The organism is Proteus sp. G2300 (genome assembly GCF_009915965.1).
Classification (GTDB): domain Bacteria; phylum Pseudomonadota; class Gammaproteobacteria; order Enterobacterales; family Enterobacteriaceae; genus Proteus; species Proteus vulgaris.
This window is the reverse complement of record NZ_JAABNK010000023.1, coordinates 115,344-173,014: the sequence shown is the minus strand read 5'-3', so window position 1 is coordinate 173,014 and position 57,671 is coordinate 115,344. Positions and strand designations below refer to the sequence as shown.

The following is a 57,671-nucleotide window of genomic DNA, read 5'->3' as shown; positions in this document are numbered from 1 at the left end:
AAAAAATGGTTGATTCAATGAAACCTGGGAGTGTCGTTGTCGATCTTGCAGCTCAAAATGGCGGGAACTGTGAATATACCGTGCCTAATGAAGTCTTTACGACAGACCATGGTGTAAAAATTATTGGTTATACAGATCTTGCTGCTCGGTTACCGGCACAATCATCTCAGCTCTACGGCACTAACTTAGTCAATTTGCTGAAATTACTCTGTAAAGAGAAAGACGGTAATATCAATATTGATTTTGATGATGTTGTTATTCGAGGTGTTACCGTTATTCGTGCTGGTGAAATTACTTGGCCTGCACCGCCAATTCAAGTTTCAGCACAACCTAAAGTGGCACCTGCTGCGAAACCACAAGAGAAACCCGTTGCTAAACCGGTTTCACCTTGGAAGAAATATGGTTTATTAGCTATTGCTTTCTTATTGTTTGCATGGCTTGCGAATGTGGCACCGAAAGAATTTTTATCTCACTTTACGGTATTTGCACTTTCTTGTGTGGTGGGATATTACGTTGTGTGGAATGTTAGCCATTCATTACATACACCATTGATGTCAGTGACAAATGCAATATCAGGCATTATCGTTGTCGGTGCTTTGCTACAAATTGGGAGTGGTGGCTGGGTTAGCCTGTTTTCGTTTGTCGCAATATTAATTGCGAGCATTAATATTTTTGGTGGATTCACTGTTACTCAACGTATGTTGAAAATGTTCCGTAAAGGCTAAGGGAGACAATTATGTCCAGCGGAGTTGTTACAGCGGCATATATTGTCGCCGCAATATTATTTATTTTCAGCCTTGCCGGTTTATCAAAGCATGAAACCTCTAAACAAGGTAACTATTTTGGTATAGCAGGGATGGCGATTGCACTATTTGCAACCATTTTTGGACCTTATGCAGGAAATGTAGGTTGGATTATTATTGCAATGGTAATTGGTGCCGTTATTGGTATTCGTTTAGCTAAAAAAGTCGAAATGACACAAATGCCAGAATTGGTTGCAATCTTGCATAGTTTTGTGGGTTTAGCCGCCGTTTTAGTCGGTTTTAACAGTTATCTCGACCACGATACCGCAATGGATCCTGTGATGGTGAATATTCATCTAACAGAAGTCTTTTTAGGGATCTTCATTGGTGCTGTTACATTTACAGGTTCAATTGTTGCTTATGGTAAATTAAGTGGAAAAATGTCATCAAAACCGATGATGTTGCCTAATCGCCATAAATTAAACCTTGCAGCTTTGGTTGTTTCTTTCTTATTGATGGTTTGGTTTGTTAAAACCGACAGTGTTGGTTTACAAGTTTTCTTAATCATCGTAATGACTGTAATTGCATTAGCATTTGGTTGGCATTTAGTTGCATCAATTGGTGGTGCTGATATGCCAGTAGTTGTATCGATGCTGAACTCTTATTCAGGGTGGGCAGCTGCAGCCGCTGGTTTTATGTTAAGCAATGACCTGTTAATTGTAACAGGTGCATTAGTGGGTTCTTCTGGTGCCATCCTTTCTTATATTATGTGCAAAGCGATGAATCGTTCTTTCCTAAGTGTCATCGCGGGTGGATTTGGTTCAGATGGTACAGCTTCAACGGAAGATGGTGAAATGGGAGAGTATCGTGAAACAACAGCTGAAGAAGTTGCTGATATGCTGAAAAACTCAACATCTGTCATTATCACCCCAGGTTATGGGTTAGCTGTTGCTCAAGCACAATACCCTGTACATGATATCACTGAGAAATTACGTCAACGTGGTATTAAAGTACGCTTTGGTATTCACCCTGTAGCAGGACGTTTACCAGGTCATATGAATGTTTTATTAGCAGAAGCTAAAGTGCCTTATGACGTTGTATTAGAAATGGATGAAATCAATGATGATTTCTCTGATACTGATACTGTTCTCGTTATTGGTGCTAATGATACTGTAAATCCCGCCGCACAAGATGATCCGAATAGCCCAATTGCAGGGATGCCAGTATTAGAAGTGTGGAAAGCGCAAAATGTTATTGTGTTTAAACGCTCAATGAATACAGGTTATGCAGGAGTTCAAAATCCTCTGTTCTTTAAAGAGAATACACAAATGCTATTTGGTGATGCGAAAGCCAGTGTAGATGCGATTTTAAAAGCGCTGTAATAGATATAAAAATAATGATTAAAATAAAACGCCAGTCGATGAATTTCAACTGGCGTTTTTTTATACAGGTGCGTATTTATTCGTGATCATTCTCAACTGTAATAGGACAGGTAAAACCATCGGGTTTGATGGCTAATAAATCACATTTGATATGATCAATAAGTTGTTCTGCGGTATTTCCTAAAAAGGCTGCTGAAAGACCCGTTCTTCCCAAAATGCCTAAAACTACAATACCCGCATTTAGCTCTTCACAAACTTGAGGAATAACTTGCTCTGGTAATCCTTCTTTAACATGGGTTTTCTCTTCAGGAATACTGAATTTCTGGCGAAGTTCTTTCATCGCAATAAGATGTTGCCCACGAAGTGCATTGTTATAAAGGTTAGGATCAAAATCAGGTAGTTCAATCGCAATATTAATCGGTGCGACAGGGTAAGCACTGAGTAGATGAACATCAGGATCTTTTTGTATGCGATGAGACAAATCAGTTGTTAATTCGATAAGTTTTAAATTAAGAGCATCATGGTAAGATTCTTCATTTGATAAATTTGCCGCCACGACAATAGTGCCGTATTCAGGCCACTCTTTATCTTTAACCATCCAAACAGGGCAAGGGCATTTTCTAAGTAATTGCCAATCTAGAGGAGTAAAAATAAGTGAGCCTAATTTATCATGTTGGTGAGCCATTTTTATGAGTAAGTCATGTTGATGTGCAACGACTTCTTCGATAATGGCTTCATAGGGGCGATTATGCCAAATGACTTTAATGTCAATTTCTATGCCGGCTTCAAGGTAATAGCGAGCCTGCTGTTTGATCCAAGCTGCTTTTTGACTAATAACACCTTTGCGCATTGCATTGCGTTCATCGGGAGATAAAAGGGTTGTCATGTCATAGGAGAGATCATAAACAGGTAGAAAAGCTTTTATCCGCCCACCATTACGCTGAACGATATAGACAGCACGGCGAAGTGCTGGTTGGTCATCTTGGTTAGGATCAATGACAACGAGAAGGTTTTGATATTTTTCCATTGTAATATCCTCTTTAGGGCTGGATTTATCCATCTACAATTTAAAGATAACCCAAGAAGATAAAATGCAATAGCACAAAATAGAAAACGGGGCACAAATTTGTGTGCCCCGTTATAAAATTAGTGTGTGAAATGTAACAGGTTAAACTTCTGCTGATGAAGGAAGTTTGCCTGCTAGTTCACTTAATAATGTACTATCTTCGATAGTAATGTATTTACCTTTAACGCTTAACATACCACTTTTTTGGAAGCGGCCTAATAAACGGCTAATCGTTTCAACGGTTAAACCCAAGTAATTACCGATATCACCACGAGTCATGGTTAAACGGAATTCACGAGGGGAAAAACCACGTTGTGCGAAACGACGAGAGAGGTTATAGATAAAAGCAGCCAAACGTTCTTCTGCATTCTTTTTCGATAGCAGTAAAATCATTTCTTGGTCACCTTTGATCTCACCACTCATCAGGCGCATCATTTGCTGACGTAAGTTAGGCATTTTGCCTGACAGATCATCTAAAGTTTCAAATGGAATTTCGCAAACCATTGATGTTTCTAAGGCTTGTGCAAAACTAGGGTGTTCAGTATTAATAATGGCGTCAAATCCAACCAAATCACCGGCAAGATGAAATCCTGTTATTTGCTCGTCGCCTTCTTCCGTAATGGTATAACTTTTAATTGTACCGGAACGTATGGCATAAAGTGATTTCAGCTCATCACCTGCTTTAAACAAGGTTTGACCTTTTTGGATGGGCTTTTTACGCTCGATAATATTATCGAGTTGATCAAGCTCATGCTCGTTTAAAGTAAACGGGATGCAGAGCTGGCTAATACTGCAATCCTGACAATGGATTGCACAACCGCCAGATTGGATTCGGCGAACGACGCGTTTTTCTGGGATCATAAGCTTGCTCATTACAAATAAAAATATTGATATGCGTCAATTTTAACACATATTGCAGTAATTGGTAAGGGGAATAACGATACGTATAGAAATAATTCTGAATGTAACAAAACATGTATCTTGATAAAAACAATGTTTTGCTTAAAGGCTTATTTAGAACAATTTGCGCTAACCCTATACTCAATTGGTATATTATTCGATTTTCTAGCGAAGTTATAGTGCTATTACTAAATTATCCTGGTCAAAATCCAAAAATGAAGGTGTGCTTCAAGATTTTCTATCTTTATATTGACATTTTATTTACGGGCTTACCTTGAATTTGATTTTTTTTATACATAACTCTTTATTTTATTAACAAAAAATAGGTAAAGTTAACTAAGTGTATTTTTGATGCAACTTAATGCTACCTTGAATTAGCTTCCCCTTATAAAAAATGGGGAATTTGCAAAGAAATGAGAAATATTGAAACATTCCATTACCTCTTTAGTGGTATTGATGTACATCAATGAGGGGTTACCACTATATCCTATCATTTTCACTGATGAGAGTTGTTATGTGAGAATGATAAATCAATGAAAAAAACAGAAAAAAATCAAGAAAACAATGGGATGACATCTCTAAGTCGTCGCCATTTTGTTCAAACAAGTGCAGCATTGGTTTCTGTGCCTTTTTTCGCACGAAATGCACACGCTAATTCAGATAAAAGTTTATCTATTGTGCAAAATGATGAAGAACCCGCTACGGTTGTTGCTACATGTAGCACTTTTGACTGTGGTGGTAAGTGTGATATTCGTGCACATATAAAAGAAGGGATTGTTACTCGTATTACCACTAGACCTGATAATGAATTAGATGAAGCTATGCCAATTATGAGGGCATGTGTGCGTGGACGAGGTTACCGTAAATTTTCTTATCATGCTGATAGATTGAAATACCCTATGAAAAGGGTCGGTAAACGTGGTGAAGGTAAATTTGAACGTATTTCATGGGATGAAGCGACAACGCTTATTGCAGAAAATATTACACGTTTAACTGAAAAACATGGAGCCGCAAGTCGCTTTTTAACCGTTAATACCGCTGTAACAGGGGGGATCTTCTCTGGTGATACTATGATGAAGAAACTCTTTAATTTAACAGGTGGATACTTACCTTATTATCATTCTGTCAGTTTAGGGAATACAGTCAAAGTAACACCTTATACTTACGGTATATCAAAAACGGGAAGCTCACTCGATACCCTTGAAAACACACCTTTAGTCATTTTATGGGGTCATAACCCCAATGAAACTATTTTTGGTCATACAAACCATTATTTTCAAAAAATGAAAGATAAGGGGACTAAGTTTATTGTTGTCGATCCTCGTTATTCGGATACTGCTCAATCTCTTGCTGATCAATGGATCCCACTCTTACCAACAACAGATAATGCCTTAATGGATGCAATGATGTATGTCATTGTTACCGAAAATCTTCATGATAAACCTTTTATTGATAAGTATGTTGTTGGTTTTGATGAAGAGCATATGCCAGAAGGTGTTCCCGCTAATGAGTCATTGGTTGCTTATTTAACCGGTAAAAAAGAGGGGATAGAAAAAACACCTGAATGGGCGGAGAAAATCACAAAAGTACCCGCAAATACCATTCGTCAACTTGCACGCGAATATGCCATGACGAAACCCGCCGCCTTAATTCAGGGGTGGGGGCCTCAACGTCATATTTGTGGCGAGCGTAGTGCTCGAGGCTCGACGTTATTGGCTGCAATTACAGGAAATGTAGGTAAGAAAGGTGCGTGGGCAGCGGGTTACGGCGGTATTGGTAATCGCCAATCTATACGTGGACCTAATATCGGTGAAAATCCAATTAAAGCACAAATCTCCATCATGAATTGGATGCAAGCGGTTGATGATGCAAGCAAAGTACGTACTGAGGATGGTCTTTTAGGTGTTGATAAACTTGATACCAATATCAAGATGATTTTTTCTTTAGCAGGTAACTATTTAGTCAACCAAAACCCTGATGTTAATGCAGCTGCTAAATTATTAGCAGATGAATCAAAAGTCGAATTTATTGTTGCTAGCGACTTATATCTCTCTCCCTCTGCAAAATATGCGGATCTTGTTTTACCTGAAACCAGTTTTTTAGAACGTTGGAACATTGGTAATACATGGGGCACAGGAAATTATTTCCTTCTATCTGAAAAAGTTGTTGAACCCGCTTTCGAACGTCGTTCTGATTATGAATGGATAACAGACGTAGCAGAAAAAATGGGAGTAAAAGACCCTTTTACTGAAGGTAGAAGTGAAAAAGAGTGGATTGCCTACCTTGTTGATACAAATAAAGAGCGCTTCCAAGATAGATCCGATTTCCCTAATTTTGAGGAATTAGTGAAAACGCGTCGTTATCTTTTCAAAGATGAACCATTCATTGCCTTCGAAAAAAATATCAGTGACTTTAAAAATAATCCATTTCCAACGCCATCAGGGAAAATTGAGATATTCTCTAAACGCCTTTACGACATGAACAATCCGGATATTCCGGCTTTATCTCACTATGTACCCGCAATTGAAGGCCCTGAAGATAAATTAACAGCAATATATCCATTACAAATGCTAACTTGGAAAGGGAAAAATCGTGCAAACTCAACACAATATGCCAACCCTTGGTTACAAGAAGCGCAACGTCAAGAAGTATGGATAAATCCAATTGATGCTGAAAATAGAGGTATCAAGAATGGTGATATGGTACGTGTTTATAACGATAGAGGGATAACTCAAATTCCTGCCTTAGTCACACAACGCATTATTCCTGGTGTTGTTGGTTTGCAAGCAGGTGCATGGTGGACACCTGATGAGGACGGAATTGATCATGGGGGATGCCCAAATGTTTTAACATCAACACGGATGACGCCATTAGCACATGGTAACTCGCATTTAACGGTTTTAGTTGAGGTAGCTAAAGCATGAGTGATTTTAAAGAATATGCACCAGTGAGTGATGAACAGCTCGGTTTCTTTATTGATTCCTCTCGTTGCTCTGGTTGTAAAGCTTGCCAAGTGGCATGTAAAGATAAAAATAATTTAGAAGTCGGACGTCGTTTTCGTCGTATTTATGAAGTAAAAGGAGGCGGTTTCGCACCAACAGGACAAGGTGGTCTGGTTAATAATGTGTTTGCTTATACATTAACCATTTCTTGTAACCACTGTGATTCACCTGTCTGTGTAAGAAACTGCCCAACAACGGCAATGCATAAACGAGAAGGTGATGGTATTGTTCGCGTTGATACCTCTAAATGTGTAGGTTGTGGGTATTGTGCGTGGTCATGCCCTTACGGTGCACCACAAATGAATGAAGAAACAGGACAAATGTCAAAATGTGATTTTTGTGTCGATTTACTGTCAGAAGGCAAAAATCCAATTTGTGTTGATACCTGTCCGCTAAATGCGATTAAATTTGGCAAGATAAAAGAGTTAAGAGCGAAATATGGGCATTTAAGCCAAGTTCAAGGGCTACCTGACTTTACGATGACAAATCCAAATTTAGTTATCAAACCTCATACAGGGGCGATGAAAAAAGGAGGAGTTCAAGCATGAATGAATGGCCATTAGTTACCTTTACTTTATTCGTCCAAAGTTCTGTGGGTGTGACTATTTTTACCGCACTTTATTTTTGTTGGCTAGAAAAAGATATTGGTAATCAACGAGCAACGGTTGCTATGCGACCCGCTTTATTAACTGCCGCTATTTTAGGATGTTTAGGATTATTAGCATCAACGTTACATATGGGATATCCATGGAATGCCTTTCATGCATTACGCCATATTTCTTCATCATGGTTGAGTCGTGAAATCATATTTGCTGCTGTTTATCTTGGTGCATTATGTCTTTATACCTTGGTCGTTTTGATTAAAGGACATATGAATAAAAGTCTATTAGCGGTTATTGGTTTGCTTGGCATTATTGATATATTTTGTATGGCATCACTGTATTACAATACCTCGATACTGACATGGATGCATATAAATACCTATTTTATGTTTATAGGTGCATTATTTGCTGCCGGTGCCGTTATTGCACTATCAATAACGGCATTTCGTATTAAAGCATTTATAAATAATGAATTAGCAAAAAAAATTGTGATAAGCGCATTAGGAATTATTTTCCTTTCAGTAACATTGCGCATGGCTGTACAACCATCCTATTTAGAATGGTTGTCATTAGTTATCTCAACAAATGATGCGATAACATTCCCTCATACGCCTATCATTGCGTATAATGAAATATTCGGATTAAGAGTATCTGCATGGATAATGTCAATAATCGGCATTTTAGTGATGGGATACAGTGTATGGAAATATCGTAATGCTGTATTTACTTCAGGATTGTCTATGGTGTTAGCGAGTAGCGCAATAATACTGATTGCAGAAATTCTTAATCGCTTTGCATTCTTTATTGTTAAGTAGTGGAGTTGTGATGTATGAGGCGTTTTATTACGATGGAGCTTCCTCCTGAACCAATTATTAATGATAAATGTGTTAGAAAACGCCTCAAACAAAGCCTATGTGATAGTTGCTCTAAAGTTTGTCCTGTGGGTGCTATCACTTTTGGTCACTTAGATGTAAAGATAGATAATGAACGCTGTTTCCAATGTGGTAATTGCCTGTTTACTTGCCCTGTAGATGCAATAGAAAATATTGCACCCCATGAAAGAACGTATCAGGATAATTATTTAGTTGTTAATCATGATGAGCCTTTAGCAAGTACAGAAGAACTATTAGTGTGGCATCGCCAATATCACATTAGAGGAATGAAAATAGCACAACCTTTAGTGGATAAATGGCTTCCTGTTTTAGCGAATTTAAATCTTCAACTAAAAACATTACAAGAGCCTATCTGGCAATTAATGATCACTGAACCTACTGATATTGATAGTGGGCGTCGTTTTATGCTTTTTCGTCAAAAACTAGATGAAAAACCATTAAATAAAAGTCAAGTAAGAACAGGTTTAAATGCAAGAAAACAACTGTATCCCGAAGATAGTTGGTTCCAGATTCAGTTAGATAAAGAAAGTTGTATTCTTTGCTCTGCATGCGCCAAAGTTTGTGATGAAGGTGCGATTGAACTCGAAAATAATATATTCACTCTTGATGAAAAGCGTTGTACCGGCTGTATGAATTGTGAAGTTGTTTGTTTTCCTAAATCCATTCATGTTAAAGAACGTGTCGCTAAAAATAACGAACCCATCCTTTACCATTATTATGATGCACACTGTGAAAAATGTCGGTTAGCTTTTTTATCATGGAAGCCAGATGCAACATTGTGCCCGATTTGCATACAACATAAGAAGCAAGGTTGGTTATAATCTTCGTTTATCTACACTTGATTTATTGTTTACTAGATGAACTCTTTTCTTAAAACTTTAAAATAAGAAAGATAAGTGATCGAAACAGCTCAACTAGCATAACATTCTGAGAGTGGCTAAATTAAATGGGAGAATATGATGAAAACTGTTTTACCTGCAAATATGTTGGAGATCGCAATTACAGAGCCCGGTGATATAGACAAGTTACAACCTAAAATATCCCCAATTCCTTCACTTCCTCCTCATTATCTTTTAATTAAAGTTGCCGCCTCAGGTGTTAATCGGCCAGATATATTTCAAAGACAAGGTCGTTATCCTCCCCCCGCAGATGCGTCACCGATCCCCGGTCTTGAGGTTGCTGGAGAAGTTGTGGCAGTAGGTGACGGTTGCACCAAATGGCAATTAGGGGATAGGGTTTGTGCTTTAGTTGCTGGTGGGGGGTATGCTCAATATTGCATTGCACATGAAGATATCGCATTACCCTCAATGAGTTTAACGGATCTTGAAGCTGCCGCCTTGCCTGAAAATATTTTTACAGTGTGGGCTAATTTATTCCAGTTAGGTAAACTAAAACAAGGTGAATCTGTACTTATTCATGGCGGAACATCGGGGATTGGCTCTATGGCGATTATGCTTGCTCATGCTATAGGAGCGACCGTTTATACAACGGTTGGTTCTGAAGAAAAAGCCTCTGTAGCTTACAAGATTGGTGCTGATTATGTCATTAATTACAAACAAACCGATTTCGCTAAACAAATTCCCATTTTAACTCAAGGTAAGGGGATTGATGTTGTGCTTGATATTATTGGTGGCGATTATGTAGAGAAAAACTATCAAGTTGCGAGTAAGTTTGGACGTATTATACAAGTGGGTATGATGAAAGGAATGCCTAAAAATTTAAATATGATGCCAATGATGATTAAACGTCTAATTCACACGGGGTCAACCATGCGTTCTCGTTCAGTAGAAGAAAAAGCACATATTGCACAAGAACTAAAACAATATGTATGGCCATTGATTGCCGAAGGTAAGATTAAACCAATAATAAATGCCATTTTTCCACTCACAGAAGTAGGTAAAGCTCATCAATTAATGGAGTCTGGTGATCTAATTGGTAAAGTGATGCTAGAAAACACAACTTATAACTTATACTGATGGTAAATAAGAGTATTAAATATTATTTGTTATAAGTAGTGATGTTTTTTTTGTTAAAAAAAGCGAATATTCTGAAAAACACATGATCAAATTATCGTGTGTTTTTTTTATATATTGAAGTAAAAATGAATAACAATTAAATAAATATATTTTTAATGGCATACAATATTTAATATCTATCTCTTTTAATGGATATTAGGCGATAGAAATATTTATATATTCTGATTAAGATAGATTTAAGTATTGACCTTAGTAAAAATAATATCATATTTTCAGGAATACAACTTAAATCAAAATTGATAATAAAATAAAGAAACTAACAAATAAAACTAAATCATTTATCATTAAACATGAAAAACTTTAGATGGAGTTGAAAAAATCTTAACTGATATCAATAAAATAAAGAAGATTCTTACTCATCATGTGGTATATCATTTGAATAGAGATTAATTATTTACGATTAATAAACACAATTCTTATTAAAACATATAACAAAAATTTATATATAGGTGCGATGATGGCAAATCATAAACAAACCTGTCTGAGTGCTACAGAGCGTGTATACCATACCCGAACCGTTGATACCCTAGTATGTTATCATCGAGAGATGGCAAAAATATTAATGAATAGTGAGTATTGTTTTCCTAAGGAAAATAAAGTCAAAAAAAATGATAGTGATAATTTAGAGACTAAAATAAAAAATCATACGATTGAAAAAAAAGCAGTAGATAATGCTTATGACTCTATTTTAGATACGCTGAAACAGCAAAATAATTATGCTCAATCAGATATTGAGCCTTATTTTTCCCATCATCATTCTCAAGTGATGCAATTGGCTAAATTTGGCTATCTTTCTGCGTTAGCTTACAATTCAGATAATGTTTTTAATCACCACTCACCCTTACAGATACAACAAGAAAAGAAAATTATAGATGATCTCTGTAAATTAATTGGTTTTTCATCAAAAGATGCATTTGGCCATATCACTACAAGCCATACATTAGCTTGTTATGAAATATTATGGGCGCTTAGAAATTTAAAAACATTACCAATGGCGATTGCTCGTCATCCAAAGTCACGAGATTTAGTTGCAGATAAAACAGCATTTGAGTTATTCAATATGTCTATCTCAGATATTCTAGTAATGAGTGAGCAACTCAATAAACGTGAAATTTTTGATGATGTTAGCTATTTGACATGCCGGGGAACAGGAATGACAAAAACAATGCATTTAGGGAAATTGCTTGTTCCTGTTTCACGTTTTGAATTCTGGAAAAAAGCAATGGACATACTAGGGTTGGGATATGACAACCTTATTGCATTACCTATCGATGGTTCATTTAAAACAGATACGGAAAAAATGCGCAGTATTGTTTTACGTCTTATTGAACAGGGGGAACCCATTCTTGGTATTATCGGCATGCTAGGATCGCCATCTTATGGCAGTATCGATAAGCTAAAACCCCTTTTTGAATTAAGAAAAGAGTGCGAAGAAAAATACAATAATTCTTTTTATATTCATATTGATGCTTCGCAATTTGGGTATATGAAAAGCCTTTTTCTTGATGATAATCATGAGATTATACCTTATGAAATATTGTGCGAAAGATTAAAAAAAGACACACCTTTACTTGAATTAACGCCTGAAATATATGAAAGCGTTACACAACTTTCTCTTGCTGATTCTGTCTCTTTTGAACCTTTTCAAGCTGGTTTTTCTCCTTATCCCACAGGTGTAGTGTGTATTAAAGATGCACGTATGAGTCGTTTTCTCACTAATCCACCGAGATTATGTCCAGAACAAGCTGATGGTGTTCCCGAAATTGACGGTATTCAATCAGCACCCGCAGTGGCTTCGATGTGGAGTGTACATCAACTCTATCCTTTCACTTTGTCGGGATATGGGAAATATGCACAAATTCAATGGGAAACCCGAGTCAAACTTGAACAATTCTTTAATCAGGCTCAAACATTTGAAAAAGAAGGTGAGCACTATTTTATTCGCGTTCTATCCGTATCTGATTTTAATAAATTGAATTTTGCGATTGTGAAAAAAGGGAATACGTGTTTAGAAACACAAAATAATCTTAATAAAGCAATATATGAAAACTTAGTTGTAAAAAGTCATTATCGGCAAGATTTGAGCTTACTGACACTCTGTGCTCGAAATAGTGATGATGCCCCAATGCAGTTTTGTCGTGAGTGTGATTTAGGTAAAAATGAATGGGAAACAATCAAACATTTAAGTTTGTTGCAAATCACTATAAAAAGCACACAACTAGTTGATAAAAAACAAATTGAGGCAGGATACCAATATATTAAAAAGATCGTTTTATCTGCGTTAGATCAATAGCAATAACAAATTTTTTGTTATTAAGAGTAATCCAACCTAAAAAACGAAGTAGTGAGTAATATCTCATTATCTTCGCTTTTTTGGTGGTTTACTATATCCATATTCAAGTTTTTCTCAATAGAAAAGGTGACGCTGTCACTTATTATTTTCACTCAATTGGTTTTTGTCATCTCTTAGCAATCATTTTTTATCTCTATTTTGATTTTTTCTTCTTTTGTTTTTATTGATAGCACATAAAAACAAACTAGAGAATGAGAATCATTCATAATAAAAACAGTCTGTGCCTATAAGGATAATCATAAATAAATCATCTTGTTAAAGATAAAGTCGATTTAGACATATATTTAGATATATCTAAAACTTGATCATTTAGATATATCGGATTATATTGACTACATAAATTCGATATATCTAAAACAATGAGGGAATATTTATGATGATTCGAGCATTACAGTCACTTTATCAACAACGTGCCGATAATGGTGAACATGGTAGTCATGGTCATGGAAAAGGATGTTGTGGGGGTAAAGGTAAACAGGCACGGCACCATGAAAGCCGAAGCGAACATTGTTGTCATGGTGAACATGAGCATGGACATAAAGAACATGGAGAGTGTCGTCATGGTGAACATAGTCACGGACAAAAAGGACAGGATGAATGCTGTCATGGTAAGCATGATCACGGACACGAAGGACATGGCGAATGCTATCATGGTGAACATAGTTCAGAAGGACAAGGTAAACGACGCGGTCGAGGATGCGGTGGACGAGGTAAAGGTCGTCAATTAAAACGTATGTTTGATCATGGTGATTTGCGAGTTCTGTTACTTAGCATGATCGCGAAAAAACCGAGTCATGGTTATGAAATTATTCGTGAAATAGATGAAGCCTCTTCAGGATTATATGTACCTAGCCCTGGTGTTATTTATCCAACATTAACACTACTTGAAGAACAAGATCTGCTAGTTGCCAGTATCGCTGAAAAAGGTCGTAAAAATTACAGCATCACACCTGAAGGTACTGCATTTTTAGCAGAACATCAGGAAATAGATACCAATATTCAAAGAAAACTGGCTTATGCGAGAGACTTGTCTCAAAACGCGGGAGGGGTTTCTGAAGAGATTGAATCTGCTGTCGGAAAATTAAAGGCGGTATTACGCCATAAACTAGTGTTAAAAGAGCTCTCAGTGGAAAGAGCGGGACGTATTGCTTCAATTCTTAATGAAGCAGTTGAGAAAATTGAAGCTATCAATGAGGCGTTGATCTCAGAGGAAAGGGAAGATGAATAAAACAAATACTCAACCACAAAATACAAGAAGACATAATGAAATAGAAAAAGAGGATTTAGAAAGTAATCCTGCAGTAAAAGAACAAATTTGCCCTAAAATGCCAGTTTCTTACTTCCGTAGAGCATTACGTAAACCTGGCAGAATATGATAATGATAGACGGAGGTTATCATGATATGACCTCTGTCGGTTTTTCTTCTATTAAGTTTCTCCTATCTACCGCCTTGCAAAATGGTTTTTAAATAATAGAAACCAATAATCCCCTTATAAAAACGCTTTTTCTTTCCTAATTGTTATTACCATCATTGCTGCCTTTATTATTTGGAAATCATCATTTTTTGATGACAATTTGCATCATTTTCTCTAGTTATCGTACTAATATCAAAGAAATCATAAATGTTTGTGGAAACGTTCCACATTAGCGATTATTTTATTTAGGTTAGTAAGTCATTATAAAAATAGAAAGCATAAACCAGAGATATGCTTGTAATAACAATAAAAATAAATACCGAATTAAAATAATAAACGTTTGTAAGTGCTTAAATGAGAATTTAAAACAAATACCTTACTGAATAATGCGAGCGTTTAATTCGAGAAAACAAGGGAAAAACAACACAGATACTGGTTTATTTCTTATTAAGAAGAGAAATAACGATGCGAATAACGATTTGATACTTATAAAAATACGCTCATCAAATAGAACAATCAATCAACTAAGTTGATAGTTATGTATTTGCCGTACCTGTTGAATCAACATTTGTTAACTGAGGAATATTCGAATGAAAGTGAAGACATTATCTGCAGTAATAACTTTAATCCTCTCCACACCGTTATGCGCTAATGCACAAATCGACATAAGTGCTATTGAAGCGAGATTAAATGCGTTAGAACAACGTGCAAATGCGGCTGAAGCAAGAGCTGCAGCCGCAGAACAAAAAGCAGCTCGTCTCGAACAACTCATTAATTCAAATAATGGGTCTAAAGGGAAGTCTACAAATAACGTTACTTCAATGAATATGGAGCAACGCATTGCTGTATTAGAAAAGCAATCAGATGAAGCTCAAGCCAAAGCAAATATCGCTCAGACTCAGCTAAATAAACTTCAACAAACACAGTCAATTCAGTTTGCTAAGACAAAAAATAAAGAAGGTGCAGGTTTTTTCTCTACGAATACAAATTGGGGCGATCTCAAATTGTATGGTGATGTTGAATATAATATTGATGCAGCAAGTAAAAAAGGGCAATTAACATCAATGAGAATGATGCCCGGAAAGCAAAAAGACTTTGAAGATAATGAAAAGTGGTCACTTAATGGGCGTATTTTAATTGGTATTGATGGTGAGAGAGAATTAAAAAACGGCAATTACGCTGGTTTTCGTGTTCAACCTATGGCTGACATGACGGGTAAAATGAATCTAGATGATGCTACCTTTTATTTTGGTCAACGTAATAAATGGGAATATAAAATTGGTCGTTATGAAGCGTATGATATGTTCCCTTTAAATCAAGATACTTTCGTCGAATATTCAGGTAATACCGCAAATGATTTATATGGTGATGGTTTTGGCTATATTTATATGATGAAAGAGGGGCGTGGTCGTAGTAGTGATGGTGGTAGCATGATGGTTAACACTCATTACAATGACTGGTATTTTGAATTAAATGCGTTAGTTGAAGACGGAACTTCTGTTTTCAAAGATGGTGAGTATCACGGGCGTAAACTTGATAACCGTAAAAATGTTATTTATATGCGGCCTGTTATTGCATGGCAGAAAGATAACTTAACAATTGCAGGTGCGATAGACGCAAACGTAATAAGCAAAGCTTATGGTTACGAGGATGAAAATGGAAAATTCCAAGATCAATCACGTCGTACTGGTTATGGTCTAACGTTAAAGTGGGATACTTTAGCTGATGATCCTGTCAATGGCATTGTTGCAAATTTAAGTGTTGCTTATCTTGATGCTAAAGACGAAAACGATTTTTCAATGGGTAGTAATGTGTTGTGGCGTAAAGTCCAATTAGGTTATATCTATGCACATAATGATATTAAAGCTTACTATCAAACAAGCGGAAATAATGAGCAAAATGAAACCTATTTAACGCTTAATCCTGGTAAATACAATATCAATACAGTATTTGCTTCTTATGAACTGCCTAATATCTTGGATATGGATAATTTCAAAACCTATTTAGGTGCTTATTATTCGCGGATAGATGGCAAAGACGAGATAAATGTACATAGTAGTGATAAAGATCGTTACGGTGCCCGTATCCGCTTTAAATATCTATTTTAACCTTGCTTTTATACTCAAAGTTAGCGATTAGCTTCATATATAAAGACTTCAAAATACAATCTACTGTTGGTTAGTTGGAGTCTTTTTTCTTATATAATGTATAAGTCATTAAATCTATTAACTAGATTGATTTTTCGAACTTACCACTCTTTACTTTCTGAACCTTGGTTATTTCTAGTTGTGAGATCTCTCGAATTTTTGAACTTTTATTAATTAGGTAACTGATTTTACGGGTACTTTTGTTTTATTTCCTGCCATAATCGGTTTAACGTTTACAGATATAAAATAACGTATTTAAATACGATTAATATTAAGTAGGAAACAATTCAATGCCTTTCTATACACAAAACAGTTATTCAAATAATAATAAGATCTATAAGCAAAATAGAATAAAAACACTATTAATAGGTTTGGCCTTAATTCCTTCCTTCGTATTTGCAGATGACCTGTCACAATTACCACAAAAAGAGCGAATAGCTTATTTTACTCAAGCTCAGCAAGCAGGGATCACTGGTGTTGCTATTAAAACCAAACCTGTGTTGGCAAGGCCGGCTAAGGAAGGTGAAATCATCACAACCATTATTAAAGGTGAAGGTGTTGAAACTGTCTCTGAACCTGCAAAAGAGGGGGATTGGGTCGTGCAAAATATCTGTCCAGAGACAGGTAATGAAGAAATATTGGTAAAAAAAGCTAAATTTGCTCAACGTTACAATACTACAGAGAAAAATGAAATTAATTTAGTGTCTTATCCTAATGATTATCAACCTTTTATCCCAAAAGGGATCGAAATGAATTATTTTATTGTGCCGGGATCTACAACTGCTTTTGCAATGAAAGCCCCATGGGGAGAATTGCAACGCTTTCAACCGGGTGATGCGGTTGTTCAATCCACAACGGATAACCAAGATATTTATCGTATTCAAAAGGCAGCATTTGAGTGTACTTATACTATCCTTAAACCTGCCAAACTAGCACAATAGTATTAAACTAATCTGTGATAGGTTGAATTATTATTTTTATAATTCATAATGTTATAAGCATATCACCATTTAAGGCAAAGATATTAAATAGAGAAAGTTGTTAATAGTAAGTAAGGCATACTGTCATTGTTGTTTAATTGCTTTAACAGCTACATTTCGTTAACCTATCTCTATCAATTTCTTCAACTCATTAGGTAAAACCTATTGAACTGATAGTAGGAATGTATTAGCTATTCTCAAGTGGAATAGGTACATTAGTTCCCATACCAAACAGGAGGAAATACAATGTCTTTAATTAATACCCCAATCAAACCATTCAAAAACATGGCATTTAAAGACGGTCAATTCGTAGAAGTGACTGAAAAGGACGTCGAAGGCAAATGGAGCGTTTTCTTCTTTTACCCTGCAGACTTCACTTTTGTGTGCCCAACCGAATTAGGTGACTTAGCGGATCATTATGCTGAGTTCCAAAAAATGGGCGTAGAAATCTATTCAGTTTCTACCGATACACATTTTACCCATAAAGCATGGCACAGCAGCTCAGAAACTATCGGTAAAATCAAATATGGTATGATTGGCGACCCAACTGGCGCATTAACTCGTAACTTCGAAAATATGCGTGAGAACGAAGGTCTTGCAGACCGTGGTACTTTCGTTGTTGACCCACAAGGTATCATCCAAGCAATCGAAATCACAGCTGAAGGTATTGGCCGTGATGCATCAGACCTGCTACGCAAAGTTAAAGCTGCTCAGTATGTAGCTAGTCACCCTGGCGAAGTTTGCCCAGCAAAATGGAAAGAAGGTGATGCAACTTTAGCTCCATCACTGGATTTAGTTGGCAAAATCTAAATAAGAATTAAGCCACTAAAAAAGTTATTTATCGGGTGTTTCGGCACCCGATTTTATTGAGGGTGCAAAATGTTAGATAATAATTTAAAAGCTCAATTGAAAGCTTATTTAGAACGATTAACTCAGCCAGTTGAGTTAGTAGCAACATTAGACGACAGTAAACATTCAGCTGATATTCAAGCGCTATTAAAAGAAATCGAACCATTATCCGATAAAGTCACTTATCGTGAAGATAATAATGCTGATGTGCGTAAACCATCTTTTCTTATTACTAACCCAGGAAAAGAAACTGGTGTTCGTTTTGCAGGTTCGCCATTAGGCCATGAATTTACTTCATTAGTTTTAGCCTTACTACAAACTGGTGGTCACCCATCAAAAGAAGCACAAGAATTACTTGAACAAATTCGTCAGTTAGACGGTGAGTTTCATTTCGAAACCTATTATTCGCTCTCTTGTCATAACTGCCCAGATGTTGTTCAGGCATTAAACTTAATGGCGATTTTAAATCCGAAGGTCACACATACAGCGATCGACGGAGGCATGTTCCAAAATGAAATTCAGGAACGTAATATTATGGGCGTTCCTGCTGTATTCTTAAATGGTAACGAGTTTGGTCAAGGTCGTATGACTTTAGCTGAAATCGTTAACAAAGTAGACAGCAATGCAGAAAAACGTACTGCGGAATTATTAAACCAAAAAGATGCATTTGATGTATTGATTGTGGGCAGTGGTCCTGCGGGGGCATCAGCGGCTGTTTATTCAGCACGTAAAGGTTTAAACACTGGTCTTATTGGTGAGCGCTTTGGTGGCCAAGTTCTTGATACTGTTGATATTGAAAACTATATCTCTGTACCAAAAACAGAAGGTGCAAAACTTGCGGGTGCATTAAAAGCTCACGTTGATGATTATCAAGTGGATGTGATTGATAGCCAAACAGTCAGTCGTTTAATTCCAGGCGCATCAGAAGGGGAATTACACCAAATTGAAACAGCATCAGGTGCAATTTTAAAAACCCGTAGCTTAATTATTGCAACAGGTGCTCGCTGGAGAAATATGAATGTTCCCGGTGAAAATGAATACCGTACTCGTGGTGTAACTTATTGTCCGCACTGCGATGGCCCACTGTTTAAAGGCAAAAGAGTCGCTGTAATTGGTGGTGGTAACTCAGGAGTTGAAGCCGCAATTGACTTAGCTGGCTTAGTTGAACACGTAACAGTATTAGAATTTGCCCCAGAAATGAGAGCAGATGCTGTATTACAGAAAAAACTACGTAGTTTAAGTAATGTAGACATTATTTTAAATGCTCAAACTACAGAAGTGTATGGTGATGGCACTAAATTAACAGGTCTAAAATATAAAGATCGTACCAATGATTCTATGCACGATATTGCGCTAGCAGGTATTTTTGTTCAAATCGGCTTATTACCTAATACACAGTGGTTAGAAGGGACTGTTGAGCGTAATAAAATGGGGGAAATTATTGTTGATGCACGTGGCGAAACCAATATTAAAGGTGTTTTTGCCGCCGGTGACTGCACAACAGTCCCTTATAAACAAATTATTATCGCAGCGGGTGAAGGCGCTAAAGCCTCATTAAGCGCCTTTGATTACTTGATTCGCACGACTGCAAAATAAGTAAACTAGACTTAAAAATTAACTATTTGACATTGTCAAAAGCATCTCAATTGAGATGCTTTTTTTCTACCTTAAGTTTTTAATTTATCGAAAAATCTCTATTCATAAATCTAAAACAACCTATGCTATTATCTCACGACTATAAATAACCTATAGGGAAGTTGATTGATATGAATATAAAAATTATGAGTTTTAAATAAATTATTCCTGTAATTCTTGTTTCTTTAGTAAGTATTAGCTCTTTTTCTGTTAATGCAGGTATCGAAATTCGTGATGAAACTTTATTTGAAGCACATCAGCGTTTTAAAACCGAAATTATAAATGACAGTTTTGATAATATTGATCCACCTTGTTTAATTGATAAAAGAGCGGTGTTTTTTATTTAAAAATTAAGATAATTAACTTGAAAATCTATCACATAACTCTTGGAGTTTATTGACCATTCTTGCAACATGAAAACCATCGCAGGTTGCATGGTGTACTTGAACGGATAGGGGTAACAAAACTTTATTATTCTGTTGAGTGTATTTTCCCATTGTAAAAATAGGGGGAAAATAATCTCTTACATTAGCAATATTTAAATTAAATCCATCAAAACTTATCCAAGGGATCATCGAAATGCAGAAATGATTTTCGGGAAAATTAGGTTTTGCGGATAGGTTTAGATTATCTTTATATTGTTGATAATCTTGATTATATCCTTCTAGAAAAGAACAAAAATCTTCAAAGTATTCACTCCATAACTCTGAAAAAGTTTCTGTTTCTGGATGAAAAATCGTATATGCAGGATTGATATAATCCCAAATAACCAATTCATCATTCTTTATTGCCATTCTAGATCCAGGATAATAATTAACCGTTTTTGCAATCAAATAGATCAAGACAGGATAAAGCTTAAGATTATGCTTAGTTAAGACTGTTTTTAAGACAGTAATATCTATTTTAGTTGTTAAGCTAAAACCACATTGCAAGTTATGACGATAATGTAAAAAGTGTTCTTTTCTATTCCATTGTTCTAAATCGATTTTTTTATAATTCATTTTTAAGCCCTTCTTGTTAAGTAATAATTTTTTTAGCGAAGAAGGGCAAAACGGGTTGTCTTAATAGACTGCATAATAACTCCTTACGTATTTAATTATTATAAAAGATAATATAACGTATTATTACACTAATTATTAAATATTAAAGGTATTTTTGTGCTGACACTAAACTACAATAACATTTTTTTGGAGAAAGATATTAAGTGTATTATGATAAAAAGACTACTATTTAAAAATGAAGGGATTTATGATGCAAGCTAAACTTGCTTATCAATGGAAACAACAAAGGCGAGGAAGGCTCTCTTTTTTAGGTTTAGAAATTGCTTGGTCAATTTTATTTGCTATTGTCGAAAACTTAGTATATCGCTGGTATATATTACTTTATCCTGAAAGCGCAGATTCAATAATTGAAAGTGCCTTTTATTATCAATTTTCTTTTACGCCATATGGTTTAATCGAAATTGTACTTTTAATAATACAAATTTACATATTCACACTGATTTTATCGCAACGAGTGAGAGATATTGGTATAAGTTATCCAGTTATTATTTCACTTATTTTTACTATCGCTCCTATATTATTAATGCCATATTTTCTCTTTAATGCGCCAACCATGTTGATGGTGCTTTTTGTTGTTTTATTAATAGGTGGGTTGGTTGCCTTACTTGCACCTTCTGCTTATAAAGTTGATATTAACATTAATAAAGCTCCAGAAGAAAAAGAAAATAATTAGTTAAAAAATGCGTTGTGTTAAACGAGAAAAAGCATCTAAAAAGATGCTTTTTCTGATCAAGGCATATGGCTCATGGTTTTTCAAAGAATTAAGATAAAATCTCAATGACTCCTTTTTGCCCATCAACTTTTACTCTTTGCCCATTCTTTAAAATATTCAATACATTACGAACTCCCATAATAGCAGGCAATCCCAATTCTCTAGCAGTAACAGCACCATGTGATAATGGCCCACCACTTTCTGTAATTATGCCGGAAGCTCGATAAAAAAGCGCAGTCCAAGCTGGATTGGTTGTTCTTGCAACTAAAATAGCATTTTGTGGAAATTCGGCAAAATTTTCAGGGCCATGAACAAGATAAACTTCACCTTCAATAATGCCTGCACTTCCAGCTAATCCTTTTAATTGGTGCTCATTTGTATTAAGTTCATCACTGCTATCTTCGCCATAAATCCATTGTGGGGTAACTGATTTTGCTTTTAAATACCCAGCCTTATTTTGGTATATATGATGGCGTAGCTTATTCCAGGTCGTTGGATTATCTGCAAGGATTGCTTCAGCTAAAGGTTGTTCATTAGCAAAATAAATATCCATAGGGCAGTCTAAGACACTACGAATAACCAGCCTTTCCCCTAATGCTTTTAACCCACGACGCATAGGTAAGGCTAGTCGTGTTGTTTGATAATGTTCTAAGTCATCAAGTGCAGTATAAACTCGAGCTAATCGAATAATCTCTTGTAAGAAAAAACGTAACTCTTCAGGAGCATCAGAAACAATTGAAAATTCAGTTTCTGATTGTAGAATTTTTTTACCTAATGGATCATCCACTTGTTTATCATCAGCTAAATCTGCCATTGCCTTAATTTGAGTCAACACAATGTGCGGGGCATCCAACCAAGTTGGATGATACGCATCAAAGTCTAATTCTCGATGACCGTGGTTTGCTAAAAATAAGGAGAATTGCTGGTGAAAATGGGGATCACACTCTTCAATTTCTTGCATAATGTTTTCAGGAACAATAGATGCTATAAGCTCGAGAAGTTTAGGTTGCTGACGAACATAACGTGAAAGAGTCCAAAGTTCTGAATTCACTTGCCCAGTTTTAGTGTCAGACATTGCAATTAAATTATCGAATGCAGTATGTGCATATTTTTCTTCTTTAAAAAAGAGTTTTAGCAAGGCCATCAGTGCGGAATAGAGAGAGCGTTGGGTCAATGATATAGCAATATTAGGTAAGAAGTAATCAGCACCTAATTTATTAATTCTTTGCACATAGTCCCATAGGTGTGACAAGTTTTTGTCTTCTAATGGTTCATTCATTAATGCTCCGATTGAGATCAAGTATTTATCTAAATCGCGCATCCAAGTAATAGGTAATTCTTGTACCCAACTAAATTTTTGTGCTATTTCAGGCAAAGATTTTAGTAGGGTAGGTAAATCATTCATCATTGAGGTGGGAAGTCGATTACTATACAAAGAAACCGCATTTTGGTTGCCGTAAATATAATAATCTTGCATCCCAAACCATTTACCATTAAATGAAGGAAGTCCCATAAGATTAAGGCTAAAGTTTAATGATGAATGAAAACCCGCTTCACACATATCCCATGTTAATGGCGTGATAGGATTAGGAAATCTTTCTGCTGATTCTTCTCTTGTCCAAATTGGGGCAATTTGTGTCACATTTCGTGATTGTAAAAGCCATAATTTTCCATCATGAAATGCCCACTCTATATCCTGTGGAAAATCAAAATATTTTTCGGCTGAAATAGCCAGTTTAGCCACTTGTTTACACTGTTCAGGCGTTAAAGAAGGTATAGATTGATTTTGAGGTTCGAGAGGTAAAATTTCAGTACCATTATTCATCATCACAATGGCATTTATTTTTTGAGAAATGGTTGTTTGCTTTAATTCTAAACTATCTCTATCAACGAGAAATTCATCTATAGGATCTTCACCTGCAACTACGGTTTCACCTAAACCGAAGGCTGCATTAATTAATACGGTAGAAAGAGAACCTTGAACAGGATCTACAGAAAAAGCAACGCCTGCCGCTTCTTCTTTTTGAACATCAATCATCCTTTGTAATACAACAGCCATTGATGCTTGAGTATGCGGTAAATTTAAATGTTGACGATAAAGCATGACGTGAGTATGCCATAAAGAGGCATAACATTGGCGAATAGCGTCTAGTAAATGAGGTAACGTTTTAATTCCTAATAACGTGTCATGTTGGCCAGCAAAAGCTGCTCCGGGCATATCTTCTAATGTTCCGGATGATCGCACGGCCAAAGCGGTATTATTCAGCTGAAGACTATCTAACATTGTGCTTAGAGAATGAATTAAATTTTCAGGCATAGGTGCTTGTAAAATAAGATGCCGAATATTATTACTAATTGATTCAATTTCGTGCTTTTTATCTGATAATAAAAGATTAATTTTAGGGAGCAAAGGCGTAATAAATAACTGATAAGCTTGGCAAGAAAGAATTAAACCATCAGGAACAGGCAGTGATTGAATTGTTTTAGCTAAACTTGCGCCTTTACCTCCGCTAATAGAAACTTCTGAAGCAATAGGCTCGTTAATTTTATAAATGAGTTCCATATTCGACCTTATTATTTTTACCTGTGATGTAAAACACCCATAATGCAAGTAAAGCACCGACAATAACATCAATGCCATAATGGTAATGTAAATATACAGTTGCCAAAATTAGCCCTATTAGGATAGGAGATAAACAATAAGCTGTTTTTTTATAACCTGATAAATAGAAAAAACCAACAATATAGAGCGTTATCCCCGTGTGCAATGAAGGAAAAACATCCATTCCTGTAATACCTTTATCAACGAGATCAGTTAGAAATAGTGTCATGGCGCCAGAGTAAACGGGATAGTTAAAATCAGAAGGGAATGCAGAGTAAGGGCCTGTGGCTGGAATAGTAAAATAACCAATAAATCCAAAAAAATACATTAACATTAAACCGAAAAAATAATTTTTAGTCAGCGCGTTATTCCGGCTAAAAAAGAAGAACAGGGCACTACCAATAATTAAAAAATAGAAGCTAAAATAGCAAAAAGAAAGGAATTCACTTAGCCATCCTGATTGTAAAAGAATGGACCATTCAGGTAAGCTTTTTCCAAACCACAAGAATTTATCCAAATCATATAAAATATCGTCAAAACTCCATTGGTATAATCCATAACGAATTGATTTAAATAAAGGAAAAATGGTCCAGCATACAATCAGTTGTAACAAACCTAACCAATAAAATCGTGAATGACATGTTGAATGTTGATTCTTATATCCAATAAAAACCAATAAAATCCATAAAAGCAAACCTAAGAAAATAGGTGTTAGCATCTCTGTAGCATGAATTAACCAACTACCATAAGTGCCAAGCCCCCAAATAATAAAGAGTTGTACGGAAAATAGATGGTTAAAAAGCATCCTAGCTTTAGTTGTTAACATATTTGGGCGCCTTTCTTCCTTATCAATATGAAGCCGAATAATGCACTGACTAAGCTTATACCAATAAATAGAGGTGAAAAAAATAGGAGCATGATTAATATCGGAAGCCAAATTGCTGAGGCAATAGCGCCACCTAATATTTTAAAGAAGCTAACGGTATTACGAGCATCAGCGAAGTGAGATGCGATAAATGATGAGAGTAATACTGGGAATAAAATATACATAAATAAAAATGAAATATAACGCCAAATTAAAATAGAAGATTGAGAGGTTTTTTCTATAGTTTTATTACTATTATCTGTTTGAGATAAATTATTTTGATAATCAATAAAGGATTCGGCATAAGAGTATCCTTCTTTGTTTTTATTAAAAGCATAGGCTGAAGCTTTTTCAAAAATATCAATATTGGGGCAATTAACAGAAATTTCATTTAATGCATCAGATACTTCTTTATGAATATTTTTTTCCCATTCTCTGATTGATAAATTATCTGTTTTCGAAGTTATACATATATTTTTTCCAATATAAACTTCAACTTTTGAACTGAATTTATCAGGCGCGATATAAAATAATCCCATAGGGATAATATCAAAATCTACTCCCTCACTGATTAATGATCTAATAATTCTTGCAGCTCCTCGTTGATAAGGTAAAGGCTGGAAGCCCCACTCACTACTGCCTTCTGGAAATAAAAGTAGATCTCCACCTGCTTTTATATGTGCAATTGCCGCATCTGAAGGGCTTGAAAACATATTTGCATTTATACCTAAACGTTGTCTATCCTTTTTTCTAACTACGGGAATGCCCGTAAAAAAAGTCTTCATTATGCAACTATTTAATAATTGTATTGATGCTAAAGCCTGAGCTCTAGGAAATGCCTTCAATGCAATGTAGCCATCAAAAGCACTGTTCCGATGACTACAAAGAATTAGCTTTGGATGTGTATTTTCGGTTTGATATCTATTATGGTAAATAAGTGAAATGTTTGAAAAATAGATTTCTCTAATTGAAGTGGATATGAATTGATAATAAAAAGGAAGCTCAGAACCAGCAACAAAAGAAGAGGTTTTTTTTATTGGGGAAGGTAATATTGAATTAGGCATAAGATTTCCTTACATTATTCCTTCTACAAAAACATATCATGCTCTAAAAAAAAGTAACACTAAAAAATTTAAAATGTACTATTAGAATAGAGTTTTTCACTGATCCGAGGCTTTTAATTCTAATGAATAAGATGGAAATGAGTATGATTCAACTTAGACTCGCTGAACCACAGGAAGTAAAACGATTATGGTATTTACGAAATCAAGCTTTACGATTTGGTTGTGAGAATGTTTACTTAAAAGAAGTTTTAGCTGCTTGGACTCCTGATGAAATGCCTGATGGATATCGACAAGCTATTATTGATAATCCGTTTTATGTGATTGATTATAAAGGATATAATATTCCTGTTGCCTCTGGTTTTTTAGATATCAAAACGGGTTTTGCTGAAGCTATTTTTACATTACCAGAATATATGGGAAAAGGATTTGCAGGGCTTATTTTAAAACAATTAAAACATGAAGCAATAAAAAGAGGGCAACAGAAGCTATTTTTAGATGCAACACCTAATGCAGTAATATTTTATTTAAAACAAGGTTTTAAAGTATTAGAAGAGCGTGATTATTATTCAAATTTAGCAAAAGCAAGCTTACATTGTTACCGAATGTATATTGATTTAGATTAGTTTTTGGGGTTTATACTCATAAAAAGAAAATTTGTACTTAATGAGCTAAGAATAAAAAATGCTATTCTGAAAATGCGGTACTAATATATTTTTATCATTTTTTGAGTTGGTTATTGTATTAATAACATAAAATAGCAATTGTCTTGATGTTACGATATTGTAAAGTATCGCGATATCTTTAGGACAAATATTATGCAAAATGTGTTATTAACGTTATGGCCTTTATTTGCGTTAATTGCGCTAGGTGCAATTTTAAGAAGAAATAAAACGTTTGAGCCTGCTTTTTGGGTAGGAGCTGAAAAGCTAAATTACTTTTTACTTTTTCCTGCGTTACTGATCAATAGCCTGGCAAATGCACCTTTATCTGATCCTCAATTACCCCATCTTGCTGGGGCTATTTTTTTTGTGGTTATTATTGTCACACTGTTATGTACTGTACTGAAAAAAATTACAGGCTGGCTTGCTGGCCGTTTTGGTGCAATTGTTCAAGGTAATATTCGATTTAACACTTATTTAGGTTTAGCAATTGTTGCTGATTTATTCGGTATTGAAGGATTAGGGATTGCAGCATTAATATTGGCAACGTTAGTTCCACTATCAAATGTGACCTCCGTGCTTTGTTTAACGGCCGGGCAAAATGTAACATTGCGTCAATTAGCATTACCTATTATAAAAAATCCTTTAATTATTTCTTGTGTTATAGGGATCGTGATCAATTTATCTGGAATAGGGCTTCCTCTTGGTAGTGATCAATTTCTTAAGTTATTAGCTGCCACCAGTTTGCCTTTAGGGCTTATTTGTATCGGCGCTGCATTACATCTATCAACATTGAAAGCAGAAAGTAAAATGATTAGCATTAATACTGTGACTCGTTTACTTATCGTGCCAATAATAGCGTATAGTGTGGCCTATCTTTTTGATTTATCTCCATTGGTGACAATACTATTAGTTATTTTCTTTTCTATTCCTACTGCGCCCACTTCCTATATTTTAACCCGACAACTTGGCGGAGATTCTGAGCTAATGGCTGGGATCATTACTTCTCAAACAATGTTTGCAGCAATTACGCTCCCTATTATTTTGAGTTTATTATCAATTTAAAACCATATTTGTTAAAAACGTCATGACTATGAAAAGTTAATGGCGTTTTTTTATATAAATATTATTCCCTTTGTTTTACCTTTATTTTATCTTTATTTATTATGTTTGGAGTGTAAGTTATGGATCCAATTAAAATTTTAAATACAACAATAGATCGAGAAAAAATAATTAAACTAGGTAATACTCAAAAACCTTCGAGTGTTATGAGTCTTTGGGAGAGACTAAAAGATTTGTTTGGTTTAAGTAATGAAGGAAAAGTTCTTCCTTTAATTAAAACAGTATATTTTGATCAAGCAGCTTCCGTTTCAGAAAAAAATAGCGCTTTCTTTACGTTGAAGAGAATTGCAGGGGATGGCTATAAAAATAATTTTAAGTATAGTGTAAATGATAGTAAAATCACTTACTCCATCGAATTTATTGGTGATCCTATTGAGAGTGACCATGATATTAAACCATTCTTTGAGGAAATAAAAAATGAGTTATCTATTGACTTGGAAGAATATTCATCTGATTCCGTGATAGCATTTATTAATAACTATTCTAAACTATCAGTCATAAAAAATGATGATAAGAATTACGAAGAAAAATTTATTGCTTTCAGGGCTATTCTTATGGAGCCTAGAAATAAAGGTAATATTTTTTCAATAAATGATTTTAATAAAATAGGATCTTTTGAAGAGAAAAAAGAATATATTGAAAAACATAGTCATAATTATACCGCTAACTTATCACCTACTCGGTTAATAGATAATATATATCAAAGTGTAAAACAGGGTAACTATGAAGAGTTAAGATCGCAGGTAGAAAAAGATATATCAAGATATAAATTACAATACAACAATAAGGATATATCTGATATTTCCTCTCTAGAGGAAAAGCTGAAAAACTTAAATAAGAAAGATGTTATGATTATTTTCGAATTGCTTAATCAAGGTATCTTTCCAGTAATAAAAGACTCTTTTGACAAATATGATCCTATTGCATCACAATATTCACCTCTTACTGGAAAAACCACCATTAATATAGAGGAGAATGAAGGTAGATATACAATAATTATTAATAATAAAAAAGAAATGACTGAATCAGATATCGAAAAAGTGAGTCATTTATCTGATAATATTTTAACTGATTTTGATCACGATTCTATGCATTTATATAGCAAATACTTTATAGATGATAAAATATCAATGAATAGTTTTACTAGCGTATTAGCTAAATATAAACATGAAATAAGTAAAAGAATGGAAGACAGTCTTAGTAATAAGTTTAACTACAAACAAGATAGATTTCTTTTATTAGAAGAAGATATAAATGTCAAATTAGAATTCAGTCCTTATTCATTAAAAAAACTAACAGCTTCCGATACAGAAAGTAAAATAGAATATCGCTTATTAAAATCTTAATCTTGGGCAAACCTGAGCTTCTTGCTATTATGATCATAAATCAATAATAAGTAAGAGGCTCTTTTTATGTCACAACCTCATCACCTTGAAATTCAAACGGTTATTACTAAACTAAAACAACAATACCAAAAAGCTGTTAATGCATTGCGTAGTGCAATTGTTGATTATGCACAAGATGGAAAATTACCTGATGTAAAACAAAGAGCGGAAGGATTATTTGCATATCCTCAACTAACGGTGCATTGGTCTGGAGAAATAAAAAAAGAGGACAAAACAAGAGCTTATGGGCGTTTGTCTCGCTCAGGAACTTACTCTACTACTATTACTAATCCCGCTTTATTTGAAGATTATTTATCAGAACAATTGCAACTTATTGCTGATGCTTATCATGCAACTTTTGATGTCAGTGCCTCAAAACAAGAAATTCCATATCCTTTTGTGATTGATGGAACGGGTATTGGTTTTGATAGAAAAATGAGTGCCTCACTAGCAAAATATTTTCCGACAACTGACTTATCTAAAATTGGTGATGAAATTACGGATGGTTTAATTTGTGATAGGGACATATTACCACTTTCTCATTTTGATGCTTTACGTACTGATTTTTCATTAGCACGCTTAAAACATTATACGGGTACATTACCTGAAGATGTTCAACCTTATATTCTATTCACCAACTATAATCGTTATGTTGATGAATTTGTTCGTTGGGCTTGTGAACAAGTTGCAGATAAAAATAGCCCATATTGCGCACTTTCTTGTGCAGGTTTTCAGCAAATTACAGTAGAGACGGTTGATCCTGAAAAGTTAATATCTGATTTAACTTGGAAGAAATATCAAATGCCAGCCTATCATTTAATTGCAAAAGAAGGACCCGGAATAACATTAGTGAATATTGGAGTTGGGCCTTCAAATGCAAAAACAATTTGCGATCATCTAGCAGTTTTGCGACCCCATGTTTGGTTAATGATTGGTCACTGTGGGGGGTTACGTGAAAGCCAACAGCTTGGTGACTATGTTTTAGCCCATGCATATTTACGTGATGACCATATATTAGATGATGTTCTACCTCCAGATATTCCTATTCCTAATATTGCTGAGGTACAACGTGCTCTTTATGATGCAACAAAAGCGATAAGTGGAAAACCGGGACATGAAATAAAACAAAGATTAAGAACAGGAACGGTAGTTACGACAGATGATCGTAACTGGGAATTGCGTTTTTCTGTTTCGGCAAGGCGATTTAACTTAAGTCGCGCTGTTGCTGTTGATATGGAGAGTGCAACAATTTCAGCGCAAGGTTATCGTTTTCGTGTTCCTTACGGCACCTTATTATGTGTATCTGATAAACCTCTGCATGGAGAAATTAAATTACCTGGTCAGGCTAATCATTTTTATGAAGGCGCTGTATCAGAACATTTGCAAATTGGTATTCAAGCTATTGAATTACTTAAACAAGAAGAAAGTAATTTACACTCTCGCAAATTGAGAACGTTTAATGAACCACCTTTCAGATAAATTGTAAGTAATAAGAAACCCCTAATTATAATTAGCTCAATAATTGGGGATTTCTATTTGGTTTCATGAAAAAAAGATATTAGTGGTAACAATATACTTAAAAATAAAACGTTAAAAACGTAAATGGCGAGCCGCTTTTCTTAGTCGATCATCCCCACGTCGATCATAACGCTGAGTTGTCATAATACTGGCATGGCCCATGGCATCTTTCACAGTAACAATATCTTCGCCATTATCCAGCATTGCGGAAGCAAAAGTTCTTCGGAGATCATGAGGTGCAAATTTGTCTATACCACTTTCTTGTTGGCGAGTTTCTAAAATATAATAAATAGCTTGATCTGTTATTCGTTCATTTGTGACATCATCAAAACGGCGAATTCGAGTGAAAAGAGGGCCATCTAGTGTACCTCTGATTTCATCAATCCATAACTGAACACGATCCCAAGTATCATCGGGCATATAAGACATTCGTTCTTTATTACCTTTACCTCTAACAAGAAAAGCATGATCGCGAAATTGAATGTGCTCGTAATTAATTGCTACTATTTCTGAACGACGTAATCCGCAACCTAATAACACACTTAATATTGCTGCATCTCTTAAACCTTTCGATGAGTTATCATTTTCACAACTTTTAAATAAAGCATGAATTTCATGACTTGTTAATGCACGACCTTTGGGTAATCGACTTCCTCTTACAGATTTAACTTGGCGGATATGCTGATAACTTTCAGTATCCATTTGTTTCAATGCCCAAGCTTCTAAAGCAACGCCTTTTAATGCGGCAAGATAAGTATTGATAGTGGCAGGGGCTTTATTGGCATCAGATAACATATCAATAATGGCTTGAATATGATGACGGCGAAGTGCGCCCCATTGACAATTTTTAAGCGAAGAAAAACCAATCATCTTAGCCACTATCGTTAAAAACGATCCCATCGTTTGGCGACTGCGTTTCGATCCTAAACTCATTAAATAAGCCATTGCGGGATTCGTGTGGGATGGTGTGGTGAATGTTGCATTCAGATCCAATAATGCTTGTTTTTCAGACAACACTAGTGATGTTTCAGGTATGAAATCCTGATCGTCGTGGTGAAATTCCACTGTGATTTCCTTATTAAATCAACATAACCATGATGAATATTCTATCAGATCCAAAAAAGAAAAAAGCTACTTTTTCAAAGGATCATTTTAATAAGTAGAAAGGATCGTGTTTGTTTAATCAACATTTAGTGGATTAATTGAACGTTATTAGTATTAATAATAACCGAGTTGAGTTAGGGCTAAAATTAGGAAAAAACGTCTTTTAGAATAAATGCACAGAATTGGAAGAGTAATGAGGGATTAACTAAGTTTTCGTACCCAATTTTGAAACAGAGAAAAAGTAAAGATCTTGGGTACGAAAGAGGAAATGACTATTTAAACTTACTCTTTATAAATGGCAACAACAGGTTTTCCATCATTACCAATAGTGCCACGATACATGCCTTCAGAATTAAAACTCATCGTATAGTCGCCCGATTTATCTAAGACGATAACGCCACCACTTCCATTAATCGCTTTAACTTCGTCCAGTGCATTTTGTGCCGCTTTTTCTAAAGGTAAATTTTGATATTTAACTTGAGCTGCAATATTGAATGCAGCTAATGTTCTGATAAACATTTCACCAGATCCTGTCGCGGATACAGCAACTGTTTCATTATCGGCATAATTGCCCGCACCAATTATAGGAGAGTCACCCACTCGTCCATAACGTTTATTAGTCATTCCACCGGTTGAAGTTCCTGCTGCTAAATTACCATGTTGATCCAGTGCAACAGCACCCACTGTGCCATATTTATAATCGTACATCATCGGATCAATAAAAAGTGTAGCTGTTTTTCCATCATGATCTAAAACGACTTGTTCTTTTTCTATCGCTTTTTGAAGTTGTTGCCAACGATGTTCGGTACGAAAATAAGAAGGGTCTACAATAGTAAGCCCTTGTTCTTTGGCAAAAAGATCTGCACCATTAGAGACCATCAAAACATGGGGACTTTTTTCCATTACCGCAATAGCAGCATTTATAGGGTTTTTAACGGTAGTGACTCCAGCAACAGCACCGGCATTACGTGTTTTTCCATCCATAATAGAAGCATCAAGTTCATTACGTCCGTCATGGGTAAAAACGGCACCTTTTCCTGCATTAAAGAGAGGAGAATCTTCCATTACGTTAATTGATTTTTGAACCGCTTCTATACTAGTACCTCCGCTATTCAAAACAGCATATCCCGCATTTAATGCTTCAGTCAGTTTTTCTTTATATTCTTTTTCTTGTTCTGGTGTGATGGTGTCTTTAGTAATTGTGCCAGCACCACCATGAATAACAAGGCGAATAGGGGATTGAGTATTAGCAAAAACAGAGGTAGCAAACAGAGAGCAGAGTGTCATCGTGGCGAGTTTATACTTAATATTATTCATATAACCCTTCTTATTTTAGATTAAAATTAATTTGATATTTTCATATTTTTCTTACCGCTTTGTTTCTAAATTCTAATTAATTACGTAATTTGGCTTTAATAACTAACTGCAATAATCACTATATAAAAAGTTTAAGACATAAGTGGTCTGAACACTTGAGTTTGTTTTTGATTTGTCGATCTCTGTCATAGAGTGATTTCATTTTAGGATTTATTTTACAAAATATTCAATTAGTTATATTTTAGAAGTGTTTTTATATCAAAAAAAATGTATTAAATAAGTGATAATAAATTCAATATTAAAAATAATAATGCTATTTTTACTAATTATTTATAGATATTTAAAATAGGTGTTTAAAAATAGCTTTTGATTAATTTATATAATAAATACAACCTGTTGCTATCGAGAGTCATATTGCATTTAACTAATCATTAATTATTTTTTAAAAGGAAATAAATATCGTTTTAATATTGATAAGTGATTGATAACACATTGTTATTATTTCCTTTGTATTTGAATGCAATAAAAGATGTTTTTTATATACAATTTGTGTGCTTCTTCGAATAATCAAAAAAGGGATGATGTATTCTGTGATAAAAGTACTACATTAATTTGAGTTAAGGCTCTATTATAATAACATAATATTTATAATTCATAAGGTTAGCTTTTAATATCTTATTTTTTTATTAGGCTTGAGTTAGCTTTATTAATACAAATGAACTATTTTTAAATATAGATAAAATAAAAATTTAATCAGTTTTAACTATTTAACTATTTTCTGACATACAGCAGATAAACACATTTTGGGTATTATTTTATGGCTAAAGGAAGGTTAAATAATTTATATGAAAAATCAAAAAAAGAGTCGTTTTTTTGTTTACAGCATAATTCTCGTCGCAGTAGTTGTAGCGGGAATTTTTTGGTGGAAATCGCAAGCACCGACACTACCTTCTGGATTTGCGCAAAGTAATGGGAGAATAGAAGCAACTGAAATTGATATCTCAACAAAAAGTCCAGGCAGAATAGACTCTATTTTAGTTCAAGAAGGTGATTTTGTTAAAGAGGGTGAAGTGTTAGCTAACATGGACACTCGAACACTGAAAGAACAACTTCATGAAGTTCAAGCACAATTAAATCAAGCCAAAAGCAGTGTTGTTACTGCTCAATCTGCATTATCACAACGTAACAGCGAACAACTCGCCGCTCAAGCAGTGGTTCGTCAGCGTATTGCCGAATTGGATGCTGCACAAAAAAGACTCAATCGTTCTCGTGCATTAGTAAAAACGAATGCTATTTCTATTCAACAATTAGACGATGATATCGCGAGAACTGAAGGAGCCAGAGCGGCCGTTGAAGCGGCCAAAGCGCAAGAAACCGCAACAGTGGCGGCTATTGAATCTGCAAAGGCAGGTATTATTCAAGCAAATACAAAAGTAGATGCCGCAACAGCAACAGAAAGGCGCATCATGGCTGAGTTAGATGACAGTATTTTAAAGGCGCCACGTAATGGTCGCGTTCAATATCGAGTTGCAGAACCTGGTGAAGTCCTAGGCGCTGGCGGTCGGGTATTAAATATGGTTGATCTGAGTGATGTTTATATGACGTTCTTTTTACCCACAGAGGCTGCAGGTCAAGCCGCTTTAGGTAGCGATGTTCATATTATTTTGGATGCAGCTCCTCATATTGTTATTCCTGCAAAAACGACTTATGTTGCAAGTGTTGCCCAATTTACGCCTAAAACAGTTGAAACGGATAATGAAAGATTAAAACTAATGTTTCGTGTAAGGGCGAGAATTTCCCCAGAACTGCTCGAAAAACATCTTGAGTATGTAAAAACAGGATTACCAGGTCGTGCTTATATTCGATTAGATAACAATCAATCTTGGCCAACTGATTTAGAGGTGAAATTACCACAATGAGTCAAACAATGAGAACGCAAAGTCATTCTCATATCATTGAATTGACTCATGTATCCCAACATTATGGCGATACCAAAGCGCTTGATGATGTGACATTGGCTATTCCAGCAGGAAAAATGGTGGGTTTAATCGGCCCTGATGGTGTAGGTAAATCGAGTTTAATTTCTCTTATTTCAGGAGCTAGAGAAATTCAAATTGGGCAAGTCATTGTTTTAAATGGTGATATGAGTGATGTCGAACATCGTAGAGCTGTTTGTCCTCGTATTGCTTATATGCCACAAGGGTTAGGTAAAAATCTTTATCACACACTGTCTGTTTTTGAGAATGTTGATTTTTTTGGTCGTTTATTTGGTCAATCAAAGCAAGAACGAGCAGAACGTATAAACGATTTACTTGAAAGTACAGGTCTAGCGCCGTTTCGCGATAGGCCAGCAGGTAAACTTTCAGGTGGGATGAAACAAAAATTAGGTTTATGTTGTGCATTAATTCATGATCCAGAATTACTTATTCTTGATGAACCGACAACGGGCGTTGACCCTTTATCTCGCGCCCAATTTTGGGAGTTAATTAATCGTATTCGTAAACGTCAAACAAATATGAGTGTGTTAGTTGCGACTGCTTATATGGAAGAGGCTGAGCGTTTTGATTGGCTTGTTGCTATGGATGCGGGAAAAATTTTAGCAACGGGTCATTCAGATGAATTAAAAGCACAAACGCATACGGATGAATTAGAAGCTGCCTTTATCGAGTTATTGCCTGAAGAAAAGAAAAAGAATCACCAAAAAGTCATTATTCCTCCAAGAGATAAAAGTGATGATAATGTGATTGCCATTGAAGCTCAAGATCTAACCATGCGTTTTGGTCAATTTGTTGCAGTAGACCATGTAAGCTTTCGTATTCCTAAGGGCGAAATTTTTGGCTTCTTAGGATCGAATGGTTGTGGTAAATCAACCACAATGAAAATGCTAACAGGTTTACTTGAAGCGAGTGAAGGGCGGGCTTGGTTATTTGGCCAAGAAGTTGATCCTAAAGATATCGAAACTCGTCGTCGTGTTGGCTATATGTCACAAGCCTTTTCGCTTTATAGTGAATTGACTGTACGGCAAAATCTTGAATTACACGCCAAGCTTTTTCATATTCCAGAGGAAGAAATTCCTCAGAGAGTGAAAGAAATGAGCGAGCGTTTTAATTTAATGGATGTTGAAGATATGATGCCTGATGGTTTGCCATTAGGTATTCGCCAACGATTATCTCTTGCAGTGGCTGTTATTCATAAACCTGAAATGCTTATTCTAGACGAACCGACTTCAGGGGTTGACCCAATTGCACGTGATATGTTCTGGAATTTGATGGTTGATCTATCAAGACGTGACGGCGTCACTATTTTTATTTCAACTCACTTTATGAATGAAGCTGCACGTTGTGATCGAATGTCATTGATGCATGCTGGTAAAGTATTAGTCACCGATACACCTGCGAATTTAGTTAAAAATAGCCAATTTGATACACTTGAAGAAGTCTTTATTGATTACCTTAAGAAAGCATCTGGTGAACAAGAGACGCCTGACGTTGATGGAAAAACACTTCAACTTCCCATATCTACCCATGAAAGTGCAGAAAAAGCATTAAAACAACGGTTTAGCTTACGACGTTTATTGAGTTATAGTATTCGTGAAGGTATGGAACTCCGTCGTGATCCTGTTCGTCTAACTTTGGCGTTATTAGGGACGGTTATTCTCATGTTTATTATGGGATATGGGATTAGCATGGATGTGGAAAATTTGCGTTTTGGTATTATGGATAGAGACCAAACGGGTTTAAGCCAAGCATATAGCCAAAATCTTTCAGGCTCTCGCTATTTTATTGAAAAAGCACCAATTACGGATTATGACCAACTTGAACGTCGACTTCGTAGTGGTGATATTACAGTTGCAATTGAAATTCCACCTAACTTTGCCCGTGATGTTGCAAAGGGAAATACTGTAAAAATAGGCGTTTGGATAGATGGTGCGATGCCAAATCGAGCTGAAACAGTACGTGGTTATATTCAGGCAATGCACTTAACATGGATGCTTGATATGGCAATGCGTCAACCAACAAACGTAGTTGATAAATTATCGCCGATTAATATCGAAACACGCTATCGTTATAATCCTGATGTAAAAAGCTTACCTGCTATTGTACCTGCAGTTATCCCACTTTTATTAATGATGATCCCTGCGATGTTAAGTGCATTGAGTGTGGTACGTGAAAAAGAGCTAGGTTCTATTATTAATCTTTATGTTACACCTGTTACCAAGGCTGAGTTTTTATTAGGTAAACAATTTCCTTATATCTTATTGGGAATGTTTAACTTTTTTATGCTCTGTGCGCTTTCAGTGTTTGTATTTGGCGTCAGTTTTAAAGGCAGTATGCTTACGCTCTCTTTAGGGGCATTGCTTTATATTACGATCGCAACAGGAATGGGATTATTAATTTCTTGCTTTATGAAAAGTCAGATTGCAGCTATTTTTGGTACTTCAATTATTACCTTAATTCCAGCAACGCAATTTTCAGGCATGATTGATCCTGTTTCGTCACTGGAAGGTATCGGTAAATGGATAGGGCATATTTATCCCACATCTCACTTTTTAACTATCGCAAGAGGGACTTTCTCTAAAGGATTAAACCTATTTGATTTACCTTGGTCTTTTATTCCTTTGCTTATCACTATCCCAATTGTGATTGGGCTAAGTGTCTTTTTCTTGAAAAAGCAGGAGGTTTAAATGTGGCGCACCATACAAAATGTATTTAATTTAGGTGTAAAAGAGCTACGGAGTCTCTCACGTGATAAGGCAATGCTGGCATTAATTGTGTTTGCTTTTACTGTATCGATTTATTCATCTGCAACAGTAACACCAGGTTCATTACATCATGCACCGATTGCGGTTGCTGATCAGGATAAATCACAATTATCTGCACGTATTGTCAATAGTTTTTATATGCCTTATTTTTTGCCACCTGCGGATATTACTCCTGAGCAAATAGATGGTTTGTTAGATAGAGGCACTTATACGTTTGCACTAGATATCCCACCTAATTTTCAGCGCGATCTTTTAGCGGGTCGCAAACCGGAAATACAAGTGAATATCGATGCAACACGTATGAGCCAAGCTTTTTTAGGTAATAGTTATATACAAAACATTGTTATGGGAGAGGCTAAAACCTTTTTAGCCAAAAACAGAACTAACGACCCATTACCTGTTGATTTAGAAGTCAGAATGAGCTTTAACCCTAACCTAACACAATCTTGGTTTGGTTCCGTGATGGCAATTATCAATAATATCACTATGTTATCAATAGTATTAACAGGAGCCGCATTAATAAGGGAGCGAGAGCACGGAACTATTGAACATTTACTGGTTATGCCTGTAACTCCGTTTGAAATCATGCTTTCTAAGATATGGTCAATGGGATTGGTTGTACTATTGGCATCGGTAATGTCGTTAGTCTTAGTGGTAAAAACTTTGCTTAATGTACCTATTGAAGGTTCGGTTTTACTATTTATGTGTGGTGTTGCTTTAAGCTTATTTGCGACAACTTCTATTGGTATTTTCTTAGGTACAATGGCGCGTTCAATGCCACAATTTGGTTTATTGATGATTATGGTTTTACTACCATTAAATATGCTATCTGGTGGTATGACATCACGAGAAAGTATGCCTCAGTTTGTACAAGATGTAATGCAAACAATGCCAACGACACATTTCGTGAGTTTAGCTCAGGCCATTTTATATCGTGGTGCTGATTTCTCTATTGTGTGGCCTCAATTTATTGTCTTAATTGTTATTGGTTCTGTATTTTTCTTATTAGCCTTATTACGCTTTAGAAAAACCATTTCGGCTATGGCCTAATCAATTTTAAATATTAATCGATAATTTAACCTATCCACTTCTATTATTAAATATAGAAGGGGATAGGTTTTTTATTAATTTAATTATTTCTACTTGGTGTTTTTGCTTAATTATTGATTTGTAATAATAAATAATTATAAGGGTAAACAGTATATTTAAGGTAAGATATTAAGTAAAACCCACTAGTAAATAACTTTGTTCATTATCAATATAATGAAATTAATATATTTTTATTGAGTTTTTTTAAAACATTTAAAATAAATTTGAGTTTATGAAAATAATAAGAATATTAAAAACAGTAATGAGAGAAAAGAATGTTAATAAAGATGAACATATTGGTATAGATATAATGGATATTCAGCCAATTAGAGATAAATTATATTTACCTCACTCTATAAATGCTTGGTATACCACAACACTTAATGAACCGATGATTTTTATTCAACTTCTCACAGCGATATCAGGCTCTCAAATTTTACTTCATATCACTCAAGGCTCATGTGCAAATCAAGTGACTTTTGTTGATGACATACTATGGCCTTTTAGTCGTAAGCCCCTGTTATTATGGAATAAAAATACTGTTGATATGATCAAGTTTATTGCACTTAACGGGAAATGATTGGGGCAATTTATTTGGGGAGGTATGCATGTATCATAATGAAAATTTAATGACTTTCTATTATCTAAAAAAATAAAGACATTGAATATCTGACTGTTAATGATGTGGAATATATTGAAATTGGTGAGGATATTAAGGCATAAATCGATAACCAATCCCTGTTTCTGTTATGAAGTGTATAGGGCATGCGGGATCTACTTCCAATTTTTGACGCAGATGCCCCATATAAATACGTAAATAATGGCTATGTTCGACAAAATTAGGCCCCCAAACATGTTGCATTAAATGCCGTTGAGTAAGTACTTTACCACTGTTATTAACCAGTTCACTGAGTAAGCGAAATTCTGTTGGCGTTAAATGAACCAGCGTATTTTGACGAGTGACAACACGATTAATCCAATCGATAGTAATATCGCCAAAGATAAATTGTGTGCTTTCTGTTTCTTGTTTAACGAAGCGGCGCAGTGATGCTCTTACTCTAGCAAGGAGTTCACTAATGCCAAAGGGCTTAGTCAGATAATCATCGGCTCCAGCATCAAGTGCGTTTACTTTATCTTGTTCTGAATCTCGTGCTGAAAGGACGATAACAGGCGTGCTACTCCATTGGCGAAAATCTTGAATAAAACAGATCCCATCTTTATCAGGCAAACCAAGATCAAGGATCACTAAATCAGGTTTTCTTGATGCGGCTTCTATTAATCCTCGTTGACATTCAGAAGCTTCATAAACACGAAATCCTTCATTCTCTAAAGCGAGTCGAATGAAACGTAAAATCTCTTTTTCATCTTCAATAATTAAAATGTTATATGGTGTCACTGTTTTATTTCAATCTCGTCAATATCAGGGAGTTGCTTTAAAGGTAAAACAAAGTGGAAGCTTGCTCCACCTTTTTTGTTATTTTCAGCCCAAATTTCACCTTCATGTAACCGAATAATTGCACTACAAATTGCTAAACCTAATCCTACGCCAGGAATTGCAGATTCTTTCACTGCTCGTGAAAATTTATTAAAAATAAGCTGTAACTGATCACGGGGAATACCTTTACCTTCATCCCATACTTCAACATGAATTTTTGTTTCTTCTGTGTAGGCTTTTATACCTAGCTCTGTGTTTGATGCCGTGTATTTAACCGCATTTTCAAGTAAATTAGTGATTACACGTTCAATTAAATTGCTATCACAATAAAGCAATAGGTTGGCCGAAATATCAATTTGTAATGGGTGTTTATCTAGTAAATATGAAAGTGAGCGAACTGCACTTCCAGCAATCTCTTGCAGTGAATTCCATTGTAAATTTACTTGAATTCCACCTGATTGAATACGCGCCATATCAAGTAAATTATTTACTAAACGCGAGGTTGTAAGGATCTGTTGTCGAATTTGGTTCACTTGTTCAGTATGTGAAGAACCCTCGGCACTTAAATCAAGAAGTAAGATCTCAGATTGCCCAAAAAGTACCGTAAGTGGTGTTTTTAAATCGTGAGAAAGAGCGGCTAACAGTGCATTTCGTAATTGTTCTCGTTCTATATTAATCCGTGATTGTTCAGCCAGTTCAGCTTGTTGTAATCGCTCAAGAGCATTGGCAATCAGTCCATTAAACGTTTGTAATAACTGTTGTTGTTCAGGAATAAGTAGCTGACGAAGATTATTGGGCTCAATGGCTAAAATAGCTAAGACTTGTTGAGATGCAGTGATAGGGTGTAATTGATAAGGGACGCTAGGAAGCGTGTCAGTACCCGCGCCTGCAACTTGATCTTTGTCATAACACCAGCGTGCAATTGCATTATCAATAGGTAAATGGCCCATTCCTTGAGCATAAAAAGGTGTTAACTCTTCTTTTTTATTGGGAATAAGTAAGCAGACTTTGGCATCAAATGCACTTGATAAAAAATGATAACTTGTATGAGCTATTTCTTGTAAAGTCACTGCTCGACTAAGTTCTCTGGTCATTTCAAATAAATGTCGAGTGCGTTGTTCTCGATAACGTGCAACACGAGTTTGATAACGCATGCCTGCGGTTAAATTACCTACCACTAGCCCGACAATAAGCATCACTGTAAATGTAACTAAATACTGCATATCTAAGACAGCCAGAGAAAAATGAGGCTGTACAAAAAATAGATCAAAGCTAATGACATTAATTAGCGCTGCAAAAATGGAAGGGCGACGGCCAAAAAAAAGTGCAATTAACACGACACCCAATAAATAAAGGGTAACTAAATTAGCCTTATCAAGCGCTAATAGAAAAGTACGAGAAAATAAGGTTATTACTAAGCATAATCCAATGGCAGTAAGATAACCTTTCAGATTTTGTCGCCATTTATCATTTTGGAGTTGTGGTGCTTTGGTTTTATAACGGAGCTCCTCATCATTAAGCGCAACGCTGATAACATGGAGATCGGGTGCGTATCGCGCTAACTTTTCAGAAAAACGCATACGTATCCAACGCTTTAACCATTGCCACTTTTGATAAGCACGTTGACCAATAATTACTTTCCCTAAATTATGCTCTCTGGCATAACGGATCACGGCTTTTTCTGCATGATTGTCAGAAAGGATTGCAGTTCTTGCACCAAGATGCTGAGCCAGTTTTAATGAATGTAAAATTGCTCGACGCTTATGCTCACCAATTTGATGAAGTTTAGGCGTTTCAACATAAATGGCATGCCATTGGCAACCAAAAGTAGCGGCATAACGCGCCGCTGTACGAACTAATTTATCATTGCCACCATGTGCACCAAGGCAAACCATCAAACTATCTGTTGTGTGCCAAACGGGAGCTGTTCCTTGGCTATCACGGAATTCTTTAACTTGTGTATCCACACGATCAGCCATACGGCGTAAGGCTAATTCACGTAAAGCAATTAAATTGCCTTTGCGAAAAAAATGTTCTATTGCACGCTCGGCTTGCCCTGCAAGATACACTTTGCCTTCGTTTAATCGTTGTTGTAAATCATCAGGTGGGAGATCCACCATTACTACTTCATCTGCACTATCAAAAATATAATCCGGAATTGTTTCTTGGACACGAATACCAGTGATACTACCAACAATATCATTAAGACTTTCAATATGTTGTACATTTATCGTAGCAAGTACATCAATACCCGCGTCCAATAATTCTTCAATATCCTGCCAACGTTTAGGATGTCGGCATTTATGGGGGTTACTAAATGCCAATTCATCCATTAAGATCACCGCAGGGTGTCTTGCTAAAGCAGCATCTAAATCAAACGCTGTTAATTTTCTACCATGATAATGAATACGCTGTGGTGGTAATACAGGCAATCCACTTAATAATGCTGCAGTTTCTTGTCGTTGATGTGTTTCAACAACCCCCACAAGAATATCGATACCTTGTTGGAGGAGGCGCTGAGCTTCTTGCAACATGGCGTAGGTTTTCCCTACGCCAGCACAAGCCCCAAAAAATATTTTCAAACGCCCACGAGTGGTGGTTCGCGTTGAAGCAAGTAGATCATCAGGAGAAGGGCGTTGCCATTGTTCATCGTGTTCCATTCTATTGAGTACTCACTTTCTGTTGTTTTTCAGCACTTAATTTATCCAGTGCTTGATTCAGCATAAATACGTTCACAACAGGTTCACCCATAAATGACATTAGAGGAAATGTTGTATGATCTTTTATTAATTGCTCAATTTCATTTTTAGTGAGTTGACGAAAATGTGCAATATTTTCAGATTGGTAATAGGCTGCTTTTAATGAAATATGAGGATCAAGTCCACTTCCTGATGCCGTGACTAAATCAACAGGAATCGTATTTTGATTATTAACTACTTTTTGCCATGTTTGAATACGTTTAGTTATTTCATTAAGGAGTAATGGATTTGAGGGAGCTAGTTGGCTTGCCCCTGATGCTAAACTGTTGTACGGCATTTCTGATGTCATCGATGGACGACTTTTAAAATAATCATTACGAGTAAATTGTTGCCCAATTAATTCTGAGCCAATAAGTTTATTCTCTTGGTAAACAAGTGATCCATTCGCCTGCCATGGAAAAATAAGATTGGCTAATCCAGTAACTAGCAAAGGATAGGCGAGTCCTGTTATTAGTGTGAGTAATAATAACATCACTAATGATGAACGAAATAGATGCATATATAACTCCTTAAAGCCCAATGAACGCTAAAATCATATCGATCATTTTAATCCCTATAAAAGGCACTAATAATCCACTGATCCCGTATAAAGAAAGATTACGACGAAGTAATGCGTGTGCTGATACAGGGCGATAATTCACACCTTTAAGAGCGAGTGGGATCAAGAAAACAATAATTAAGGCATTAAAAATAACCGCAGATAGCATTGCTGATGATGGGGAATGTAAGTGCATTACATTCAGCATATTAAGTTGAGGGTAAGTGACAGCAAAGGCTGCGGGAATAATGGCAAAGTATTTAGCAATATCATTGGAAATACTAAATGTGGTTAAAGCTCCGCGTGTCATCAACATTTGTTTGCCGATATGCACAACTTCAATTAATTTTGTTGGGTTAGAGTCTAAATCGACCATATTTCCAGCTTCTTTGGCAGCCTGTGTTCCTGAATTCATTGCAACTGCTACATCGGCTTGGGCTAATGCGGGAGCATCATTAGTTCCGTCGCCTGTCATCGCAACTAATCGCCCCTCGGATTGATATTGTCGAATCAACGCTAATTTTGCTTCAGGTGTTGCTTCAGCTAGGAAATCATCCACACCAGATTCAGCAGCGATAGCTGCCGCTGTAAGATGATTATCACCCGTGATCATGACGGTTTTTATACCCATTTGACGAAGTTGGGCGAAACGTTCTTTAATGCCACCTTTCACTATATCTTTAAGTTCAACAACACCGAGAATATGTTGATTTTCAACGACCACCAGCGGTGTTCCTCCTGCTCTTGCTACTTGTTCAACGAGAGTCGTGACTTCATCAGGAAAATGACCATGGCTGACTTCAATATGACGGCGAATCGCATCAACCGAGCCTTTGCGGATCAATCGCTCTCCAATATTGACGCCACTCATTCGTGTCATTGCAGAAAAAGGAATAAAAGAGGCTCCCATTGATGTTAAATCGCGTTCACGTAAATTAAAACGTTGTTTAGCGAAGATCACAATACTGCGACCTTCAGGTGTTTCATCTGCAAGAGAGCTTAACTGAGCAGCATCAGCAAGTTGTTTTTCGCTGATCCCTGAAAGGGGGATGAAGCGGGATGCTTGGCGATTACCTAAGGTAATGGTGCCTGTTTTATCAAGCAGTAAAACATCCACATCGCCAGCAGCTTCTACTGCACGACCACTGGTTGCGATAACATTCGCATCTAGCATACGGCTCATACCTGCGACACCAATTGATGAAAGTAAACCACCAATCGTTGTAGGAATAAGGCATACCAATAAAGCAATTAAGGTTACAATTGAAATAACGTCGCCATGTCCTTGAAACTCGACAGCAAAAACACTGAACGGATAAAGGGTGATACAAGCTAATAAGAAAATAAGTGTCAGTGCTGTTAATAAGATAGTTAAAGCTACTTCATTTGGTGTTTTTCTGCGTTTTGCTCCTTCAACCATTCCAATCATGCGATCAAGAAATGAATTACCCGCTTCTGCGGTGCAACGAATAATCAACCAATCTGATAACACTCTTGTACCGCCTGTGACAGAAGAAAAATCACCACCCGACTCGCGGATCACTGGAGCTGATTCACCCGTAATTGCGCTTTCATCAACAGAAGCTCCCCCTTCAATGACTTCACCATCACAAGGAATAATTTCACCTGCATTTACTAAAACAATATCACCTTGCTGTAATAAGAGTGAATCAATGCTTTCTTGAGGAGCGTGAATATCGGCATGATGCAAACGTATTGCTTTAGAGAGTTGTTTTGCTCCACGTAAGCTTGCTGCTTGTGCTTTGCTTCTACTTTCTGCCAATGATTCAGCAAAATTGGCGAATAACAGTGTTATCCATAACCAAAACATCACTTGGAAAGTGAAGTGGTTATCATCAGGGAGATATCCTAACAGCGAGGCAAACCAAATTCCGCTTGTTATGAGTGCACCCACATAAACAATAAACATAACAGGGTTACGCCATTGCGCTTGAGGCGTACATTTTTTTATCGCATCTAAGAAAGCTGATATTATTGTTTTTCTATCAAAAAGTTGCGTTGTTTTCATGATACGTATCCTTATTTTGCCCAAAATAACTGTAAATGTTCAGCAATTGGGCCCAGCGCTAATGCTGGAACAAAAGTAAGTGCGCCAATCATTAATACGGAGAGGATCAATAACAAAATAAACAGTGGTGAAGTGGTAGAAAGTGTCGCTAAGCTTTCAGGCTGACGTTTTTTTACGGCTAAACTTCCTGCAATAGCTAAAACAGGTAACATGACACCAAAGCGACCAACGAGCATTGCGATACCTAATGACAGATTATAAAAAGGTGAATTGACATTGAGTCCCGCAAAAGCGCTACCGTTATTATTAGCAGCAGAAGTAAAAGCATATAACACTTCACTAAAACCATGAGGACCTGGATTTAAAATTGCTTCACGGCCTACATCCGTAAATAAAGCGAGAGCTGTACCTAATAAAACAACGGTAGGGGAAATTAAAATGGCAATGGCGACCCATTTCATCTCCGAAACGCCTATTTTTTTGCCAAGGTATTCAGGTGCACGACCAACCATTAATCCCGCAATAAATACGGCTAATAAGACGTAGAGGATCATGCCGTAAAACCCTGAACCGACTCCGCCAAATACCACTTCTCCCGTTTGCATTAACCACATAGGCACCATGCCACCTAATGCTGTTAATGAATCATGCATTGCATTGACAGCACCACAAGAAGCCGCCGTTGTGACAGCAACAAAAATGGCGCTACCGATTATGCCAAATCGTGTTTCTTTTCCTTCTAAATTCAGTGAACTGTCAGTGCCAGCGAATATAAACTCTGGATTTCCTTGCCATTCAGCCCAAGTAATAACACCAACGGCAACAATGAAAATCAGCGTCATGGCCCAAAGTAAGGTGTAACCTTGGCGCGCTGTTCCGCTTAAGCGACCAAAGGCAAAACACAATGCGGTGGGGATCAGAAAGATAGCAAGTATTTGTAAGAAGTTGCTGAATGAAGTTGGATTTTCATAAGGATGAGCCGAATTTGCCGCAAAATAGCCACCGCCATTCGTGCCTAATAACTTTATTGCTTCTTGAGAGGCTACGGGGCCCATGGGTAACCATTGCTGTTGCCCATCAAGACCTTGACTTAATATTGCAGGATGAAAGTTTTGTATAACGCCTTGACTGACAAATAACAGCGACCAAATAATCGCTAAAGGCAGTAATACATATAATGTAATGCGACCAATATCAACCCAAGCATTTCCTAATGAGGTACAAGAAGATTGAGTTAACGCTCTAATTAAAACAAAAGCGACAGCAATACCTGTTGTAGCAGATAAAAAGTTTTGTACAGCAAGTCCTGTCATTTGACTCAAATAGCTGACGGCAGTTTCACCACTATAAGCTTGCCAGTTAGTATTTGTAATAAAGCTAATGGTAGTATTTAGCGCTAAATCCCAATTCATATTAGGGGCAAATTGCGGATTTAAGGGTAAATAACCTTGGTTAAGCAGTATGATAAATAATAAAATTGCGCCCATTAAATTAAAAATAAGTAGAGCAAGCATATAGTGATACCAACTCATAGACTGAATGGCTTTACCAGCGGGTTTAAAACCACAGCAACGCCAAATGACATGTTCAGTTTGAGTAACCCAATGAGGTAAATCACCTTCAATTAGGCGAGCCAAATAATGCCCGAGCATTTTTCCCATTACAAATAGCGTAATCAGAAAAACAGCAAGATATATCAAAATCATAGTTGCCATTTTTAAAATGCCTCTGCGTGAAATAACACATAAACTAGATAAGCAGTGAGCAAAACAACTAATATCACAGCACCGAATATCAACATCAGAACATTCCTTTTACTATTTAGATTGAGTGAGCGTACTTAAAGGTCTGTAAAGATGTTGATAAAAGAGATATGGGAAGTGTAAAAAAAGTATAAAAATGACTTAATAGATGGTTTATTACCCCTTGATTTGTTGAAATAATGTCACGCCTTTGTTAGATATGAGGGTGAGTTCAAAGAGTATGCTAATTAAATGAGTGGAAATTAGCACTTTCTAGGAGATATTGAATGAATACTCTCTATCTAAAGGCTAAATGGTTTTTATACTTCTTAAGCCTGTTAATGATTTCATCTATCTTTATGGTTAAAGCGATGGCAAATTCTGATAAAGCATACTTAGTTACATTGGCACAAGAGGGAAATTTATCTGAATTAAAACGTCAGATAGAACAAGGTGCAAATATTGAACAACGTGATCTAAAATTACGCACACCCTTAATGGCGGCCACACATGCTAATCAAATTGATGTCGCAAAATATCTGATAGAAAAAGGCGCTGATGTTAATGCCCGTGACGCGATTCATGATTCACCTTATCTTTACTCGGGAGCGAGAGGGCTACAGGAAATTTTAGAATTAACCTTATCACATGGAGCCTCTCTTAAAAGTGTTAATCGTTATGGTGGAACGGCATTAATCCCTGCCTCTGAGCGAGGCCATGTAAAGACTGTAAAAACATTGATTGATGCTGGTGTGGATGTTAATCATATTAATCGTTTAGGTTGGACTGCGCTTATTGAAGCCATTATCTTGGGTGATGGTAGCCAAAAATATGAAGATATTGTGACTTTACTTATTGAAGGTGGAGCTAACGTTAACCTCGCCGATGGCTCTGGCCACACACCATTAACTTTAGCTAAAGATAAAGGCTATACAAACATCGTTAATATACTTGAACAAGCGGGGGCAAAATAATGTCAGATAATGAATTTATACAACAAGCCATATCGCTTGCAATGGATAATGTGAAAGTAGGGGGAAGACCATTTGGAGTGGTCATTGTGAATAATGGTCAAGTGATTGCAAGTGACGTTAATCAAATAATAACGACAAATGATCCCACTGCCCATGCTGAATTATTAGCATTACGGGAAGCCGGCAAAGTATTAGGGCGAACAAAATTAGATGATTGTATTGTTTATGCTAGTGGGCAACCTTGCCCAATGTGTCTTGCCGCAATGCGTATGGCGGGGATCTCTAAAATTTTTTATGCCTATTCTAATGAGGATGCAGAGCCTTACGGACTATCGACAGCCCATATTGCTAAAGTATTAAGAAAGGAACCAGAGCAACAAGAAGGCCTTCAATTTACACAGATAAAAACCGAAGATGAAACACAACCTAGGCTTTATCAGTTTTGGTCGAAACAATCTTAAGAACGTTAACTTTTTATATATCAAAGCCCTAAAAGCGAGAATTTCTTTCGCCTTTAGGGCTTCACATTTTTACTGTCAATTGTAAATCAACAAAATAATTGTTTTTCAGCAGGGGTAATATTTAACTGCAATTGCCAGCTTTTGAGCGTTAATGTTGCCAGCATGGCTAAACCTTCGTAATAAGGGAATGCCCCTTGCAAAGATAACTTTTCTAAATAACGATAAGCCCATGGTAGAAGGTGTTCAGCTAATAGCTCATTTAATTTTTCAGGACGTGTTTCTGCAACCCATGCGACCATCATCACCACTAAACCAAAGTGATCTTCAGGCTCATTTTGAGTTAACGCAATATCAATACCGTTTTCTAGCATCCACTCGCGTAGATCTAATGTGGAATTACCAAACAATACATTTTCATGATCAAGGTAAACAGAGCCCCAAGGTGGAGCAGGAAGTGCGTAAGGGCCAACAAATAAACGCTGATAAGCTTGTGCTAAAGTTTCTTCATTAAATGAGGTTTGTGAAAGTAGCGTTGCAATACGTTGCTTTTCTTCCTCATTGCCATAAGGCCATTCTTCAACCCACTTTTGACTCGACAGCAGTTCGACAATGTCACTTTTTTCAGTGGGTGCATAATAAAACGCTGCACCTAAAATACGGGCGGTAAGAGAAATGTCAGTAATAAGTTGTTGTTCCATAATATTTTTATAATCCGCTTAGATTTATTGTCTTTACTATATGCGATTTTCTATCTAAACATAATGACGAAGATTAAAAAAGAGTGATACCGCATTATAAAAAGAAAACCGCCGTAACAGATAAAAAGTGTGTGCTTTTTACTATTACAACGGTTTAAAGGGTGAGCCTTTAATTAACCAACAACCGCCATGCCGACAGTCATGTGTAAACCATAGAACACACCGCGCCCTATAAATTCACCGACAAACACTAAAATAAAGCCCAACGCTAATAACGCAACTGAAGGGTTATTTTTACGCAGAAGCGGTGCAATCCAGCAACTTAAGCCTAAAGCTAAAGCCACTAATTTTATTCCCATTAAAGTACCATAGTTAGGGACTAAATCGACGGCTTTTTGTACAGAAGTTTGTATAGATCCTAATTCAAAGCCTTGTGATGTTGCCACAATGGCGCTAACGATAATGGCGATAACACTGAGTAATGGCAATGCACTAACACAGTTTAAATTAAAACCTGCAATGCGCATTAAAAGTGCCGCTAAAATAGGGCCACCGATAAAGGCTGTCAGCACAAAATTAAATGTGGTGTAGTTGTTATACCACGTTGGAACGGTATCAATTTGGTATACGCGAGAGATCGCTGTAATAAATAATGCGGCTAATATAATTACCAATGTGACCCATAATTTACCTAATGTAGCTGGCATTTTATTAAGTACAGCCAATAACCAGTAAATACCTCCCAGTGCAAAGAAAATGGAACCGCTGGCAATCTCATTACTTAATGAAGAATGTCCCAAACGAAGCAATGAGTTAAATGCGCGTAATGGCGTTCCCATATGCATCATGGATAATAGAAAACCGATCCCCATTAACGCCCAAAGACCAAACATGCTGTAATGTACTTTTCGGTTCATTTCAGGAGAAAACTTACCCGAAAGGATGGCACATCCCATAATAATAAAGGCGCCCGCAACACTTTGACCGATAACAGTAAAGAACATTAGTGGCCATTCATGCAATCCCACCATCTTACACCTCCTCTGGGTTTGCCAGATGACCGGTGGTATCACCCACAGGACGGCTATTGGCATTTAATTTAAGGACAATATTTGGCTTGGTGTATTTTGCTGAAGGAAGTGGGGCGATTTCAGCTAAATCACCATATTTAGCACGTAACTCTTCAATCGGTGCCATATCTAATGCACGTAGTGGACAAGACTCAACACAAATCGGTTTTTTACCTTCTGCCACACGCTCATAGCAACCATCACACTTGGTCATATGACCTTTGACTTCATCAAATTGCGGTGCACCGTAAGGGCAAGCCATATGACAATAGCGACAACCGATACAAATATCTTCATTAACGACAACAAAGCCATCTTCACGTTTATGCATTGCACCACTCGGACAAACTTTTGCACAAGCAGGATCGTCACAGTGGTTACAGGAAATGGATAAGTAATAAGCAAATACATTTTGTGTATAAACGCCGTCTTGTTCAGTCCAATCACCACCTGCATATTCATAAATACGGCGGAAGTTGACTTCAGGGGATAAATTTTTAAAATCCTTGCACGCCAGTTCACAGGTTTTGCAGCCGGTGCAACGACTTGAATCAATGTAAAAACCATATTGCGTTGACATAACCAGACTCCTTACGCCTTGACGACTTCAACAAGATTACTATGAGAAGGATTACCCTTAGCTAGTGGCGAAGGGCGTTGTGTCGTTAACACGTTAATGCTACCCGCGTGATCAATGCGGTTGCTATCTGGGTTATACCAAGCACCTTCACTTAGACCGACAACACCCGGCAAAATACGAGGCGTGACTTTTGCATTGATCCTAACTTCACCACGATCGTTATAAATACGCACTAAATCACCGTGTTTTATGCCGCGTTTTGATGCATCAACAGGGTTTATCCATATTTCTTGTGGACATGCCGCTTTTAAAACGTCCACATTGCCATAAGTTGAGTGAGTACGTGACTTATAGTGGAAACCGGTCATTTGTAATGGGTATTTTTCCATTGCTGGATCACCATAACTTTCAAAGCCAGCGGAATAAATTGGCAGGGGATCAATGACATCGTCAGATGCGAGTTCCCATGTCGCTTTGATGTCAGCAAGTTGAGATGAATAAATCTCAATTTTACCAGATGGTGTTGTTAATGGATTGTTTTCAGGATCTTCACGGAATTTACGATAAGCAACGTGATGGCCTTCAGGATCACGTTTTTTGAAGATCCCTTGAGCACGGAACTCTTCAAATGTTGGAAGTTCTGGTAAATTTTGACGAGATTGTTCGTAAAGATGGCGTAACCACTCTTCTTGAGTTCGGTTTTCAGTGAATTTTTCACCCACCCCCATACGTTTTGCAATTTCGCTCGTCATTTCATAGATATTACGGCTTTCAAAGCGAGGTTGAATTGCTTGATCAGCAAAAATCACATATGCCATATTACCTGCTGATGCATCCATACAGAAATCCATCTGTTCCGATGCAGTGCAATCAGGGAGCAGTATATCGGCATATTTAGCTGATGCAGTCATATGGTTATCGATCACCACAATCATTTCGCATTTTTTATCGTCTTGCAAAATGTCGTGAGTACGATTGATTTCAGAATGTTGGTTAACTAAACAGTTACCTGCGTAGTTCCAAACCATTTTAATCGGCACATCCAATTTGTCTTTACCACGAACACCATCACGCGTTGCCGTCATTTCGGGGCCACGTAAAATGGCATCCGTCCACATAAACATGGAAATGCTGGTGGTGACAGGGTTTGTTAGCGTAGGCATTCGCACAAAAGGAATACTGTAAGAGCCTTCGCGAGCACCAGTATTACCGCCGTTAATCCCCACATTACCCGTTAAAATAGAGAGCATCGCAATAGCGCGAGAAGCAAGCTCACCATTAGAACGGCGTTGAGGTCCCCAGCCTTGTGTAATATAAGCCGGTTTCGCTGTTGCGATTTCACGTGCTAATTTAACAATACGTGAAGCGGGAATACCTGTAATTTGCGCTGCCCATTCTGGGGTTTTGGGCTGACCATCTGCGCCATCACCTAAAATATAGGCTTTATAGTGACCATTTTTTGGCGCACCTTCTGGCATCGTAGTTTCATCGTAACCAACACAATATTTATCTAAGAAAGGCTTATCAACTAAGTCTTCTTTGATCATGACATAAGCTAACGCATTAACTAATGCGGCATCCGTTCCTGGGCGAATAGGGATCCATTCATCTTCGCGGCCTGCACCTGTATCGGTATAGCGTGGGTCGATGATAATCATTCGTGCATCAGATTTTTCACGCGCTTGTTCAACGTAATAGGTGACACCGCCACCACTCATACGTGTTTCACCAGGATTATTACCGAACATCACGACAAGTTTGGTATTTTCAATATCTGAAGGGCTATTGCCGTCAGCCCAACCACCATAGGTGTAATTTAAGCCAGCCGCAATTTGTGCCGTACTGTAATCACCGTAGTGATTAAGATAACCACCACAACAATTCATTAAACGAGCAATTAATGTTGCTCCTGGTGGCCATGACTTTGTCATGGTGCCACCTAAAGTACCTGTTCCGTAGTTCAGATAAATAGATTCATTACCATAATCTTTTATCAGGCGTTTCATGGTATCTGAAATCGTATCGAAGGCCTCATCCCATGAGATACGTTCAAATTTACCTTCACCACGTTGGCCAACACGTTTCATTGGATAACGTAAACGGTCTGGGTTGTAAACACGGCGACGCATAGAACGACCACGTAAACAGGCTCGGACTTGGTGTAATTCTTCATAGACATCATTGCCAGTGTTGTCAGTTTCTACATATTTAATTTCACCATCAACAACATGCATACGTAGTGGGCAACGGCTACCACAGTTTACGGTGCAGGCGCTCCACACCACTTTTTCGTTGTTCGTTGCTGGCTTTGTTTCTGAGGCAACAGCCTGGTTAAAAGGGAGTGATAATCCCCCCGCGGTTATTGCTAGACCACCCGCTGCACCTGTTTTTACAAAACGACGGCGAGATAAGGGAGTGGAAAGTAACGCCATCTCTTTGATGTTTTTCATACATTACTCACTTGATTATTTATATTTTTAAGAAAAAACAGAAGCTAACAAGCTTATAGAGAAATAATTATTGTTATTATTGTTAAAAAATAAGCACTTTAACGTAGGTAATAAAACCCAACTGTTAATGTGGATACTACGTATTTTCTAAAAGTTGTAGTTGCTTTACATCAAAGAAAAGTGATTTATTACAAGCGTTACCAGTTTTTAGGGTTAACTTAAGTTTTTGTATTATTTAAATTTAATCATTTGATTAATACTGATATATAGTTAAATATATAACGATTAGTGAGATATGATAATGTTACTGATAACAAAGAATAGACCAAGTGATAATATGCTATCTATCAGATTTAACTAGATTATTTTCCAATAAAATTAATTATTGGGTCATTGCTTCCTAAATAAGAATTATTTAACATTATATTAATTTTCTCAGCTAAATAATAAATAAATTGTTTAGCTTTTACGTTGAGCTGACTTCCTTGTCATCATCAAAATAAGACAAGTAACGTATCTTTTTTGTCTTTCAGATCACAAATAAAGCGTTTTTATTCCTATTTTTATTGCCATTTTAGATGAGTTTTTATTTAATCAGATTATTAGCTAAACCGTTTTAGTTTTTTTACATTGCGATTAATTCGTTTATAAACGAAGTTAGACTTACTGAGGCTATGATGAATATTGAGAATATTGCTCGCCAACTAGTGCCTTTGTTAGGAGGTGCTGAAAATATTGCCAGTGCGGCGCATTGTGCTACCCGTTTAAGACTTGTACTTGTTGATGACACTAAAGCTGATAAAGAGGCAATTAATAAATTAGAAGGTGTAAAAGGGTGTTTTAGTAATGCAGGACAAATTCAGGTAATTTTTGGTACTGGCTTAGTTAATAAAGTACATGCTGCCTTTATTGCTGCAGCGGGTATTGGTGAATCAAGTAAATCTGAAGCAGCAAATATTGCCGCCAAAAAGCTCAACCCATTTCAGCGAATAGCTAGACTGCTTTCTAATATCTTTGTACCTATTATTCCTGCCATTGTGGCGTCAGGTTTATTAATGGGGCTACTTGGGTTAATGAAAACTAACCAGTGGGTGAGTCCTGATAATGCACTCTATATCATGTTAGATATGTGTAGCTCTGCGGCATTTATTATTTTGCCTATTTTGATTGGTTTTACTGCGGCAAAAGAGTTTGGCGGAAATCCTTATCTTGGCGCTACATTAGGTGGAATTTTAACGCATCCTGCATTAACTAACGCATGGGGCGTTGCCGCTGGTTTTAACACCATGAACTTCTTTGGGTTAGAGGTGGCAATGATTGGTTATCAAGGTACTGTTTTTCCAGTCTTACTTGCCGTTTGGTTTATGAGTGTGTTGGAAAAACAATTACGTAAAGTTGTTCCTAATGCACTCGATTTAATTATCACGCCATTTTTAACCGTTATTATTTCGGGCTTTGTGGCGTTATTAGTTATAGGGCCTGTTGGTCGTTTTTTAGGTGATGGTATTTCATTACTATTAAGCACCTTAATTACACAAGCGGGTTGGATAGCAGGGCTGATTTTTGGTGGCCTTTATTCTGTGATTGTTATTACGGGTATTCACCACAGTTTTCATGCTGTCGAAGCGGGTTTATTAGGTAACCCAAATATTGGGGTTAATTTTTTATTGCCGATTTGGGCAATGGCAAATATTGCTCAAGGTGGTGCTTGTATTGCTGTTTGGTTTAAAACCAATGATGCAAAAATTAAAGCAATCACAATCCCATCTGGTTTTTCCGCTATGTTAGGTATCACTGAAGCGGCCATTTTCGGGATTAATTTACGTTATGGAAAACCTTTTATTGCAGCGTTAATTGGTGGTGCGGCTGGAGGCGCTTGGGTTGTAGGCTCGCATGTTTATATGACAGCCGTAGGGTTGACTGCTATTCCGGGGATTGCAATCGTGCAAGCAGGTTCAATTATGAACTATATTATTGGCCTTGTGATTGCCTTTGTGACTGCGTTTGTTATCTCTCTTTTACTGAAATACAAAGTGGAGTCTGCATAAATGAACACAAACGAAGGGTTATCTGCGATTTTACAAGCGGTTATGCGTAATAGTACTAAAGCGGTAAAAGATAAATACTATCCACATTGGCATTTAGCACCAGTAACGGGATTATTGAATGATCCCAATGGGTTTTGTTTTGATGGTGAATATTATCATCTGTTTTATCAATGGAATCCTTTGTCTTGTGAGCATAAAAATAAATGTTGGGGTCATTGGCGTTCAAAGGATTTGATTATTTGGCAGCATCAACCTGTTGCTTTACTGCCTGATGAATTTTATGACAAAGATGGCTGTTATTCCGGTAGTGCCGTGATCTACCAAGGGCAATTAACCCTTTGTTATACTGGTAATGTCAAATTTGAGGATGGCTCTCGTACGGCATGGCAATGTTTAGCTGTTGAAAATCAGCAGGGAGGTTTTGATAAGTTAGGGCCTGTATTAGGGCTTCCTGAAGGCTATAGTGGTCATGTCCGTGATCCGAAGATTTGGCAATATAATGATATCTGGTACATGGTATTAGGCGCACAAAACTTAGATAAACAGGGTAAGGTTTTACTCTATCGTGCATCTCACTTATATCAATGGCAATTAGCCGGCGAGTTAGCGGGAAGTTATTTAGGCGGGTTAGCTGATGCGGGTTATATGTGGGAATGCCCAGATCTCTTTGAACTAGATGATCGCTTTATTCTATTAACATGTCCCCAAGGTATAAAAAGAGAGCAACAACGATTTTTAAATTCGCATTCTAGTGCCTATTTAATAGGAGACTTTGATTATTCAACATTGCAATTTCAGCATGGTGATTTAATCGAACTAGATGCAGGTTTTGAATTTTACGCACCACAAACCACATTAGCGAATGGCAGACGTTTATTATTTGGTTGGATGGGAGTTCCTGATGGTGAAGAGATGTACCAACCGACCATTGCTAATGGCTGGATACACCAAATGACTTGCCCTCGCGAATTACATATAAAAGAAGGGATGCTTTATCAACAACCCGTAAAAGAGTTACAGCAACTCAGACAAAAGCCAGCATATTGGCAGGGTATTGCTGATGATGCGCCAGATATCAGCGGATTTTCGTTTGAATTTGAAGTAGAGCTATTTGGCTCTCTTACTATTTATTTTTCTGATACTCTTGCTTTATTCATTGAAAATAATCAAGCCGTGTTAAAACGCCGTAGTGTTAAAAACGGGGAGTGGCAATCACGTTTCTGGTCTGGTGATATAAAACATCTTCAAATATTATGTGATAGCTCTAGTGTAGAGATTTTCTTTAATGGCGGAGCCGGTGTGATGAGTAGCCGTTTTTTCCCTTTAGAAAAACAGACTATCTGTTTCTTGGGAAAAGACACAATAAACCTCACAACTTGGCAATTAAAGAATGCATTACTCAGTTAAATACAATTATATAAACAATAAAACAGTTTAAGTTTAGCGAACGTGACATTAAGTAGAACAATAGTGAAAAAACAAAAACGTATCACGATCACCGATATTGCAAAATTAGCGAGCGTTTCAAAAACAACGGCAAGTTTAGTATTAAATGGTCGTGGTAAAGAGATGCGTGTATCTGATGATACTATCGCGCGTATTACGGCTATTGCTGAACAATATC

At 36.6% G+C, this 57,671-nt stretch carries 45 protein-coding genes (2 of these 45 cut by a window edge); 28 read left to right on the top strand and 17 right to left on the bottom strand.

Annotated elements, in window-relative coordinates:
• Together pntA and pntB are read left to right on the top strand one after the other, a co-directional pair.
• Positions 1-725: the final stretch of a Re/Si-specific NAD(P)(+) transhydrogenase subunit alpha gene (pntA, locus tag GWI97_RS12280; protein WP_161710239.1), read on the top strand. It extends 805 nt beyond the left edge of the window; 725 of the gene's 1,530 nt are visible here — the last part of the coding sequence; its start codon lies off the left edge, out of view; its stop codon occupies positions 723-725.
• Positions 726-736: 11 nt separating this feature from the next.
• Entirely contained in the window at positions 737-2,125 is a 1,389-nt protein-coding gene (gene pntB / locus GWI97_RS12275; RefSeq protein WP_161681458.1) for a Re/Si-specific NAD(P)(+) transhydrogenase subunit beta, read from the top strand.
• A 76-nt stretch (positions 2,126-2,201) separates the two neighbouring features.
• Here the strand turns inward: pntB and uspE are convergent, their stop codons facing one another.
• Both uspE and GWI97_RS12265 read right to left on the bottom strand, forming a co-directional pair.
• Positions 2,202-3,152 (bottom strand): universal stress protein UspE, encoded by a 951-nt coding sequence (gene uspE / locus GWI97_RS12270; RefSeq protein ID WP_036936740.1) that lies wholly within the window; start codon positions 3,150-3,152, stop codon positions 2,202-2,204.
• Positions 3,153-3,293: 141 nt separating this feature from the next.
• Complete coding sequence (locus GWI97_RS12265; RefSeq protein WP_036936742.1) at positions 3,294-4,052, bottom strand: FNR family transcription factor; 759 nt, start codon at positions 4,050-4,052, stop codon at positions 3,294-3,296.
• 572 nt (positions 4,053-4,624) lie between these two features.
• Here GWI97_RS12265 and GWI97_RS12260 point away from each other — a divergent pair.
• The 12 genes from GWI97_RS12260 to ahpF all read left to right on the top strand — a co-directional run bounded on the left by GWI97_RS12260 (position 4,625) and on the right by ahpF (position 19,964).
• Positions 4,625-7,015: a DMSO/selenate family reductase complex A subunit gene (locus GWI97_RS12260; protein WP_161752006.1), complete on the top strand. Its 2,391-nt coding sequence runs from the start codon at positions 4,625-4,627 to the stop codon at positions 7,013-7,015.
• Positions 7,012-7,641 (top strand): DMSO/selenate family reductase complex B subunit, encoded by a 630-nt coding sequence (locus GWI97_RS12255; protein ID WP_036936745.1) that lies wholly within the window; start codon positions 7,012-7,014, stop codon positions 7,639-7,641. Before GWI97_RS12260 ends, GWI97_RS12255 begins: the two co-directional genes overlap by 4 nt.
• Entirely contained in the window at positions 7,638-8,510 is an 873-nt protein-coding gene (locus tag GWI97_RS12250; protein WP_087802372.1) for a dimethyl sulfoxide reductase anchor subunit family protein, read from the top strand. Before GWI97_RS12255 ends, GWI97_RS12250 begins: the two co-directional genes overlap by 4 nt.
• 14 nt (positions 8,511-8,524) lie before the next feature.
• Positions 8,525-9,409 (top strand): 4Fe-4S binding protein, encoded by an 885-nt coding sequence (locus GWI97_RS12245; protein ID WP_036936748.1) that lies wholly within the window; start codon positions 8,525-8,527, stop codon positions 9,407-9,409.
• Positions 9,410-9,544: 135 nt separating this feature from the next.
• Entirely contained in the window at positions 9,545-10,564 is a 1,020-nt protein-coding gene (locus GWI97_RS12240) for an NAD(P)H-quinone oxidoreductase (protein ID WP_036936751.1), read from the top strand.
• A 517-nt stretch (positions 10,565-11,081) separates the two neighbouring features.
• Entirely contained in the window at positions 11,082-12,917 is a 1,836-nt protein-coding gene (locus GWI97_RS12235) for a pyridoxal-dependent decarboxylase (protein WP_087802375.1), read from the top strand.
• Between the two features lie 433 nt (positions 12,918-13,350).
• On the top strand, positions 13,351-14,205 hold the full coding sequence (locus GWI97_RS12230) for a PadR family transcriptional regulator (protein ID WP_161752005.1): 855 nt from the start codon (positions 13,351-13,353) through the stop codon (positions 14,203-14,205).
• Entirely contained in the window at positions 14,198-14,353 is a 156-nt protein-coding gene (locus GWI97_RS18230) for a hypothetical protein (protein WP_173807727.1), read from the top strand. The genes GWI97_RS12230 and GWI97_RS18230 overlap by 8 nt, the downstream gene beginning before the upstream one ends.
• A gap of 629 nt (positions 14,354-14,982) precedes the next feature.
• Positions 14,983-16,500 (top strand): carbohydrate porin, encoded by a 1,518-nt coding sequence (locus GWI97_RS12225; RefSeq protein ID WP_161752004.1) that lies wholly within the window; start codon positions 14,983-14,985, stop codon positions 16,498-16,500.
• Between the two features lie 329 nt (positions 16,501-16,829).
• The gene (locus GWI97_RS12220) at positions 16,830-17,480 is read left to right on the top strand and encodes a hypothetical protein (RefSeq protein WP_052038499.1); all 651 of its coding nucleotides are present in this window, start codon (positions 16,830-16,832) and stop codon (positions 17,478-17,480) included.
• Between the two features lie 285 nt (positions 17,481-17,765).
• A complete protein-coding gene (ahpC, locus tag GWI97_RS12215) occupies positions 17,766-18,329 on the top strand; it encodes an alkyl hydroperoxide reductase subunit C (protein WP_006536680.1) in 564 nt (187 codons plus the stop codon).
• Positions 18,330-18,398: 69 nt separating this feature from the next.
• Complete coding sequence (ahpF, locus tag GWI97_RS12210) at positions 18,399-19,964, top strand: alkyl hydroperoxide reductase subunit F (protein ID WP_036936760.1); 1,566 nt, start codon at positions 18,399-18,401, stop codon at positions 19,962-19,964.
• 398 nt (positions 19,965-20,362) lie between these two features.
• On the opposite strand, the gene catA is transcribed toward ahpF, so the two are convergent.
• Complete coding sequence (catA, locus tag GWI97_RS12205; RefSeq protein WP_036936762.1) at positions 20,363-21,004, bottom strand: type A chloramphenicol O-acetyltransferase; 642 nt, start codon at positions 21,002-21,004, stop codon at positions 20,363-20,365.
• Positions 21,005-21,251: 247 nt separating this feature from the next.
• Here catA and GWI97_RS12200 point away from each other — a divergent pair, with 247 nt between their 5' ends.
• Entirely contained in the window at positions 21,252-21,737 is a 486-nt protein-coding gene (locus tag GWI97_RS12200; RefSeq protein ID WP_224215475.1) for a hypothetical protein, read from the top strand.
• An 88-nt stretch (positions 21,738-21,825) separates the two neighbouring features.
• On the opposite strand, the gene GWI97_RS12195 is transcribed toward GWI97_RS12200, so the two are convergent.
• The 3 genes from GWI97_RS12195 to GWI97_RS12185 are packed head-to-tail and all read right to left on the bottom strand — an operon-like array spanning position 21,826 to position 26,307.
• Positions 21,826-24,339, bottom strand: a complete 2,514-nt coding sequence (locus tag GWI97_RS12195; protein ID WP_036936767.1) for a PEP/pyruvate-binding domain-containing protein — start codon at positions 24,337-24,339, stop codon at positions 21,826-21,828.
• Positions 24,323-25,204: a phosphatase PAP2 family protein gene (locus tag GWI97_RS12190; RefSeq protein ID WP_161752003.1), complete on the bottom strand. Its 882-nt coding sequence runs from the start codon at positions 25,202-25,204 to the stop codon at positions 24,323-24,325. The genes GWI97_RS12195 and GWI97_RS12190 overlap by 17 nt, the downstream gene beginning before the upstream one ends.
• The gene (locus GWI97_RS12185) at positions 25,198-26,307 is read right to left on the bottom strand and encodes a glycerol acyltransferase (protein ID WP_052038500.1); all 1,110 of its coding nucleotides are present in this window, start codon (positions 26,305-26,307) and stop codon (positions 25,198-25,200) included. The genes GWI97_RS12190 and GWI97_RS12185 overlap by 7 nt, the downstream gene beginning before the upstream one ends.
• Before the next feature lie 137 nt (positions 26,308-26,444).
• Here GWI97_RS12185 and GWI97_RS12180 point away from each other — a divergent pair, with 137 nt between their 5' ends.
• From GWI97_RS12180 to GWI97_RS12165, 4 genes are all read left to right on the top strand, one after another.
• Entirely contained in the window at positions 26,445-26,930 is a 486-nt protein-coding gene (locus GWI97_RS12180) for a GNAT family N-acetyltransferase (protein ID WP_161752081.1), read from the top strand.
• A 192-nt stretch (positions 26,931-27,122) separates the two neighbouring features.
• A complete protein-coding gene (locus GWI97_RS12175; RefSeq protein ID WP_036936773.1) occupies positions 27,123-28,031 on the top strand; it encodes an AEC family transporter in 909 nt (302 codons plus the stop codon).
• Positions 28,032-28,150: 119 nt separating this feature from the next.
• Entirely contained in the window at positions 28,151-29,434 is a 1,284-nt protein-coding gene (locus GWI97_RS12170) for a hypothetical protein (RefSeq protein WP_036936776.1), read from the top strand.
• A 66-nt stretch (positions 29,435-29,500) separates the two neighbouring features.
• Entirely contained in the window at positions 29,501-30,952 is a 1,452-nt protein-coding gene (locus tag GWI97_RS12165; protein ID WP_087802386.1) for an AMP nucleosidase, read from the top strand.
• A gap of 111 nt (positions 30,953-31,063) precedes the next feature.
• Here the strand turns inward: GWI97_RS12165 and GWI97_RS12160 are convergent, their stop codons facing one another.
• Positions 31,064-32,056, bottom strand: coding sequence for a tyrosine-type recombinase/integrase (locus GWI97_RS12160; RefSeq protein WP_087802389.1), 993 nt, complete (start codon positions 32,054-32,056; stop codon positions 31,064-31,066).
• A gap of 321 nt (positions 32,057-32,377) precedes the next feature.
• Positions 32,378-33,412, bottom strand: coding sequence for an isoaspartyl peptidase/L-asparaginase family protein (locus GWI97_RS12155; RefSeq protein WP_036936784.1), 1,035 nt, complete (start codon positions 33,410-33,412; stop codon positions 32,378-32,380).
• 845 nt (positions 33,413-34,257) lie between these two features.
• Between GWI97_RS12155 and GWI97_RS12150 the strand changes: the two genes are divergently transcribed.
• The 4 genes from GWI97_RS12150 to GWI97_RS12135 all read left to right on the top strand — a co-directional run bounded on the left by GWI97_RS12150 (position 34,258) and on the right by GWI97_RS12135 (position 39,843).
• The gene (locus tag GWI97_RS12150) at positions 34,258-35,331 is read left to right on the top strand and encodes an HlyD family secretion protein (protein ID WP_036936787.1); all 1,074 of its coding nucleotides are present in this window, start codon (positions 34,258-34,260) and stop codon (positions 35,329-35,331) included.
• 8 nt (positions 35,332-35,339) lie between these two features.
• Complete coding sequence (gene rbbA / locus GWI97_RS12145; protein ID WP_179951935.1) at positions 35,340-38,096, top strand: ribosome-associated ATPase/putative transporter RbbA; 2,757 nt, start codon at positions 35,340-35,342, stop codon at positions 38,094-38,096.
• Positions 38,097-39,224 (top strand): ABC transporter permease, encoded by a 1,128-nt coding sequence (locus tag GWI97_RS12140; protein WP_036936790.1) that lies wholly within the window; start codon positions 38,097-38,099, stop codon positions 39,222-39,224.
• A 301-nt stretch (positions 39,225-39,525) separates the two neighbouring features.
• Positions 39,526-39,843 (top strand): hypothetical protein, encoded by a 318-nt coding sequence (locus GWI97_RS12135; RefSeq protein WP_036936793.1) that lies wholly within the window; start codon positions 39,526-39,528, stop codon positions 39,841-39,843.
• A 132-nt stretch (positions 39,844-39,975) separates the two neighbouring features.
• On the opposite strand, the gene kdpE is transcribed toward GWI97_RS12135, so the two are convergent.
• From kdpE to kdpA, 5 genes are read right to left on the bottom strand one after another with little or no spacing between them, the layout of a single operon-like run.
• On the bottom strand, positions 39,976-40,659 hold the full coding sequence (gene kdpE, locus GWI97_RS12130; protein WP_036936796.1) for a two-component system response regulator KdpE: 684 nt from the start codon (positions 40,657-40,659) through the stop codon (positions 39,976-39,978).
• Positions 40,656-43,358: a two-component system sensor histidine kinase KdpD gene (kdpD, locus tag GWI97_RS12125; protein ID WP_036936799.1), complete on the bottom strand. Its 2,703-nt coding sequence runs from the start codon at positions 43,356-43,358 to the stop codon at positions 40,656-40,658. Before kdpD ends, kdpE begins: the two co-directional genes overlap by 4 nt.
• Before the next feature lies 1 nt (position 43,359).
• Positions 43,360-43,956, bottom strand: coding sequence for a potassium-transporting ATPase subunit KdpC (kdpC, locus tag GWI97_RS12120; protein ID WP_036936802.1), 597 nt, complete (start codon positions 43,954-43,956; stop codon positions 43,360-43,362).
• A gap of 10 nt (positions 43,957-43,966) precedes the next feature.
• Positions 43,967-46,024, bottom strand: a complete 2,058-nt coding sequence (gene kdpB, locus GWI97_RS12115) for a potassium-transporting ATPase subunit KdpB (RefSeq protein ID WP_161752002.1) — start codon at positions 46,022-46,024, stop codon at positions 43,967-43,969.
• An 11-nt stretch (positions 46,025-46,035) separates the two neighbouring features.
• Positions 46,036-47,739: a potassium-transporting ATPase subunit KdpA gene (kdpA, locus tag GWI97_RS12110; RefSeq protein WP_036936805.1), complete on the bottom strand. Its 1,704-nt coding sequence runs from the start codon at positions 47,737-47,739 to the stop codon at positions 46,036-46,038.
• 314 nt (positions 47,740-48,053) lie between these two features.
• Between kdpA and GWI97_RS12105 the strand changes: the two genes are divergently transcribed.
• Both GWI97_RS12105 and GWI97_RS12100 read left to right on the top strand, forming a co-directional pair.
• Positions 48,054-48,740, top strand: coding sequence for an ankyrin repeat domain-containing protein (locus GWI97_RS12105; protein WP_036936808.1), 687 nt, complete (start codon positions 48,054-48,056; stop codon positions 48,738-48,740).
• Positions 48,740-49,201 (top strand): nucleoside deaminase, encoded by a 462-nt coding sequence (locus GWI97_RS12100; RefSeq protein WP_161752001.1) that lies wholly within the window; start codon positions 48,740-48,742, stop codon positions 49,199-49,201. Before GWI97_RS12105 ends, GWI97_RS12100 begins: the two co-directional genes overlap by 1 nt.
• A gap of 86 nt (positions 49,202-49,287) precedes the next feature.
• On the opposite strand, the gene dmsD is transcribed toward GWI97_RS12100, so the two are convergent.
• The 4 genes from dmsD to dmsA form a co-directional block, all read right to left on the bottom strand.
• The gene (gene dmsD, locus GWI97_RS12095; protein WP_036936814.1) at positions 49,288-49,899 is read right to left on the bottom strand and encodes a Tat proofreading chaperone DmsD; all 612 of its coding nucleotides are present in this window, start codon (positions 49,897-49,899) and stop codon (positions 49,288-49,290) included.
• 173 nt (positions 49,900-50,072) lie between these two features.
• The gene (locus GWI97_RS12090) at positions 50,073-50,930 is read right to left on the bottom strand and encodes a DmsC/YnfH family molybdoenzyme membrane anchor subunit (RefSeq protein ID WP_036936817.1); all 858 of its coding nucleotides are present in this window, start codon (positions 50,928-50,930) and stop codon (positions 50,073-50,075) included.
• Position 50,931: 1 nt separating this feature from the next.
• Positions 50,932-51,549, bottom strand: a complete 618-nt coding sequence (locus GWI97_RS12085; protein ID WP_023582154.1) for a DMSO/selenate family reductase complex B subunit — start codon at positions 51,547-51,549, stop codon at positions 50,932-50,934.
• Positions 51,550-51,560: 11 nt separating this feature from the next.
• Positions 51,561-53,999 (bottom strand): dimethylsulfoxide reductase subunit A, encoded by a 2,439-nt coding sequence (gene dmsA, locus GWI97_RS12080; protein WP_087802400.1) that lies wholly within the window; start codon positions 53,997-53,999, stop codon positions 51,561-51,563.
• Between the two features lie 677 nt (positions 54,000-54,676).
• Between dmsA and GWI97_RS12075 the strand changes: the two genes are divergently transcribed.
• The 3 genes in view from GWI97_RS12075 to GWI97_RS12065 are tightly spaced (at most 60 nt apart) and all read left to right on the top strand, a layout consistent with a single transcriptional unit that may run on beyond the window.
• A complete protein-coding gene (locus GWI97_RS12075) occupies positions 54,677-56,047 on the top strand; it encodes a sucrose-specific PTS transporter subunit IIBC (RefSeq protein ID WP_036936824.1) in 1,371 nt (456 codons plus the stop codon).
• Entirely contained in the window at positions 56,048-57,454 is a 1,407-nt protein-coding gene (locus GWI97_RS12070) for a sucrose-6-phosphate hydrolase (RefSeq protein WP_036936827.1), read from the top strand.
• 60 nt (positions 57,455-57,514) lie between these two features.
• Positions 57,515-57,671, top strand: partial view of a LacI family DNA-binding transcriptional regulator gene (locus tag GWI97_RS12065; protein WP_224215490.1) — the beginning only. Its footprint extends 857 nt past the window's final position; 157 of the gene's 1,014 nt are visible here — the first part of the coding sequence; it begins with the start codon at positions 57,515-57,517; its stop codon lies beyond the right edge, outside the window.

What these genes read in the sequence shown, in the direction of transcription:
- pntB (WP_161681458.1), top strand. Translation starts at nt 737, where the DNA reads ATGTCCAGCGGAGTTGTTACAGCGGCATATATTGTCGCCGCAATATTA.
- uspE (WP_036936740.1), bottom strand. Translation starts at nt 3,152, where the DNA reads ATGGAAAAATATCAAAACCTTCTCGTTGTCATTGATCCTAACCAAGAT.
- GWI97_RS12265 (WP_036936742.1), bottom strand. Translation starts at nt 4,052, where the DNA reads ATGATCCCAGAAAAACGCGTCGTTCGCCGAATCCAATCTGGCGGTTGT.
- GWI97_RS12260 (WP_161752006.1), top strand. Translation starts at nt 4,625, where the DNA reads ATGAAAAAAACAGAAAAAAATCAAGAAAACAATGGGATGACATCTCTA.
- GWI97_RS12255 (WP_036936745.1), top strand. Translation starts at nt 7,012, where the DNA reads ATGAGTGATTTTAAAGAATATGCACCAGTGAGTGATGAACAGCTCGGT.
- GWI97_RS12250 (WP_087802372.1), top strand. Translation starts at nt 7,638, where the DNA reads ATGAATGAATGGCCATTAGTTACCTTTACTTTATTCGTCCAAAGTTCT.
- GWI97_RS12245 (WP_036936748.1), top strand. Translation starts at nt 8,525, where the DNA reads ATGAGGCGTTTTATTACGATGGAGCTTCCTCCTGAACCAATTATTAAT.
- GWI97_RS12240 (WP_036936751.1), top strand. Translation starts at nt 9,545, where the DNA reads ATGATGAAAACTGTTTTACCTGCAAATATGTTGGAGATCGCAATTACA.
- GWI97_RS12235 (WP_087802375.1), top strand. Translation starts at nt 11,082, where the DNA reads ATGGCAAATCATAAACAAACCTGTCTGAGTGCTACAGAGCGTGTATAC.
- GWI97_RS12230 (WP_161752005.1), top strand. Translation starts at nt 13,351, where the DNA reads ATGATGATTCGAGCATTACAGTCACTTTATCAACAACGTGCCGATAAT.
- GWI97_RS18230 (WP_173807727.1), top strand. Translation starts at nt 14,198, where the DNA reads ATGAATAAAACAAATACTCAACCACAAAATACAAGAAGACATAATGAA.
- GWI97_RS12225 (WP_161752004.1), top strand. Translation starts at nt 14,983, where the DNA reads ATGAAAGTGAAGACATTATCTGCAGTAATAACTTTAATCCTCTCCACA.
- GWI97_RS12220 (WP_052038499.1), top strand. Translation starts at nt 16,830, where the DNA reads ATGCCTTTCTATACACAAAACAGTTATTCAAATAATAATAAGATCTAT.
- ahpC (WP_006536680.1), top strand. Translation starts at nt 17,766, where the DNA reads ATGTCTTTAATTAATACCCCAATCAAACCATTCAAAAACATGGCATTT.
- ahpF (WP_036936760.1), top strand. Translation starts at nt 18,399, where the DNA reads ATGTTAGATAATAATTTAAAAGCTCAATTGAAAGCTTATTTAGAACGA.
- catA (WP_036936762.1), bottom strand. Translation starts at nt 21,004, where the DNA reads ATGAATTATAAAAAAATCGATTTAGAACAATGGAATAGAAAAGAACAC.
- GWI97_RS12200 (WP_224215475.1), top strand. Translation starts at nt 21,252, where the DNA reads ATGATGCAAGCTAAACTTGCTTATCAATGGAAACAACAAAGGCGAGGA.
- GWI97_RS12195 (WP_036936767.1), bottom strand. Translation starts at nt 24,339, where the DNA reads ATGGAACTCATTTATAAAATTAACGAGCCTATTGCTTCAGAAGTTTCT.
- GWI97_RS12190 (WP_161752003.1), bottom strand. Translation starts at nt 25,204, where the DNA reads ATGTTAACAACTAAAGCTAGGATGCTTTTTAACCATCTATTTTCCGTA.
- GWI97_RS12185 (WP_052038500.1), bottom strand. Translation starts at nt 26,307, where the DNA reads ATGCCTAATTCAATATTACCTTCCCCAATAAAAAAAACCTCTTCTTTT.
- GWI97_RS12180 (WP_161752081.1), top strand. Translation starts at nt 26,445, where the DNA reads ATGAGTATGATTCAACTTAGACTCGCTGAACCACAGGAAGTAAAACGA.
- GWI97_RS12175 (WP_036936773.1), top strand. Translation starts at nt 27,123, where the DNA reads ATGCAAAATGTGTTATTAACGTTATGGCCTTTATTTGCGTTAATTGCG.
- GWI97_RS12170 (WP_036936776.1), top strand. Translation starts at nt 28,151, where the DNA reads ATGGATCCAATTAAAATTTTAAATACAACAATAGATCGAGAAAAAATA.
- GWI97_RS12165 (WP_087802386.1), top strand. Translation starts at nt 29,501, where the DNA reads ATGTCACAACCTCATCACCTTGAAATTCAAACGGTTATTACTAAACTA.
- GWI97_RS12155 (WP_036936784.1), bottom strand. Translation starts at nt 33,412, where the DNA reads ATGAATAATATTAAGTATAAACTCGCCACGATGACACTCTGCTCTCTG.
- GWI97_RS12150 (WP_036936787.1), top strand. Translation starts at nt 34,258, where the DNA reads ATGAAAAATCAAAAAAAGAGTCGTTTTTTTGTTTACAGCATAATTCTC.
- rbbA (WP_179951935.1), top strand. Translation starts at nt 35,340, where the DNA reads ATGAGAACGCAAAGTCATTCTCATATCATTGAATTGACTCATGTATCC.
- GWI97_RS12140 (WP_036936790.1), top strand. Translation starts at nt 38,097, where the DNA reads ATGTGGCGCACCATACAAAATGTATTTAATTTAGGTGTAAAAGAGCTA.
- GWI97_RS12135 (WP_036936793.1), top strand. Translation starts at nt 39,526, where the DNA reads ATGAGAGAAAAGAATGTTAATAAAGATGAACATATTGGTATAGATATA.
- kdpD (WP_036936799.1), bottom strand. Translation starts at nt 43,358, where the DNA reads ATGGAACACGATGAACAATGGCAACGCCCTTCTCCTGATGATCTACTT.
- kdpC (WP_036936802.1), bottom strand. Translation starts at nt 43,956, where the DNA reads ATGCATCTATTTCGTTCATCATTAGTGATGTTATTATTACTCACACTA.
- kdpB (WP_161752002.1), bottom strand. Translation starts at nt 46,024, where the DNA reads ATGAAAACAACGCAACTTTTTGATAGAAAAACAATAATATCAGCTTTC.
- kdpA (WP_036936805.1), bottom strand. Translation starts at nt 47,739, where the DNA reads ATGGCAACTATGATTTTGATATATCTTGCTGTTTTTCTGATTACGCTA.
- GWI97_RS12105 (WP_036936808.1), top strand. Translation starts at nt 48,054, where the DNA reads ATGAATACTCTCTATCTAAAGGCTAAATGGTTTTTATACTTCTTAAGC.
- GWI97_RS12100 (WP_161752001.1), top strand. Translation starts at nt 48,740, where the DNA reads ATGTCAGATAATGAATTTATACAACAAGCCATATCGCTTGCAATGGAT.
- dmsD (WP_036936814.1), bottom strand. Translation starts at nt 49,899, where the DNA reads ATGGAACAACAACTTATTACTGACATTTCTCTTACCGCCCGTATTTTA.
- GWI97_RS12090 (WP_036936817.1), bottom strand. Translation starts at nt 50,930, where the DNA reads ATGGTGGGATTGCATGAATGGCCACTAATGTTCTTTACTGTTATCGGT.
- GWI97_RS12085 (WP_023582154.1), bottom strand. Translation starts at nt 51,549, where the DNA reads ATGTCAACGCAATATGGTTTTTACATTGATTCAAGTCGTTGCACCGGC.
- dmsA (WP_087802400.1), bottom strand. Translation starts at nt 53,999, where the DNA reads ATGAAAAACATCAAAGAGATGGCGTTACTTTCCACTCCCTTATCTCGC.
- GWI97_RS12075 (WP_036936824.1), top strand. Translation starts at nt 54,677, where the DNA reads ATGAATATTGAGAATATTGCTCGCCAACTAGTGCCTTTGTTAGGAGGT.
- GWI97_RS12070 (WP_036936827.1), top strand. Translation starts at nt 56,048, where the DNA reads ATGAACACAAACGAAGGGTTATCTGCGATTTTACAAGCGGTTATGCGT.